The organism is Synergistaceae bacterium (assembly GCA_017450125.1).
In the GTDB taxonomy this organism is placed as follows: domain Bacteria; phylum Synergistota; class Synergistia; order Synergistales; family Aminobacteriaceae; genus JAFUXM01.
This window is the reverse complement of the sequence record JAFSWZ010000017.1, coordinates 57,672-115,098: the sequence shown is the minus strand read 5'-3', so window position 1 is coordinate 115,098 and position 57,427 is coordinate 57,672. Positions and strand designations below refer to the sequence as shown.

Annotated in this window: 55 protein-coding genes and 2 tRNA genes (1 of these 57 running past the window's edge); 30 read left to right on the top strand and 27 right to left on the bottom strand. The window is 55.0% G+C overall.

The features are described from left to right. Window positions 1-6: 6 nt before the first annotated feature. Window positions 7-813: a hypothetical protein gene (locus IJT02_04000; GenBank protein ID MBQ7544087.1), complete on the bottom strand. Its 807-nt coding sequence runs from the start codon at window positions 811-813 to the stop codon at window positions 7-9. A 76-nt stretch (window positions 814-889) separates the two neighbouring features. Between IJT02_04000 and IJT02_03995 the strand changes: the two genes are divergently transcribed. From IJT02_03995 to IJT02_03965, 7 genes are all read left to right on the top strand, one after another. Next, window positions 890-2,827: an ABC-F family ATP-binding cassette domain-containing protein gene (locus IJT02_03995; GenBank protein MBQ7544086.1), complete on the top strand. Its 1,938-nt coding sequence runs from the start codon at window positions 890-892 to the stop codon at window positions 2,825-2,827. A gap of 70 nt (window positions 2,828-2,897) precedes the next feature. Next, window positions 2,898-3,071 (top strand): 4Fe-4S binding protein, encoded by a 174-nt coding sequence (locus tag IJT02_03990; GenBank protein MBQ7544085.1) that lies wholly within the window; start codon window positions 2,898-2,900, stop codon window positions 3,069-3,071. Window positions 3,072-3,172: 101 nt separating this feature from the next. After that, on the top strand, window positions 3,173-6,589 hold the full coding sequence (locus tag IJT02_03985) for a UvrD-helicase domain-containing protein (protein ID MBQ7544084.1): 3,417 nt from the start codon (window positions 3,173-3,175) through the stop codon (window positions 6,587-6,589). Next, window positions 6,576-7,409, top strand: coding sequence for a DUF1275 domain-containing protein (locus IJT02_03980; protein ID MBQ7544083.1), 834 nt, complete (start codon window positions 6,576-6,578; stop codon window positions 7,407-7,409). The genes IJT02_03985 and IJT02_03980 overlap by 14 nt, the downstream gene beginning before the upstream one ends. Before the next feature lie 48 nt (window positions 7,410-7,457). Beyond that, complete coding sequence (locus tag IJT02_03975) at window positions 7,458-7,886, top strand: 4Fe-4S cluster-binding domain-containing protein (protein MBQ7544082.1); 429 nt, start codon at window positions 7,458-7,460, stop codon at window positions 7,884-7,886. 155 nt (window positions 7,887-8,041) lie between these two features. Beyond that, entirely contained in the window at window positions 8,042-8,401 is a 360-nt protein-coding gene (locus IJT02_03970; GenBank protein MBQ7544081.1) for a hypothetical protein, read from the top strand. Between the two features lie 64 nt (window positions 8,402-8,465). Further along, a complete protein-coding gene (locus IJT02_03965) occupies window positions 8,466-9,401 on the top strand; it encodes a hypothetical protein (GenBank protein MBQ7544080.1) in 936 nt (311 codons plus the stop codon). Between the two features lie 24 nt (window positions 9,402-9,425). Here IJT02_03965 and gltX read toward each other — a convergent pair whose 3' ends face one another. From gltX to IJT02_03950, 3 genes are read right to left on the bottom strand one after another with little or no spacing between them, the layout of a single operon-like run. Next, window positions 9,426-10,763, bottom strand: coding sequence for a glutamate--tRNA ligase (gene gltX / locus IJT02_03960; protein ID MBQ7544079.1), 1,338 nt, complete (start codon window positions 10,761-10,763; stop codon window positions 9,426-9,428). A 36-nt stretch (window positions 10,764-10,799) separates the two neighbouring features. Beyond that, window positions 10,800-11,540 (bottom strand): 23S rRNA (guanosine(2251)-2'-O)-methyltransferase RlmB, encoded by a 741-nt coding sequence (gene rlmB / locus IJT02_03955; protein MBQ7544078.1) that lies wholly within the window; start codon window positions 11,538-11,540, stop codon window positions 10,800-10,802. Continuing rightward, the gene (locus tag IJT02_03950; protein ID MBQ7544077.1) at window positions 11,540-12,709 is read right to left on the bottom strand and encodes an extracellular solute-binding protein; all 1,170 of its coding nucleotides are present in this window, start codon (window positions 12,707-12,709) and stop codon (window positions 11,540-11,542) included. The genes rlmB and IJT02_03950 overlap by 1 nt, the downstream gene beginning before the upstream one ends. 278 nt (window positions 12,710-12,987) lie before the next feature. Between IJT02_03950 and IJT02_03945 the strand changes: the two genes are divergently transcribed. Further along, on the top strand, window positions 12,988-14,061 hold the full coding sequence (locus tag IJT02_03945) for an FkbM family methyltransferase (GenBank protein MBQ7544076.1): 1,074 nt from the start codon (window positions 12,988-12,990) through the stop codon (window positions 14,059-14,061). Between the two features lie 153 nt (window positions 14,062-14,214). Continuing rightward, the gene (nhaC, locus tag IJT02_03940; GenBank protein ID MBQ7544075.1) at window positions 14,215-15,819 is read left to right on the top strand and encodes a Na+/H+ antiporter NhaC; all 1,605 of its coding nucleotides are present in this window, start codon (window positions 14,215-14,217) and stop codon (window positions 15,817-15,819) included. A 53-nt stretch (window positions 15,820-15,872) separates the two neighbouring features. Here the strand turns inward: nhaC and IJT02_03935 are convergent, their stop codons facing one another. Genes IJT02_03935 through IJT02_03920 form a run of 4 tightly spaced genes read right to left on the bottom strand, consistent with a single transcriptional unit; the run spans window position 15,873 to window position 22,049 of the window. Beyond that, window positions 15,873-16,637 (bottom strand): GNAT family N-acetyltransferase, encoded by a 765-nt coding sequence (locus IJT02_03935; GenBank protein MBQ7544074.1) that lies wholly within the window; start codon window positions 16,635-16,637, stop codon window positions 15,873-15,875. Between the two features lies 1 nt (window position 16,638). Beyond that, entirely contained in the window at window positions 16,639-19,122 is a 2,484-nt protein-coding gene (locus IJT02_03930; GenBank protein ID MBQ7544073.1) for a hypothetical protein, read from the bottom strand. Beyond that, the gene (gene tilS / locus IJT02_03925; GenBank protein ID MBQ7544072.1) at window positions 19,091-20,113 is read right to left on the bottom strand and encodes a tRNA lysidine(34) synthetase TilS; all 1,023 of its coding nucleotides are present in this window, start codon (window positions 20,111-20,113) and stop codon (window positions 19,091-19,093) included. The genes IJT02_03930 and tilS overlap by 32 nt, the downstream gene beginning before the upstream one ends. Then, window positions 20,100-22,049 carry a lytic transglycosylase domain-containing protein gene (locus IJT02_03920; GenBank protein MBQ7544071.1) on the bottom strand — a complete coding sequence of 650 codons (1,950 nt, stop codon included), beginning with the start codon at window positions 22,047-22,049 and terminating at the stop codon, window positions 20,100-20,102. Before IJT02_03920 ends, tilS begins: the two co-directional genes overlap by 14 nt. A gap of 103 nt (window positions 22,050-22,152) precedes the next feature. Here IJT02_03920 and IJT02_03915 point away from each other — a divergent pair, with 103 nt between their 5' ends. The 12 genes from IJT02_03915 (at window position 22,153) to IJT02_03860 (ending at window position 33,380) form a co-directional block, all read left to right on the top strand. Continuing rightward, window positions 22,153-23,436 carry a tyrosine--tRNA ligase gene (locus IJT02_03915; GenBank protein ID MBQ7544070.1) on the top strand — a complete coding sequence of 428 codons (1,284 nt, stop codon included), beginning with the start codon at window positions 22,153-22,155 and terminating at the stop codon, window positions 23,434-23,436. Further along, a complete protein-coding gene (locus IJT02_03910; protein MBQ7544069.1) occupies window positions 23,429-24,199 on the top strand; it encodes a hypothetical protein in 771 nt (256 codons plus the stop codon). Before IJT02_03915 ends, IJT02_03910 begins: the two co-directional genes overlap by 8 nt. Next, window positions 24,196-25,062 carry a lysophospholipid acyltransferase family protein gene (locus IJT02_03905; GenBank protein MBQ7544068.1) on the top strand — a complete coding sequence of 289 codons (867 nt, stop codon included), beginning with the start codon at window positions 24,196-24,198 and terminating at the stop codon, window positions 25,060-25,062. The genes IJT02_03910 and IJT02_03905 overlap by 4 nt, the downstream gene beginning before the upstream one ends. Further along, on the top strand, window positions 25,063-25,428 hold the full coding sequence (queD, locus tag IJT02_03900; GenBank protein MBQ7544067.1) for a 6-carboxytetrahydropterin synthase QueD: 366 nt from the start codon (window positions 25,063-25,065) through the stop codon (window positions 25,426-25,428). Then, window positions 25,425-26,195: a GTP cyclohydrolase I FolE2 gene (locus tag IJT02_03895; GenBank protein MBQ7544066.1), complete on the top strand. Its 771-nt coding sequence runs from the start codon at window positions 25,425-25,427 to the stop codon at window positions 26,193-26,195. Before queD ends, IJT02_03895 begins: the two co-directional genes overlap by 4 nt. Next, entirely contained in the window at window positions 26,192-27,130 is a 939-nt protein-coding gene (locus IJT02_03890) for a hypothetical protein (protein MBQ7544065.1), read from the top strand. The genes IJT02_03895 and IJT02_03890 overlap by 4 nt, the downstream gene beginning before the upstream one ends. A gap of 7 nt (window positions 27,131-27,137) precedes the next feature. Beyond that, on the top strand, window positions 27,138-27,821 hold the full coding sequence (locus IJT02_03885) for a YggS family pyridoxal phosphate-dependent enzyme (protein ID MBQ7544064.1): 684 nt from the start codon (window positions 27,138-27,140) through the stop codon (window positions 27,819-27,821). Window positions 27,822-27,895: 74 nt separating this feature from the next. Then, window positions 27,896-28,312 carry a cell division protein SepF gene (locus IJT02_03880; GenBank protein ID MBQ7544063.1) on the top strand — a complete coding sequence of 139 codons (417 nt, stop codon included), beginning with the start codon at window positions 27,896-27,898 and terminating at the stop codon, window positions 28,310-28,312. Further along, entirely contained in the window at window positions 28,309-29,097 is a 789-nt protein-coding gene (locus IJT02_03875; protein ID MBQ7544062.1) for a DivIVA domain-containing protein, read from the top strand. Before IJT02_03880 ends, IJT02_03875 begins: the two co-directional genes overlap by 4 nt. Next, window positions 29,078-31,138 (top strand): ATP-dependent DNA helicase RecG, encoded by a 2,061-nt coding sequence (gene recG, locus IJT02_03870; GenBank protein MBQ7544061.1) that lies wholly within the window; start codon window positions 29,078-29,080, stop codon window positions 31,136-31,138. Before IJT02_03875 ends, recG begins: the two co-directional genes overlap by 20 nt. Further along, window positions 31,135-31,560, top strand: coding sequence for a RecX family transcriptional regulator (locus IJT02_03865; protein MBQ7544060.1), 426 nt, complete (start codon window positions 31,135-31,137; stop codon window positions 31,558-31,560). Before recG ends, IJT02_03865 begins: the two co-directional genes overlap by 4 nt. 260 nt (window positions 31,561-31,820) lie before the next feature. Next, window positions 31,821-33,380 (top strand): hypothetical protein, encoded by a 1,560-nt coding sequence (locus tag IJT02_03860; GenBank protein ID MBQ7544059.1) that lies wholly within the window; start codon window positions 31,821-31,823, stop codon window positions 33,378-33,380. Between the two features lie 58 nt (window positions 33,381-33,438). On the opposite strand, the gene IJT02_03855 is transcribed toward IJT02_03860, so the two are convergent. From IJT02_03855 to IJT02_03845, 3 genes are all read right to left on the bottom strand, one after another. Continuing rightward, window positions 33,439-34,512: a nitronate monooxygenase gene (locus tag IJT02_03855; protein ID MBQ7544058.1), complete on the bottom strand. Its 1,074-nt coding sequence runs from the start codon at window positions 34,510-34,512 to the stop codon at window positions 33,439-33,441. Window positions 34,513-34,593: 81 nt separating this feature from the next. Next, entirely contained in the window at window positions 34,594-35,967 is a 1,374-nt protein-coding gene (locus IJT02_03850) for a HAMP domain-containing histidine kinase (protein ID MBQ7544057.1), read from the bottom strand. Beyond that, a complete protein-coding gene (locus tag IJT02_03845) occupies window positions 35,957-36,640 on the bottom strand; it encodes a response regulator transcription factor (GenBank protein ID MBQ7544056.1) in 684 nt (227 codons plus the stop codon). The genes IJT02_03850 and IJT02_03845 overlap by 11 nt, the downstream gene beginning before the upstream one ends. A gap of 97 nt (window positions 36,641-36,737) precedes the next feature. Between IJT02_03845 and IJT02_03840 the strand changes: the two genes are divergently transcribed. The 3 genes from IJT02_03840 to IJT02_03830 are packed head-to-tail and all read left to right on the top strand — an operon-like array spanning window position 36,738 to window position 37,974. Beyond that, a complete protein-coding gene (locus tag IJT02_03840) occupies window positions 36,738-37,085 on the top strand; it encodes a hypothetical protein (GenBank protein MBQ7544055.1) in 348 nt (115 codons plus the stop codon). A 21-nt stretch (window positions 37,086-37,106) separates the two neighbouring features. Continuing rightward, on the top strand, window positions 37,107-37,412 hold the full coding sequence (locus IJT02_03835; GenBank protein MBQ7544054.1) for a hypothetical protein: 306 nt from the start codon (window positions 37,107-37,109) through the stop codon (window positions 37,410-37,412). 31 nt (window positions 37,413-37,443) lie between these two features. Further along, the gene (locus tag IJT02_03830; GenBank protein MBQ7544053.1) at window positions 37,444-37,974 is read left to right on the top strand and encodes a hypothetical protein; all 531 of its coding nucleotides are present in this window, start codon (window positions 37,444-37,446) and stop codon (window positions 37,972-37,974) included. A gap of 44 nt (window positions 37,975-38,018) precedes the next feature. On the opposite strand, the gene IJT02_03825 is transcribed toward IJT02_03830, so the two are convergent. From IJT02_03825 to IJT02_03805, 5 genes are read right to left on the bottom strand one after another with little or no spacing between them, the layout of a single operon-like run. Next, on the bottom strand, window positions 38,019-39,308 hold the full coding sequence (locus tag IJT02_03825; GenBank protein MBQ7544052.1) for a hypothetical protein: 1,290 nt from the start codon (window positions 39,306-39,308) through the stop codon (window positions 38,019-38,021). Next, a complete protein-coding gene (locus tag IJT02_03820) occupies window positions 39,305-40,402 on the bottom strand; it encodes an amino acid ABC transporter ATP-binding protein (GenBank protein MBQ7544051.1) in 1,098 nt (365 codons plus the stop codon). The genes IJT02_03825 and IJT02_03820 overlap by 4 nt, the downstream gene beginning before the upstream one ends. Then, entirely contained in the window at window positions 40,389-41,054 is a 666-nt protein-coding gene (locus IJT02_03815; GenBank protein ID MBQ7544050.1) for an amino acid ABC transporter permease, read from the bottom strand. The genes IJT02_03820 and IJT02_03815 overlap by 14 nt, the downstream gene beginning before the upstream one ends. 2 nt (window positions 41,055-41,056) lie before the next feature. Continuing rightward, window positions 41,057-41,230, bottom strand: coding sequence for a hypothetical protein (locus IJT02_03810; GenBank protein ID MBQ7544049.1), 174 nt, complete (start codon window positions 41,228-41,230; stop codon window positions 41,057-41,059). A 46-nt stretch (window positions 41,231-41,276) separates the two neighbouring features. Next, a complete protein-coding gene (locus IJT02_03805; GenBank protein ID MBQ7544048.1) occupies window positions 41,277-41,963 on the bottom strand; it encodes a hypothetical protein in 687 nt (228 codons plus the stop codon). Between the two features lie 200 nt (window positions 41,964-42,163). Here IJT02_03805 and IJT02_03800 point away from each other — a divergent pair, with 200 nt between their 5' ends. The 4 genes from IJT02_03800 to IJT02_03785 all read left to right on the top strand — a co-directional run bounded on the left by IJT02_03800 (window position 42,164) and on the right by IJT02_03785 (window position 46,473). Further along, window positions 42,164-43,402 carry a hypothetical protein gene (locus IJT02_03800; protein MBQ7544047.1) on the top strand — a complete coding sequence of 413 codons (1,239 nt, stop codon included), beginning with the start codon at window positions 42,164-42,166 and terminating at the stop codon, window positions 43,400-43,402. A 48-nt stretch (window positions 43,403-43,450) separates the two neighbouring features. Beyond that, window positions 43,451-43,780 (top strand): hypothetical protein, encoded by a 330-nt coding sequence (locus IJT02_03795; protein MBQ7544046.1) that lies wholly within the window; start codon window positions 43,451-43,453, stop codon window positions 43,778-43,780. Between the two features lie 273 nt (window positions 43,781-44,053). Continuing rightward, complete coding sequence (locus tag IJT02_03790) at window positions 44,054-44,242, top strand: hypothetical protein (GenBank protein MBQ7544045.1); 189 nt, start codon at window positions 44,054-44,056, stop codon at window positions 44,240-44,242. 2 nt (window positions 44,243-44,244) lie between these two features. Then, complete coding sequence (locus IJT02_03785; GenBank protein ID MBQ7544044.1) at window positions 44,245-46,473, top strand: hypothetical protein; 2,229 nt, start codon at window positions 44,245-44,247, stop codon at window positions 46,471-46,473. Between the two features lie 67 nt (window positions 46,474-46,540). Here the strand turns inward: IJT02_03785 and IJT02_03780 are convergent. The 3 genes from IJT02_03780 to IJT02_03770 form a co-directional block, all read right to left on the bottom strand. After that, a tRNA-Val gene (locus IJT02_03780) sits at window positions 46,541-46,616 on the bottom strand. A 44-nt stretch (window positions 46,617-46,660) separates the two neighbouring features. After that, entirely contained in the window at window positions 46,661-47,065 is a 405-nt protein-coding gene (locus tag IJT02_03775; protein MBQ7544043.1) for a hypothetical protein, read from the bottom strand. Window positions 47,066-47,067: 2 nt separating this feature from the next. Then, window positions 47,068-47,832, bottom strand: a complete 765-nt coding sequence (locus IJT02_03770; GenBank protein MBQ7544042.1) for an MBL fold metallo-hydrolase — start codon at window positions 47,830-47,832, stop codon at window positions 47,068-47,070. A 71-nt stretch (window positions 47,833-47,903) separates the two neighbouring features. On the opposite strand from IJT02_03770, the gene IJT02_03765 reads away from it, so the two are divergent. Beyond that, window positions 47,904-48,824 (top strand): alpha/beta hydrolase, encoded by a 921-nt coding sequence (locus IJT02_03765; GenBank protein MBQ7544041.1) that lies wholly within the window; start codon window positions 47,904-47,906, stop codon window positions 48,822-48,824. 63 nt (window positions 48,825-48,887) lie between these two features. Next, window positions 48,888-48,977 (top strand) — tRNA-Leu (locus tag IJT02_03760). Window positions 48,978-49,043: 66 nt separating this feature from the next. Here the strand turns inward: IJT02_03760 and IJT02_03755 are convergent. The 8 genes from IJT02_03755 to IJT02_03720 all read right to left on the bottom strand — a co-directional run. After that, window positions 49,044-49,685, bottom strand: coding sequence for a hypothetical protein (locus tag IJT02_03755; protein MBQ7544040.1), 642 nt, complete (start codon window positions 49,683-49,685; stop codon window positions 49,044-49,046). Window positions 49,686-49,712: 27 nt separating this feature from the next. Next, complete coding sequence (locus tag IJT02_03750) at window positions 49,713-50,270, bottom strand: isoprenylcysteine carboxylmethyltransferase family protein (protein MBQ7544039.1); 558 nt, start codon at window positions 50,268-50,270, stop codon at window positions 49,713-49,715. Next, a complete protein-coding gene (locus IJT02_03745) occupies window positions 50,263-51,309 on the bottom strand; it encodes a flippase-like domain-containing protein (protein MBQ7544038.1) in 1,047 nt (348 codons plus the stop codon). The genes IJT02_03750 and IJT02_03745 overlap by 8 nt, the downstream gene beginning before the upstream one ends. Before the next feature lie 103 nt (window positions 51,310-51,412). Next, entirely contained in the window at window positions 51,413-51,784 is a 372-nt protein-coding gene (locus tag IJT02_03740) for a response regulator (GenBank protein ID MBQ7544037.1), read from the bottom strand. After that, on the bottom strand, window positions 51,753-54,518 hold the full coding sequence (locus IJT02_03735) for a response regulator (GenBank protein ID MBQ7544036.1): 2,766 nt from the start codon (window positions 54,516-54,518) through the stop codon (window positions 51,753-51,755). The genes IJT02_03740 and IJT02_03735 overlap by 32 nt, the downstream gene beginning before the upstream one ends. Further along, entirely contained in the window at window positions 54,511-55,614 is a 1,104-nt protein-coding gene (locus IJT02_03730; protein MBQ7544035.1) for a BMP family ABC transporter substrate-binding protein, read from the bottom strand. The genes IJT02_03735 and IJT02_03730 overlap by 8 nt, the downstream gene beginning before the upstream one ends. After that, the gene (locus IJT02_03725) at window positions 55,601-56,692 is read right to left on the bottom strand and encodes a BMP family ABC transporter substrate-binding protein (GenBank protein MBQ7544034.1); all 1,092 of its coding nucleotides are present in this window, start codon (window positions 56,690-56,692) and stop codon (window positions 55,601-55,603) included. Before IJT02_03725 ends, IJT02_03730 begins: the two co-directional genes overlap by 14 nt. 95 nt (window positions 56,693-56,787) lie before the next feature. Then, a protein-coding gene (locus IJT02_03720; protein ID MBQ7544033.1) for a nucleotidyltransferase family protein crosses the window boundary here: on the bottom strand, window positions 56,788-57,427 show its 3' portion. The gene runs 434 nt beyond the window's last position; 640 of the gene's 1,074 nt are visible here — the last part of the coding sequence; the start codon falls outside the window, past its right edge; its stop codon occupies window positions 56,788-56,790.

Genomic DNA, 57,427 nt, shown 5'->3' with positions numbered 1-57,427 from the left:
TTCACTTTATTTTCTGTACTGGGAGATGAAACGCTCACGTTCCGAAGGCGTTAGTCTTCTGACTCGCACAAACTGCTTCGAGATGTAGTAGTATGGTACAGTCTTCAGGGTGTTGTTCACGATTCTTCCCGCAACATGATACCAGTCCCTATTATCACTGTCCTCAACAAGCAGACGGTCTCCCTTTGACCGGCTGACCTGAAATCTGACTTTGCCTGCTGGTGGATATTCACGCACATTGACCTTTTCCCCTGTAATTTCAGCAACACGCAGGGAAGCATACACCTTGAACAGGAAGTTCATTTTCGCGGTCTGGTGCTCAAGAATGGTAAAGGCAATAGATGTTATCTTGTTGTTCTCCACCGAAAAAATAAACTCTCCGCCGCCTTCTGACTCTTCGAATTGTGTGATAGTGTATGTTCCCGGCGAGTAAGAGTACACGTGCTCCCTGCCGAAATACGCTTCTACCTTGCTGATAGGCGACCCGACTTTGATGCCGTTAAGGAAAATCAGCTCCTCGCTGTTTGTCCAGAAATCCGAGACTTTGCTGCTTGACCAGTCTTTGCCGGTATACTTGCGAACCAGTACGTAATAATCATCGTACCACGCCCGCGCATAAACTGTTTCGTCATCAAACAGCTCACCTCTCACGAACTCAACATCCTGCAGCTTGTATTCACTGCTCCAGCTTATCTTGTTTGCGGCTTCCGCTATGCTATCGTAGAAAGCCTCAAACCTACTCTCGTGATCATCAGAAAACGCTGGCGACACGCACACCAGAATCACAACCACTGACGCAAAAAATTTGAACACGGCTCGCTGCCTCCTGAAAAGTTAATGTGTCGATTATCTTATCATGACGGCTTTAACTATGATAGGATAATGCACCATGATAGACATCAAGAATTTATCCCTATCTTTCGGCGAACAGGTAATCTTTCGCGGCCTGAACCTGCAGATTCCCGACACGGCACGCTTCGGCATCGTCGGGGCAAACGGTGCGGGCAAAACCACGCTTCTGCGCGTAATCATGGGCACTCAGGACTACGACGGCGGAACTGTCGAACGTTCGCGCGGCCTCACTGTCGGCTGGCTTCCTCAAGACCTCGTGGAACTCGAGGCTGTCCCGCTCATGGACTACCTCAAGAACAGAGCAGGTGTCGCAGGTGTTGAAGCCAAACTCCGTGCCGTTGAGGAGAAACTCTCCCTCTCGACAGAGAATCACTCCTCGCTTCTCGACGAACATTCGCGCCTTGAACGCAGGTTCGAGCAGCTAGGGGGATTTGCGTTCGAGGCGATGGCGATGAAGGTTCTTCACGGTCTGGGCTTCAGGAAGAACGACGCAGGGAAGAACTGTGCTGACTTTTCCGGCGGATGGAAGATGCGCATTGCGATGGCGGCACTGCTGCTCTCTGCGCCTGATGTGTTACTGCTTGACGAGCCCACAAACCACCTCGACACCGAATCTATGGAGTGGCTTGAAGGCTGGCTGAGGACTCACAAAGGAGCTGTTGTGTCTGTGTCGCATGACGTTAGATTCCTCGAGAACACAGCAGAAGCCATCGCTGACCTTGAACGCGGGGTGATTACACTGTACCCGTACAGTTATGATGAATATCTTGCGGCGAAGGAACAGAGCCGTGAACTTCTGCAGAAAGCCTACACCCAGCAGCAGGCCAAGATTGCGCGGATAGAGTCATTCGTAAACCGTTTCAGGTACAAGGCGACGAAGGCCGCGCAGGTTCAGAGCCGGATAAAGCAGCTCGAGAAGATCGAGCGCATCGAGCTGGCGCAGGGCAGCAAGTCAGTGCACCTGACAATTCCCGAAGCACCAGCCAGCGGGCGGGAAGTCCTCAAAGCGCGGGACTTGGCCAAGACGTACGGGGAACTTCAGGTGTTCGACGGAGTAACCTTCACGCTCACGAGGGGTGAACGCGTTGCCCTCGTCGGTGTGAACGGAGCAGGGAAGTCCACGCTTCTGCGTCTTCTAAGCATGACCGAAGACCCCACGCACGGGAGCGTAGAACTTGGCCACAACGTCAGAGCCGCCTACTACTCGCAGGAAAGCGCGCAGAACATCGACTACACCCGCACGGTCTGGGAGGAAGCCCGCGCAGTCCCCTCGAAGCTCAATGACGTGGAGAGACGTAACCTGCTCGGTGCGTTTCTGTTCAGCGGCGACGACATCCACAAGAGCGCAAGTGTTTTGTCCGGCGGCGAGAAGGCACGTCTTGCACTCTACAAGCTCATGCTTGAGGAGACTAACTTCCTGATTCTCGACGAGCCTACTAACCACCTCGACCAGACTACGCGCGAAATCGTTGAACGTGCACTCCTGAAGTATCAGGGTACGTTATTGATTGTGTCGCACGACCGGCACTTCCTCGATGCTCTGGCAGAAAGAGTGCTGGAGATTCGGGACGGACACCTCTACGACTATCCGGGAAATTACTCGTGGTTTCTCGAGAAGAGAGAGGAGACGCTCATTCAGGAACAACCCGATACCGCCAAGCCTCAGCCGCGACGCAAAGCCAAGCCTGATGCTGAGAGTTTGCGGGAGATTCGTGAGGCCAAGAAGAGAGTTGCTCAGCTCGAACGACAGATAGCGGAGAGCGAGGCACGATTAACCGAGATTGACGGTGCGCTGTGCGAGCCGGAGACGCTGAAGGATTCGGGGAAAGTTCAGGCGTTGATGATTGAGCGCGATAACCTTGACAGAACGATAAAGGATTTATATTCTGCGTGGGAGGAAGAGAGCATGAAGCTAGAAACCTTGAATAAGGTTGTCTGCCCAAACAGCGGAAATTTCCCCATGCCTGTGTTATAATGCATTCATCAAGGAGCTGAGGGGCTCTGAGACAAACGATAGAACCAAGAATCACGAGGAGGTTATTATAATGGCAAAGGCAGTAGTAGATCAGGATGTATGTGTAGGATGCGAGTCGTGCGTAGGAGCTTGCCCGGTAGGAGCAATCGCCATTAATGACGGCAAGGCAGCAGTAGACGCAGGCGCGTGCGTGGAGTGCGGAACTTGTGTAGGGACTTGTCCCGTGAGCGCAATCTCCCAATAACTCACAACCAACAAGGCAGTTCACAGCCGGCAGGGGAAACCCGAGCCGGTTTTTTTGTGCCATAATATACCCCATTACACGCACCGAAAGGAGAATACTTCATGACATTCACGCTGCCGCCCGGCACCCCGAAGGGTCAGGCTGAGGCAATAACAGCAAATTACCCGACAATAACCGTCGAAGCAGGAGCAGGGACAGGCAAGACATGGGTTCTCACGGAACGCTACCTCCGGCTTCTGCAGGAGGATGACACTCTTCTGCCCCGGGACATTCTCACGCTGACCTACACAGAGGCCGCCGCCGCAGAGATGAAGTCCCGCATAACATCCCGCATAGAGGAAGCACTAGACGACTTCGAGACACCCGAGAGGCGCAAAGCTATCCTCGACGGGCTCGCTGACTTGTGGATCTCAACGATACATTCTTTCGCCGCAAGGTACATCCGGGAGTCCGGCCTCAACCTCGACATTGACCCGGCAGCGTCGGTCATCACACAGCAGCAGGAAGACGACTTCTGGGACGACATCAAGAATGCCGCAGAGTTCGGCAGGTTCAGGGAGATGGCGACACATTACGGCAATGCGGAGCTCCAGAAAGCGGCGGCGTTTCTCGACGGCGACAAGGATTTTGCTGCGGCTGTGGCCAAGTGGAAGTCGGACAAGCTCGCGGAGTTCGCGAAGAAGACAGCAGACCTTCATGCGTCTTCCGGCAGGACGTGGCAGGAGATGCTGGGCTGGGCAGAGGACAACGGCATGATCAACACCACACAGCCTAAGGTGTTCGACATACTCTCCGAAGAATGGCATGATGTCGCAACCTACTGGGCAGGCCTAGTTCTCGGGACTGCCACACCGGGCACGCCCGGCGACAACCTCAACAATCTGATTGCTGCCCTCAATGCTGGTACAGTGAGTGAGCATGACTTCTACATGGAGATAAGGGACGGCAAAAGCGTTTCCAGCGCAAGGAACGTAAGCCCTGTCATCAACATGAGCCTGAGCACGTGGAGGGGTACGCGTTCATCAAGGATTCTCGCGGCAACCAAGAGCTTCGGCGATGCCATGACAGACGAAGAGCTCAGGATGCGCAAAACTCTGCTGACGTTCTGTGCTCTCTCGTGGGGAATGTGGGACATCATGAAGCGCAAACGCGGCCTCCTATCTTTCTCCGACATGATTAATCACGCACGCGAGGCCATCAGTACCGGCGGCATAAAGCGAAAGTTCCGACATATTCTGGTGGATGAGTTCCAAGACACTGACCCTCTGCAGTACAAGATGATAACCTCGCTTCAGCTTGAAGATACGAGCCTCTTCGCCGTAGGAGACCCCAAGCAGTCAATATACAGGTTCAGGCACGCAGACCCGTCGCTTTTTGCCGAGACGATAAAGGAATCGAACCGCGCCGTCAAACTAGATACGAGCTTCAGGACAAGAAGTGGACTGCTGGCGGAGATTAACGCTCTCTTTTCGGCAATATGGATTAACGGTCTGGGCAAGTCTCCGCTGATGAGCAGCCTCAGCTACAGCATGCTTAATCACGTGAGCAGGGCTTACGGGGACATGCCGACATTCACGCTGATTCTCGCCGAAGACACCAGAGACACACTCGAGGAGAGCAGGAAGAACCTTGCCGACGAACTAGCGAAGGAGATTTACGGGTGGGTACACAACAAGTTCACTGTCTGGGACAAGAAAGCGAGGATAGTACGCGAGGTGAAGTACTCTGACTTCGCGATACTGACACCGTCGCGCTCGGTGTTCCCAATCCTCGAGGAAGCTCTGAGCCGCTTCGGGATAAAGTCCATCCGCGACAAGAGCACCGGCTTTTTCACCAGAGGCGAGATAAGCGACGTTGTGTGCCTTATGCGTGCGGCCTCCGGCATGAACGATGATTTTGCGGTCGCTGGCTGGCTTATGTCTCCGTTCTCGGGAGTCAGCGAGGAGGACGCTGTAGCCTGTCTCACGCTTGCGGACGAAGACACGCGCCCCATAGAGCTTATACGCACGAGGCTTCCTGAGGCTTATTCGCGGCTCGAGTACTATGCTCTTGTCGGTGAAGTCGAGGGAGCTGCGGGACTGCTCGCACTCTTTGACCGCGACAGGTCGTGGCTGTCGTGTTACCCTGAGGACGAGAGGATGAGGGTACTGCGGAACGTTAGGCTTGCGGTGAACATTGCGCGCGACTTCCAGCGGACAGGAACTGCGAGCCTCAATGCGTGCGCTTCGTGGCTGACGCGTTCGGTGAGCAGCGAGGCAGACTACGAGGAGCCGGCGTGGCACGACGACAACGAGGACGCTGTACGTCTGGGTTCGGTGCATTCGGCGAAGGGTCTCGAGTACCCTGTTGCTGTGGTGTTCGACCAGAGGGTGAGGAAGAGGCCGGACAATGACTCGCTGAGGCCGTCGCGTGAGCTTGGCCTAGTCTTCACTGATTACCCCGACGAAGTCAAGGACGGCAAGGACATCAAGCCGAAACTTGTCGCTTGGGAGTCCGTTCTCTCAGAGCAGGGGGAAGACGAGGAGCAGACGAGGCTGTTCTACGTTGCCGCGACGAGGGCACAGGACAGCTTGGTGTTCTGCGGGCTGATTGATGCAAAGACAGAAACTCCGCACAGGCACACGTGGACAAAGCTCCTTAAGGATCACACAGATGATGGCATTCAGGCAATCCCTGCTGACGGTCTGGAGGACTGGGAGATTCCGGCCAAGAATCAGGAAGGGAACGGAGAAGCTCCGCGTCCCGTGAACACCGTCAAGGCAGTTACACCGTTACGGCAGATTTCGGCGAGCTCGTTCTCGCTGTTCGAGTGGTGTCCGTTCGCGTGGAGGAGGAGCTACAGGCAGGGGCTCAGCCTGTCGTGGGAGTCTCCGTCAGAGAAGGCAGAGGATTATGATGATGGTTACGTCGGAGGAGCGGAACTCGGAAGCCTCGCGCACTGGGTATTAGCACGATGGCCGAAAGGCGACGACTTCGCGGCACAGTTACAGCACCTGCTCTACGACCAAGAAGCCCTCACGCAGATACCGGCATCACTGCGCGGTGTATGGCGGAACGGCGACAAGAAGGCTCTCGGTGAATGGCTCATGAAGTTTGCGGAAAGCCCGCTGGGAATCACCGTAAGGACTCAGAACGTAGAGCGTGAACGGTCATTCCGCCTGAGGCTCAACGATTCGACAGCTCTTGCCGGAGCAATCGACGCGGTATGGGGCGACAGCATAGCGGACTACAAGATTACGAGCATAGACAACACCCCTCCAGGACTGTACGAATCACAGCTGGACTTCTATGCGTTCGTCAGACACCTTCAGACCGGAGCAGAGTGCGTGAACACATCAATAGCTTTCCTCAGAGAAGGCGAGGTCAAGGAGAGAGCCATAACCGGCTTTGAGGGTATCCGCGCCAGAATCGAGGGGGCGGCAGAAATCTGCGGTTCAGGACCGTACACACCAAATCACGGACACTGCGGAATGTGCCCGTTCAAGAAAGGATGCGTGAAATGCAATGCAGGAGCTTAAGAGCGACAAACAGCGCGAGAAACACAACGAGCTTCACAGAGAGTTCTACCTTACGTGCGAGAAGTACTACATCTTTGAGCTGCTCACAATCGCGGGCGGAATGATGGGGCTCTACACCTACAACCTCAGAGGCGAGGTTTTCTCCAACGCGCAGACGGGAAACATCGTGAAGATGGCGGCGGCTTTCGGACGCGGAGAGTTCGGGCGGGCGTTCTACTACTTCATTCCGATGACAGCATACATTCTCGGGACGATACTGTCGGAGATTCTGCCGGAGAAGGTCAAGCAGACGCACTTCATACGCTGGGATACTCTCCTTGTCGGGATTGAAATCGTCGTGCTGTTCCTGATAGGCTTCATGCCCTTCACGTGGCCGGATCAGATTGCGCAGGTCATCATCAACTTCCTGTGCGCAATGCAGTTCAACACTTTCCGGCAGGCTGAGGGCGTGCCAATGGCTACAACGTTCGTAACCAACCACGTCCGGCAGATAGGAATAAGCCTCGCGGGAATAATCCGGCGTTACGAGAAGAATGCGGAAGCTCAGGCAGAACTGGAGCGGCATATAGGCATGAGGCTTCCGCACATGAACCGCCACCACGAGCCCGAATCAGAAGCCCGCGCGAAAATTGCCCGCCACGCAAAGATTATCCTTGCGTTCTTCGCCGGAGGGGCAATAGTTACGGCACTGAGCCCGTACCTTCTGGAGAAAACCATATGGCTGGCGATTATACCTTTGAGCGCGTGTTTCACCGTAATGCTGAGGTCTGACCTCGTTTACGAGAAGGCGATGCTCGACGTTACGCCTCACGGGCATTAGCAGGCTGGTATAATAGCGGCTGAACCACACGGAAAGGATTGGTGTTAAGTGCCCAAACATTTATCTTCAATGCTGAAGAATGTTGAACGTGTAACGCACATTCACGGGCTTCATGATTCGGCCAGAAAGATTTACCGTTGCGTGAGATGGAGCAAGGCAGCAAGAAGCCTGAAGTATCTTCTCACGGTCAGCCGCGTTATCCCATTCCGAATCAGCAATCTGGTAATCAGCACCGGCCAAGCCTGCAGCTACAAGTGCCGGGACTGCGGGAATTTCGCGCCATATTCACCCTCAAAGTTCATGCGTTACAGCTTTGAGGAACTCAGCGGATGGATGACCATGCTTGCGGAGAGCGTAGACAGCATCCGTATAGTACAGATTCAGGGCGGCGAACCCTTCCTGTATTCTGAGCTCGGGAAACTCATACAGTTTTTGCGTGAATTACGCATGGGGGGGGGGGTACTATTACTGATATAGACATTGCAACTAACGGTACGATCCTTCCCAATGATGAGCCTGCCTCCATCATCAAGTCAAACGGCGTAAACGTCAGGATAAGCGACTACAACATTACACCCCACAAAACCCGTCAGCTTGTCTCATTCCTTCAAGAGCACGAAATACACTACAGAATGTACCTGTTTGCCGGCGAAAACGGACGCTGGTTCAACTGCGGCGGCGTGAATACCGGTGATTATGATGCAGTTGACGGCCGGGCTCTCAGGAGACGCTACGAGTCTTGTGCGTTCAAGGGATGCCTGACGCTCGAGAGGGGACAGCTCGCAAGATGTTCACGCGGGAACAACGCGCCGGAAATTCAGGGCTTCACTGCAGGTGAGGGAGATTATCTCGTGCTCGGGGACTACAAGAATGCTTCTGAGCGCAGGAAGGCACTCATGAGGTACTGCTGTTTTCCGCGATACATGGAAGCCTGCCGGTACTGCAACGGCACGGACACCTCAAACATGGTTGATGCGGCCATACAGATTTAGCAGAGCGCACGTGTTATGATAACCCTGCAAGGTTAGAGATTAACACGAGGGAGCTTGATTCATTGTGGCGGAATGGTACACAGGCCCGGTGTGGACGGTCAGCTTCGACAACACGGGAGAAGAATACGCTTTCGGCGACGAGGGAGCCGCTGAGTGGTTCTGCAGATGCCGGACAGTTCACAGAATGGTATACGGAAGCAAGCCTGCTGACGGCGGAAACCTCTTCATGACTCCTGAAGAACGAGACGCTGTGCTCAAGAAAGAACCCGGCCTCGAGAAATTCATCAGGAGAGTATACGGCTCTAAAGAGTTCATTCAAGGGATAGAGCGTTACTGCTTCTGGCTGGTAGATGCTTCCCCTGCTGACATAAAGAGGTCAAAGATTCTGCATGAACGGGTGAAGAGGGTCAAAGAATTTCGCCTTGCCAGCACGGACGAAGGAACGCGGAAGAGCGCGGAGACACCCCACCTCTTTCAAGGCCATAGGCAGCCGACAACGAACTATCTGCTGATTCCTTGTCATTCTTCGAAGGAAAGAATGTATGTCCCGATGGGCTATGTCTCTCCTGATGTAATAGTAACCAACGCCGCTTTCTCCCTGCCCAACGCAACGCCCTACCACTTCGGGGTTCTGACCTCGAGCGCACACATGAGCTGGATGCGCAGGGTCTGCGGACGGCTACGCGTGGATTACCGCTACAGCAGCACGATTGTGTACAACACGTTCATATGGCCGATGTCTTCACCGCTCCAGACGCGCAAAATTGAGCTGACCGGGCAGGCAATCCTTGACGCGCGCGCAAAACACCCCGAGTGCACGTTTGCGGATCTCTATGATGAAGTGAGTATGCCGCAGGACTTGAGGCGGGCACATCAGGAGAATGATGCGGCAGTGATTGAGGCTTACGGCTGGCCGAAGGGAATCAGCGAGGAGGACATTGCGGCGGAACTCTTCACGCTGTACGGCAAAGAGCTTGAGAAGAAAAACGCAGGCCGGTGAACTTCTCCCAAGCCTGCGCAACTTTTACAGCAACCCGTAGTGTTTCAGCCTAGCTTCGCACTCTTCGCGTCCCAAGTGCTCGGCAACCTCAAAGATGCCCGGGCTGACCTTCATTCCCGTAAGCGCGAACCTCAACGGCATTGCGTAATCCTTCATCTTCGCGCCCTCGTGAGCACCAACCCACGCACGGGCTGCCTCCTCCATCGCTCCTGCTTTGCACTCTCCCGCAAACACCGCCTGCATGAACGGCCTCAGCTTCTCCGCGTCGATGCCCTCAGCGTTCCAGCGTGCCTTCACGGGCTCGAACGATACGAAGTAATCCGAGAACTCCGCCATCTCCTTCGCCGTCCTGCCTCTGCCTTCCATGAGGGTCAACGAGTCCTCGAGGTACTTCACCCCGCGTTTTGCCTCAACCTCAGCGACAGGAAGCCCGGCTTCTTCCCAGAAAGGCCGTACCATCGACAGCCTCACATCCGGCGCAAGAGCCTTAAGGTGTTCCTGGTTAATATGGTTGAGCTTGTCGAAGTCGAACACGGATGACTTCTTTGTTACGCGGGAAAGCTCGAACAGCTTTGCGGCCTCCTCGCGCGTGAAAATCTCCTTGTCGTCCCCTGCTGACCATCCCAGAAGCGCAAGGAAGTTGAACATCGAGTCCGGCATGTAGCCCATGTCCCGGTACTCGTAGATGCTCGTTGCGCCGTGCCGTTTGCTGAGCTTCTTCTTGTCGTTCCCGAGAATCATCGGCAGGTGCGCGAACTCCGGGACTTCCCAGCCTAACGCACGGTAAAGCAGAATCTGCTTCGGAGTGTTGGAGATGTGATCCTCGCCGCGTATGACGTGCGAAATCCTCATGAGGTGGTCATCAACTACAACAGCATAGTTGTATGTGGGCATTCCGTCGCTCTTGATAATCACTATGTCCTTGAGCTTGTCGCTGTCTTTTTCCCTGAGGCCGTCGCTCTTCACGTCTATCTGTCCGTACACTATATCCCTGAATGACGCATCCTGTCCCGGCTCAACACGGAAGATTATTGCTTCGCCGTCGCGGTATGCCTTCCCCGCATCAACGAGCTGGTTCGCGTAATCGCGGTAAATGTCGAGGCGTTCGGACTGCCTGTAGGGGCCGTAGTTTCCGCCGATGTCCGGGCCTTCGTCCCAGTCGAGGCCGAGCCACACCATGCCGGACATTATGGTCTGCTCGTATTCCTTCGTCGAGCGCACAAGGTCAGTATCCTCGATGCGCAGGACGAACTTTCCGCCGCAGTGCCTTGCCCACAGCCAGTTGAACAGTGCCGTATGCCCCCCGCCGATGTGGAGCGCGCCTGTGGGGCTGGGTGCGAAACGTACTCTTACTTCAGACATGTATATATTTCCTCCTGTTTCGTGGTGTCTACGGAATTATACATTATGAGCCCTTGACCACTCGAAGATGCCCAGCGCGGCAGCAACACTCGCATTCAGCGAACTGACTCCCTCCTGCTTTATGGGAATCCTCCTCAAGATGTCGCACGTCTCTCCGACAAGGCGCGACAGCCCCTCGCCTTCCGCACCGATAACGAGTGCCATCCTCTCAGGCAAACTCTCACTCCACAACGAGTCTTCTGCTCCTCCGTCGAGCCCGACAGTCCAGAAGTTCGCGGCCTTGAGCTGCTCAATCGTGCGCGTGATGTTCGCGACGGTGATTAGGGGAAGCCTCAGCGAAGCACCTGCGCTGGTCTTGATGACGGTATCGCCGGGCAGTGCAGAACGTCTTTTCGCGCTGATTACCCCCGACGCTCCGCCAGCTTCCGCCGAACGAATCACAGCACCGAGATTGTGCGGGTCTTCTATGTGGTCGAGAACGACAACAAGAGCGGACTTCTTCCCCTCAAGCCCCCGCAGGAACTCTTCAAGCTCCACTGTCTTGGCCTGAGTCAGTCGGCAGATTACGCCCTGATGTTTTTCCCCGCCCGCCAATTTGTCGAGTGCTGACGGAGCAACAACCTGAAACGTTACCCCCGCACTCTTGGCCGCATCGATGACCTCATCAAGGAACGGAGGCCGTACGTTGTTTGCGATAAGGAGCTTGGCACAGCGTGAAGGGGATTTTCTTAACAGGTCAATAACCGGCTTGCGTCCCCTGCAAATGTCGTCGGGCATTACTTCGCGGGCTTCTGGGTGAGGGTTGCCCAGTCAAGATTGTTCCAGTCAGGTTCTGCGGGAGGGTTGGCGTTGTCTGACCAGTAGAAGCCGAGATTGGTCATTATGTTTGTCCACTGCGACGAATGCGCGCCGACGTATTCCGCGTAAGTCATGTCTGTGCCCTCAACCTTCGTGAGTGCGCAGTTCTTGAGCGCGTAAATCGGCGGAACGGAGTCCACTGCATCAACGTTGCAGGGGTACGAGTCGAACTCCTCCGACCACTCACGCTGGACTTCTGCGCTCCCGAACCACTCGGCGAACTTCTTGACGGTCTCGGTCTGCTCGGCTGTGCGCTTGGGGTTGTCGAGGACTCCGATGTACTCTGCGATGTAGTACGTGCCGTCCTCAATGTCGACAAGTGCCCAGTTCTCGGGCTCAACAGTGCCCTTCAGCGGAATCTTCGAGGACTGAGCCGCCGCGTCAATGTTGCCATAGAGCGACGATGAATAGAACGTGCTGACCTGAACATCTCCCCTGTTGAGCGGGTCAAAGCCGTATGAATCTCCCGTGAAGTTTCCGTTTGCGCAGTAAGCCCAGAGAGTTTTCCAGCCCTCTACGGAAATTCCGCCCGCAGGAGACTTCGGGTCTGCGAACGAGTATAACATTGCGTTGTTGATGTTCATGTTGGTTGTTCCGCCGACGCGCCCCTGACGATACCACTTATAGCCGCAGTTCACGAGGTCAGCCCAGTGCTTGAAGTGAAGCTCCTTGCCGTTCGTGCCCGCTTCGTCCTTGCGGTAGAGCATCAGGATGTTCTGGATGACGATGCCGTATGCCTTGCCGGGATACTTGTACTCTCCGACCTTGTCAGCCCACGACGGAGTCCAGTCGAGAACGCGGATGTTCTCATAGTCGCCGTTGACGAGCTGAGACCAGCGGACTTCGTTGAGGCCGAAAATTACGTCGCCGTCCTTGTTCTCGTTGGCGAGCTGGATTGCGCTGGTGTCTCCCTTGTAGACGGTAGAGTCGTCGAGGTTGACCGTGAAGCCCGCTTCTTTGGCGGCGTTCTTGAGCCACGTAACGCGCTCGCTGGAGTTGGAGTTGGAGTAGATCCTGATGACGTAGTCCGAAGCGAAGGCAGATGATGCCATGCTCAGGAGCAGCAGTGCACACAAAAACTTCTTCATAGTGAATAGTTCCTCCTGTGAATAAGATTAATGGATAGCGGAAATTATACTAGTTTTGACATTTCGGGTAATGTGTTAGAATCCTGAATGTACCACAGAAAAATTTTCGTATTTAGGAGGATTGACAGTGAAGAGCGCAAATCAGTATAATTGTTCGCGGTTCGCGGTTCGCGGTTCGCGGTTCGCGGTTCGCGGTTCGCGGTTCGCGGGCATAATTGCACCCTAACACCTTTCCGCACGCATCACAATCACCATCATAACATCAGGGGTATCGGCGAATGAGTATCAAGAAGTTCGTCGTGGAACATTGCCCCGAGTCTATCCTGCCGCTCATCAGAATGCCTTACCGCGCTGTTACTTGGCCTGTGCGTAAAATCAAGACGCACATGATTTGCCGCAAAGCCTTGAAATATCTTCCGTACTATCAGGACGAGCTGTCGAGAGAAATTCTGTATGACCGCATACGGTTCTTGAAGGGCGACATTGAAGCCTTCATCAGCCGCGCAGAAAAAGAAGGCTGGACGTTTTTGGGATTATACAGGGTGGACGGAAGCCTTGATTACGCTTACGGAGCAGACAGCAGGGGTGAATATTCTGACGTTGTAGTCCTCTACGACAAAGAAGGCCGCGCTCTGGATTACACAAAGAGGCTCATGGCCATAATGTACGGAGCTGACAGCTTCAGGTGCGTCAAGATGGACGACTTCTTCAGCTTCTCACGAATCGTGAAATCCTTGCTGATTGTCCCCGTCATAGAAGACAAGTACGTTCCGTTCTCGGTCCGTGAGGACGTACAATATTTTGACGTGTTCAGTCCCATCGACGATGAAATAATAGTTGACGCAGGAGCATACGACGGCGGGACAGCTATACAGTTCCTCGAATGGGGGCAGGGGAAAGTCAGGCACATATACTCCTTCGAGTTTGACCCTGAGAACGCGGAGAGATGCGAGGAAAAACTGAGAGCCTACACGGACAAAGTTACCCTCATAAAGAAAGGCACTTGGGACAGGGACGAAACTATGCACGTGGACACAATCGGCACTGCAGGAAGTACTGTGCGCAATGCGGGCAGCACAGAAGTTCATCTCACCAGCATAGACAGCGTCGTGAAAGACGAGCCTGTAACCTTCATCAAGATGGATGTTGAGGGTGCAGAGCTGAAATCCTTAATGGGAGCACGCGAGACCATCATCAAGAACCGTCCGCGCCTTGCAATCTGCGTTTACCACAAGCCGGAAGACCTGTACGAGATACCGGGCTATATACTTTCTCTCGTGCCGGAGTACAAATTTCTGCTGAGGCATTACAGCTCAAGCAATGCAGAGACAATCCTGTACGCATACTGCTGAACGGGATAAATTTCTTTGTTGCAATTCGGGGGAAATGTTCTAAAATTTGCGCAATCCGAATTAAGGCGGCAAGACCAATAGGCAAATAACACATTCCTCCTGGCGGACACTGTCGTGAATAGTCGGAGGAGTAACTGTAGTTATTCTCACTCATTGGAGGAATGTTATTTGTGCAAGCGTCCCAGTCTTTTGCTGTCGATTTCTGTGCTCCTTGTTAGCGCGCTTATCGTTACGTTCGGTGTCGTGGATGTCGAGCTCGAATCAGGCTCGCATTTCGGTCTCGGCCTCCCCGCGCAAGTCCCCCTTCTCTTCGCAACAATCTTTGCGGCAATTGTCGGTGCTCTCTACCTCAAACGTTCATGGTCTGACCTCGAAAAAGGCATGGCCGGAGCAATTCAGGTGTCTATTCAGGCGATAGTGATTCTCGTGCTCGTCGGATGCCTAGTTGGTTCGTGGATACAGAGCGGAGTTGTCGCTACGATGATATATTACGGCCTCGAGGTCATGACACCGCGTTATTTCTACCTTGCGGCGTTAATCATCAGCGTTGTTGTTGCGATTGCGACGGGCTGCTGCTGGACGACGAGCTCAACCGTCGGAGTTGCGTTAATCGGTATCAGCGCAGGTCTCGGCCTTCCGCTCCCGATAACGGCAGGCTTCGTCATCAGCGGCGCGTACTTCGGCGACAAGGTTTCTCCCCTCTCAGACACCACTAACCTTGCTCCGGCAGTCGCTGGCTCTGAACTCTTCGAGCACGTCCGCGCAATGATGTGGTCAACAATCCCCACGCTCTTAATCACGGCAATAATCGCCTTCATGATGGGAGACAGTGCGCAGGGTTCTGACGGCGGAAGGATCGCGCTGATTCAGAGCATGATGCGCGCGGAGTTCAACATCTCGCTGTGGGCATTCATCCCGCCGATGGTCATAATCGTTATGGCGTTCATGAAGATACCGGCGATTCCCGGAATAGTCGCGGGCATCTGCGCGTCGCTCGTACTGACGCTTGTCAGGGGCTCGACGGCTCATGATGCACTTGAAGTACTCTTCTCTGGCTATGTTCCCGAGCACTTGGGAGCTTTCGCGAAAGCCGCAACACCTGAAGCTATGGCGAGCATAACAGGGGCGTTCACAGAGGCCTTCACCGCAGGCAGCCCGGCACTCTCCGTAACGTCGGAAGTGTTCTCTGGCGTGGGCGGGCTTCTTACCCAGCTGTTCACTCGCGGAGGAATGACCTCAATGCTCGAGACAATATGCCTCATCGTTGTTGCCCTGTCGCTGGGCGGAATTATGGAGGTCTGCGGCTTCCTTGACGTTATTCTTGATGCACTGATGAAGCACGTCAAGACCGTTACGGGAATGATAGGCTCTGTGCTTGCGTCGGCGTTCATGGCCAACGTGTTTCTGTCGGAGCAGTACCTCTCGATAATCGTGCCCGGCAGAATGTTCAAGAGAGCGTTTGATGAGCGCAGGTGGCAGAACGGCAAGAAGTTAGCTCCCGTGATGCTGTCGCGTTCACTCGAGGACTCCGGCACGATGACGAGCGTATTAGTCCCCTGGAACACGTGCGGAGTGTACGTGAGCTCGGTGCTGGGAGTTGCGACGCTGGATTATCTGCCCTACTGCTTCATGAACTGGCTTAATCCTCTCGTTGCGCTCGCGATGACTGCCTTCGGGCTCGGAATTGTCTGGAAGAACGAGACGGCGGAAGAGACGGGACAGGTATTCATCCCCGACACTGCCGCAATAGCAGAATAGCTTGATGAATTAACACATACCCCCCAAAATCACACGGGGGGTATTTTTGTGGCCTATGACAGCAGTATCTCCTTGTCCGTCGAGTACACCGGGATAGCGAATAGTTCTTTAAAGCCTACGCTCTGGTAGAATTTCAGCCCCATAGGTGTTGACTGATGGACTATCCTCCTCGTGCCGGCAATCCGGCTGGCCTCCTTCATTGTCGCAGCGGCTATTCCCTTCCGCCTCATATTCGGCAGTGTCCCGCCGTAGTACGCTCCCACGACATCGGGCTGGTGCGTCAGCATAATAGTACCTGCCGGCTCGCCGTCAAGTCTGGCCAAGTGCAGGGATAAATCCTTGCTTTCACGAAACACTGCCTCAATGAACCGGCAGTAATCCTCAGGAACATTGTCGTCTCCTCCGAACGAACGCCACGCAACATCTGCCCAGATTCTCGCTTCCTCAAGTGAAGCAACACGTTCGCACGTTGCCCTTTCGTTTGCGTGCGAAGTATCCATATCCTTCGGGTCAATGCTCATCGCCATAAGATCCCCGACGTAATTCACGCCTCCCCTCTCCAGAACTTCACCGCTCCCTTCGTACAGAGGCCACACGAACGTTTCACCGAGCGTGTCGAAGAACATCACAGCATCAGACACGTAGTCTTCTGAATCGACCGGCTCTGGTAAATATACCCAGTTCTCGGAGTACGACCCAACCGACACGCATAAGCCGGATCCAAGAGCGATAGTCTTGCTCACGCTGAGTTCAGACAGCTTTTCCTGAAAGAATCGCAATTCACTCCATATTACATCCTTAATGTTTGCATCCTTCATGTCAGAATACCTCCTCAAGTCCACATGTTAGCATTAATTCTTTTAGTTCGGGAATAATCTCATCAGAGAGCTTCTCCCTCAATGAAGCATCCGCAGTGTCGTTGACGGCGTGAGTTCTGGCTTCGTCGTAGGCCGCCTTCAACATCTTGAGCCGTGCAGTGAGTTCGAGCGTGTCGGTGCTGAGAGCCTCAGCCTGAAGACGCAGAATTTCAGCGCGCGTGTTCTCACGTTCCGCCGTAAGGTCAAAGTCCGCCTGTGCAAGCTCCCTCGACTTGGCCTGAAGGTCTCTGCGTTCGTCGGGGGTAAGCAGTGCCGCCGCGTAATCGTCCTCGTTCCTGAAGCCCAGTGCCAGCAGCTTCTTGCTGAAGTCTATCTCGTGTTTCTGCAGTTCCTCTCGCCCGCGCGCCATCTCCGTTTCGAGCGTGTGAACGTCAGTCTGTATCCTGTCCAGAACCGCCGCCTTCTCGTTGCGGGTCTCCCGGCGTTCCGCGAGCTGTGCCCTGAGTGCCTCGACGGCCTTCGACATCCTCTCCTGCTCTGCATCAGGACTCCGTGCCTCAAACAGGATGATTCTCTGCTGTTTCACGCTGTCCCGTTCTGCCTCGACTGCCTTCAAGCGTGAGGCAAGTTCCTCGCGCCTCTGCCGGAGGTTCTCGCGCTCCTTCTTGAGGGCGTTCATCTTCGTTCGGGCTACGGAGAGCTCGCGTTCAAGCTCGTCGCACCTCTTTGCGCCGTCCTGCCACGCCTCCAGCCTTTGGGTCAGTGCCTCAACGATTGATGCGGGGTTCTTGTCGGGAAGTGCCTTGTAGCCGTAAGGAAGTATCTGTGCCAGCAGCTCGCGTTTCAGGCTGTGCACTATCTCTTCCTGCGTCTTGCACTCTCCGCTGAGCTGTTCCTCGCCGGACTTCTCCGACTGCAGGGCAAACAGCGCGTCCTGGTGAAACTTCGCAACCTCCGAGCGTGTTTCGCGAATCTTGTCGAGTTCGTCGGCGGCGGCTCTCATGTCGCGTTCTGCGGCTTCGGCAGTGTCTGCGGCGTTGCGGGCAAGCTGCAATGAGTCTCTGGTCTTCTGCCTCGCGCGGTCAATCTCCTCGAAGGGTGATATTCCCGTCGACATGCTCAGACCAAGAAGTGATACACGCGATGAGATGTCTGCGTTGAGCTCGTTGATCTTCGTGCGGAGGTCTGCCTCGTCCTTCATGATTGACGCTACTTCGTCGTTGAGGCGGCCTGTCCTGCTCTGGCGCGTAGTTATCTCGTCGCGAAGTTCGTCGAGCTCCCTCTGTGCCTCCTGAAGGTTGCTGCGGACTTCCTCAGGGTCAGGAACAAGTGCTCCCGAAGTGTAGGGGTGAGTCATTGAGCCGCACAACGGGCAGGGTGCTCCGTCCTGCAGAAGCTCTCTTACAGCGTCTAAGTCCTCTATCCTGTGAAGGAGTGCGACGCGTTTCTCCAGCTTGGCCACTTCCTCCTGCATCTCCTGAATCTTTCCCGACTGTTCGACATCACGGATGTTCAGGCTTCGTGTCTCCTGCTGAATACGCAGCTTCGTGTCCTGCAGGTTCTTGAGCTTCGCCTCTAGGTCCCGGAGCTCCTGATACTTTCGGTAGAGTTCGTCGAGTTCCGCAAGACGTTTGATGCTGCGCTCGCAGATTTCCCGCCACTCGGTTATGCTCTTGCCCTTCAACGTGCTCTCGTAGAATGCCCGCGCCCTCGTGTAGCCCTTCTCGATGACGGTGTAGCGGTGATTCACTTCCGCCAGCATCGCCGTCCTGTCGTTGAGGACTCCTTGAGCGGCCTGCTTCTTCTGCAGTGCTTTTGCCCACGCGTCTTTCAGTGCAGCACGTTTCTCCTCTGCCTGCTCGTACATGGCAAAACATTTCTGTATTCCCGCAAGGCCAGTGCCGAGCTTCTCGTCAACCGCATGAACCTGCAGGAATTTCCGTGCCTCACGCAGAGCAACTTCTATCTTCTCGAGAGCTTTCTGTTCCGCGTCCGCGCGTGCTGAACACTCCTTGAGCCTCTGTTCTGCTTCCTCAAAGTCTTTGCGCGCCTGAATAGCTGCTTCCTGACGGTCAGCAGTCTGTTCGTCGAGTGCCTTGACCCTCTGTGCTGTTCCGGCTAACTTCGTCTGCTCGGAGAGTTTCTCGCGGAACTCTGCCTCGATGAGTGCGAGGGCTTCTTCTGCGTTGTGCAGTGCTGTGCGGGCTTCTGCCATGTCGTCGCGTAAGGCGGCCTGACGTACTTTTGCCCTGTCCCGCTGAACGCGCATGTCCTTGATGGCCTCGTAGGCTTCTCCGAGCTCAAGGGCTCTGCCTCCGCGTTCCAGCCTCTGGCGCGAGGGCACGAACAGCGAGGTTTTCCGCTCCCAGTCCGTGCGTTTCGCGTCAATGTCCTTCAAGTGTTCCTGCAAGCGCAATTCTTCGGCCTTGTGCTCAAGAAGCCGGCGTACCTCCTCAAACTGCGCTGTTAGTTCCTCTATCGTCATGTATCGTTATTCTGCCTTTCCTGCCCTGTATCGTTACTTCTCCGCACCACTGGAACACGAAACCTTCTCCTTTGAGGATGAGCCCAGCAAGTTCCGTGCACACAGCGCGTGATAACGTCCTTAGCCCTCGCCGTCTCCCTGCCTCGCGAATAACCAGAGCTACACTATCCGCGTCCATCTCCCTAAGCTTCCGCCAGTCCAGAGACGAAGCATCTGCGCTTGTTGCCGCAAAGAGCTCACGGCTTCGTTCGTCCTCAGCTTCGCGTACCTGCCTCATGTCCTCCCCGAACTGTGCGAGGTGTTCTACCGCTGAAGAGTTTATGTGTTCCGCAATCGTCGGAATAAGTGTGTTGCGTATGTAGTTACGGGTGTAATTGTCGTCGCTGTTGGTGCTGTCTTCACGCCATTCCAGCCCTCTGGCTCTGAGAACCTCACGCAGAAACTCTCTCCGCATCCCCAGCAGAGGACGACAGAACTTCACGCCGTCTGTCTCCGTCATCTCAGTGATGCCGACCGCCCCGCGTATTCCCGTCCCGCGAAGAAGGTTGAAGAGTACTGTTTCTGCGAGGTCATCCCTGTTGTGTCCGAGAAGAACTGTGCTGATGTTCGTTCTCTTGGCCGCGTTGCACAGAGCTTCACGCCTAAGCCGACGTGCCGCCGCCTCTAAGGACTCGCCCTTCAGCCTCGATGCCGGAACGTCAACCCTCACGCTCACGAACTCAGCACCGAGTCTCTCCGCGAACTCACGGGAAAATTCCTCGTCCGCGTCTGATTCCGCGCCCCTGATGCCGTGATTAACGTGCAGGGCAACAACCTTCCCACCGAAAAACTTTGCGCACATCCACAGCAGAGCCGACGAATCGCCTCCGCCTGAAAACGCAGCAATAATCTTCGGTGCATCAAGCCAGCCCTGACGCGTTCCGGCAGTAGTGAATGCTTCCCTCAGAACGTAATCCGAGAGCCTGAAGGGCACTGCTCTACTTTCTGACATTGTACAGCCGACGGTATATCTCGAGGTTCGCGCTGACCCTCTGGACGTAGCCGTTCGTCTCCGTGAAAGTTACACGTTCGATGAAGTGCGCAAGGTCCAGCCTGTCTCCTCCGTCCTTCAGCCACTTGCGGGCATTGCCTGAGCCTGCGTTGTATGCCGCCATGACGTATTCAGGACGCGCGAAGCTCTTCCCCAGCGTCGCAAGGTGAGACGCTCCCAGCCTGATGCTGTCGGAAGGGTTGTACAGGTCGTAGGTAGAGAGCCCGGCACGTTTGGCTTCCTCTCTGGCCGTTGCGGGCATGAACTGCATCAGCCCCGCCGCTCCGACGTAACTCCGTGCATCGGGTTTGAACGCGCTCTCCTGACGCATTATCGCCCACACAAAATTACTCTCCGTTCCGTACTGTTTCGCCGCCGCCTCAACTGTCGCCCTGTAGGGTCTCGGGTAAAGTGCCTCGAGGTCCTGACGGTAGAGCACAGGCCGTGAAGTCATGAGGTTCTCTATCTGCCGTGCCGCCTGGTAACTGTCCTCGAGTCCCAGCCAGCGTGAAAGGTATATTGCGCGGTAAAGCTCCCTCGTGCTCGCCTTCGGACGTGAGAGGCGAATATACGCGTTGTTGATGAACCCGAACTCCTCAAGTTCCGACGGCTTTAGGTTAAGGTCAGGGTTAAGCCCGTCAACGATTCGTATTTCTGCGCCGGAAATAAGCCCGTAAATCGTGAGGGGATATTTTCTGCGGAGAAGTGCCAGCGTCGCATCAGCCTCGCCTGTCTGTCCTGCCTTCCTCTGCGCGAACTCTAACCAGTAGAGAATACGCGCCCTCTTGTACGCGGGGACACCCGGAGCATCGCTCTGCCGGAACAGTTTCACAGCCTCCGCAAAGTTCCCTGCGTCAATGTTCCTCCATGCCCGCGACCACAAGACATTCTGCGCGTAATTTGTATTCGGGAATGAACGCAGTATCTGCGCCTCGAGCTCGTCCCTGCGCTTCGTGTTGGCCTTGCCGTAGAGATTCACGAGAGCCTGCAGAGCACGTGCCTGAACACTGCCCCGCCGTTCTCTGGCGATGCGTTCGAGGACGTTAATGCTCTTCTCCCTCATGCCTTTGTCCTTCGCGAGGTTCGCGATTCTCGTTACGGAACTTCCCGCGTAACTGTTCCCGCTGATTGCTAGGCTTCCCCAAAGGTTCAGTGCCGCGTCGTTGTTCTTGAGCCGCGAATTTGCCCACGCACGGTAATATTGAGCCTTCCTGCCCGTCGCACCGTTCAGCCACTCAAGAGCTGCCTGATTGTTGCCTGCAGTGTGCTGGTACACTCCCATAGCAACCCGTATGTTGTTGCCGGGCTTGCCGATGCCGGAGAGGACTTCTGCGGCCTCCTTGCTTCCCGCCTGAAGGTCAAGGAGCTGCAGCGCGTGCTCTGCTTTGCGCGACAATGGAACTAACAGCTTCAGTGTGTAGATTTTGCGCTCGTCAGTGTTGGCGTTCGAGAGCATACGGATCAGGGCGTTGATGGTGTTCCTCGTGTCTCCCTTGAGGTTGTACAGCCGGTACTGCGCAAGTGCAACGTAATACTTCAGGTCTGCGGGCGCGTTCTTGTAGAGGCTCTCTGATATGGTGAGTGCTTTCTGCGTCTGCCCAAGCCTCTCATAACCAAGAACCCTCATCATGTCAGCATAGGGCTTCACTCCCGCAGGAAAATTCTTGCTCTGTGCCTCAACGATGCTCACTGCCTCCTGCCACCTCTCTTGAAACCTGTACGCGTTTGCCATCAGTGCATGGTCGCGGGCGGTCTTGACCTTCTGCGACTTGTACTGCTGCTCCATCAGCGGCCAGTTGCGAGCCCAGAAAAGGTCTCTGAGGTTCTGTGCGGCATGTGAAGATGATGTGAGCACCAGCATAAATATCACTGTGCACAAAATTATTCGTCTCGTCATTCAGTCTTGCTCCTCGTTATGAATTGGGGTTGATTTTTAACGGGTATTATATAATAACCGTCATTCACGATTATTTTATGTATAGGAGAGTTTTGCTGAAACTATGAATGCGTTTGACGTTCTGAGGGAACGCGGATATTTCGAGTGGTGCACAAATGAAGAGAGGCTCTCTCAGGTCATGAATGAAGAGATGGTTACTGCCTACGTGGGCTTTGACCCGACAGCAGACAGCCTTCACGTCGGGCACTTGATCCCGTTGATGGCACTGGGATGGCTTCAGAGGCTCGGGCATCGTCCCATCGCTCTGGCCGGAGGAGGAACGGGGTTAATCGGCGACCCGTCGGGCAAGAGCAAGGAGCGCAACCTAATCACCGTTGAAGCCGTGATGCACAACATAGAGGGCGTGAAGAAACAGCTCGCTAAGTTCTTGGATTTCGACTGCGGGAAAAACTCCGCACTTCTCCTCAATAATTACGACTGGCTGAGCAAAATGACATTCCTTGAGGTTCTTCACGATGTCGGAAAATATTTCTCCATCAACAACCTCATAGCCCGTGAATATATACGTTCGCGACTCGAAGACCCCGAGAAGGGAATCAGCTACACCGAGTTTTCGTACGTTCTGCTTCAGGCAATGGACTTCAAGTACCTCAATGAGCATTACGGATGCCGTCTCCAGATGGGAGGCAACGACCAGCAGGGCAACCTGTTAGCCGGTTCTGACTACATACGCCGTACATCGGGAAATGAGGTTTTCGGCCTCACACAGCCCCTCCTGCTCACGTCAAGCGGCACAAAGTTCGGGAAGACAGAGGCCGGAGCAGTCTGGCTTGACCCGGAGAAGACCAGCCCGTACAAGTTCTACCAGTTCTGGTTCAACACGGACGATAGGGATGTGGAAAAACTCCTGAAACTCTACACGTTCATTCCAGTTGAGGAAATCGCATCAATCATGGCAGAGCACAACTCAGCTCCCGAAAGGCGCACTGCACAGAAGAGGTTAGCCCTCGAAGTTACGTCGACAGTTCACGGCGAGGAGACGGCAAAGAGTGTCGTAACCGCCAGCGAGATTCTGTTCAACCCTAAGATAGACTTCTCACAGGTCAGCGAAGAGACATGCAGGATGCTCATGCAGGAAGTTCCATTCACGGAGATTAAGGGTGCGGAGTTCCCTGCGGGAGTCGTCGGGGTGCTGTCCGCGTCCGGCGCGTGCGAGTCCAACGGCGAGGCCAAGAGGGCGATACGTCAGGGCGGAGTGTCCGTGAACGGCGCAAGGATTACGGACGAGAAGGCAGTCCTCGAGCGCGGTGCACTGGTGGGCGGAAAGTACGCCTTCATCAGAATCGGCCGCAAGAAGTTCCAGATGGCAGAGTTCAGCGATGCATAGCCTCAACTGGTACATATCGTCGTCGGTTAGCGACATTCTCGCGCAGGTCATCAAGGACATGGCGGCGGCTCTGCGCAGTCATTCGAAGGATATAGACCTTAACGTAATCAGCGCAAAAGACTCCTCCTTCAAGCCCCTTACCGAACGCGTGAAGAATATTTTTGCGCGCAAAGAAATCTGGCACTTGTTCGGGAGAGCACCTTTCTGGTGGAGGATAGTGCGGCTTCACTCGCGGACTGTTCACACACTGCTTGACGGCGACAAATGGGGCGGGTGGCCTTCGCGGTTCTTCAGCGAGGGCGCGAAGACCGGCGAGTCGGTAATCTTCCCGGTGTTCGACCCGCTTAGCACTTCCGGCGGTGAGGGCAAACGTGCGGTGTTTGTGCGGGACGGGCGGAAAGTCCCTGAGGGAGACTATGAGGTTCTCGACATAGGACAGCAGATTCTCAGGCCTGAGGCGTTGAGCGGGGTATACATCACCAACCACACCGGCCCGCGCGAAGCAATGAGAGCAGGAATCCTCACGATGAGGGGGCTTGCGATTGCGTCGGAAAAGAGCGGCTACCTCGAAGAGATACTTGGCCCGGACGGATATTTTGTGATGAACGGAGAAGACGACCTCCCTAAAATCATACGTCAGGGGCTCGGCGAAAGAGGACGGCACGTAGCGATGTCTGCACGGCACTTCCTGAAGTCCCGGCGTTCGCACGAGAGGTGCACGGACTCGCTGATAACGTTATACAGGAAGGTTATTGCGCAATGAGCAAGGCCGCAGTCAGAGCACTGAAGCTGTTTGAGGCCTTCGCGTCTACGGGACTGCGCGGGAAAATTACTGCTTCCTTCTTCTCCGGCCTGCTGAAGCTGATTCACCCGCGCGCGAAAGTTATTGACGACAACCTCAAGATAGGTTACCCCGACAGTCCGGCGCAGTGGCGGAAGGACATTCGCGGCCAAGTCTACGAGAACATAGCGTGGACGGTTACGGAGCTTCTGGTTCTCCAGCGCGACCCGTCGCAGGCGTTCGAGTGGGTGAAGAAAGTGCACAATCAGGAGATTGCCGATGACCTCATAGCCCGCAAGAAGGGAGCAATCTTTTTGTCCGGGCATTTCGGGAACTGGGAGCTTCTTTCTGCGTGGTACGCACAATACGCACTCCAGCACGGGCACAAGCTCTCGATAATCTCGCAGGAACAGCATGACCCGGACATTTCGCGCTACATCGAGGAGATGAGGCGGCGGTTCATGGTTGACTTCATCCCCAAAGAATCATCAGTGATGAAGTTTGCGCATCTCCTGAAAGGCGGCGCGCACATTGCCCTGCTGAACGACATTGCCGGAATAGGACAGGTGACGGTTCCGTTCATGGGCAAGGACGCGACAAACATGCCTGGCCCTGCGGTGATGGCAATGCTGTCGGGAGTACCGATAGTGCCGGTGTGCATTTACCGTGATGCTCCGTTCTCGCACGAGGTAGAGTTCTTCGAGCCGGTGAAGATGCCGGACGCGAAACTAAATCACGACGAGCGGATGAGAGCGATAGTTCTTGAGTGCAACTTGGCGATAGAGAGATTCATACGGAAGAGGCCGGAGCTGTGGTTCTGGCTTCACAAGAGATGGAGGCCGTAAATGTTACTCAGCAAGGATTTCACGTTTGACGCGGCACACAACCTCGTGCACTATCACGGGAAGTGCGAGCGTCTTCACGGGCACACATACAGGCTGAGGGTAACTCTTGAGGGACAGCCCGACGCTGAAGGGATGATTATGGACTTCATAGAGCTGAAGCAGATCGTGAAGGAGAAGGTGCTCTCGCGTCTTGACCACGCGTATATCAACGACATTCTTCCCCAGCCGAGCGCGGAGAATATAGCCGTGTGGGTGTGGCGGGAACTTGCGGAGAGCGTGAAGCGGGAGAACTGCGGGCTGTATGAAGTCAGCGTGTGGGAGACTGCTTCGAGCTGCGTAACTGTGAGGGCTTCTGACGTGTCATGAAGGACGTACAGAACGAACGCGACTCCCGCAGCATCCAGATCGACCGCGTGGGCGTGAAGAACGTCTCCTACCCCATAACCGCCCTCGACCACGACAACAGAACCCAGAGCACGATTGCTTCCGTCTCAATGAGCGTAATGCTCCCGCGCGAGTACAGAGGCACGCACATGAGCCGCTTCATCGAGACCCTCGAGGAGTACAGGGGCAGAGTTTCCCCCTCGAACCTCGAAGCCTTCACCCGCCGACTCTGCGAGAAGCTCAACGCCTCAGAAAGCTCCGTGTCCTTCGCCTTCCCCTACTACTTCCGAAAGCACGCGCCGATCTCCGGCATAGAGAGCTTCAGCAAGTGCGACATCACCCTTCAGGCGAGCTACGCAGAGACTTTCGACATGGTCATAACACTCGGCCTCAACGTCCAGACCCTGTGCCCGTGCTCAAAGGAGATTTCCGACAACGGAGCACACAACCAGCGCGCACTCGTAGAACTCTCCGTTAGGTGCGAGGGGCTGTTGTGGTTTGAGGAGATGATAGAGATGATTGAGGCTTCGGCTTCTGCACCCCTCTACACCCTACTGAAGCGTGAGGACGAGAAGTACATCACCGAGCTGGCTTACAGCAGGCCGCGATTCGTTGAGGACGTGCTCCGGGAACTCGCAGTGAGGCTCGACGCAGAGAACCGAATCCTGTGGTACAGGGTAAACGTTACGAGCTACGAGAGCATTCACGGGCACGACGCGTTTGCGGAGATCGAGAGGGACAAGCGTTGAGCAGGAGGCGCAACAATCTTCCGCTCCGTCTCACCATGTACGGAGTGATAATGCTCATCGGTATAATGGGCTACAAGGTCTACCGCGCGTGGTTCGAGAACTACAGCATGGCGCACCCGCAGATAATCGAGGCAGTAACCATCAACTACAACGAGGAGCAGCCCCTTGAGGGCATCCTTTTGTGGGACGAACAGCTCATCTATGCTCCGCAGGACGGAATACTCAACTACCCTTCACCGCGCCCGCACATTGCCGCAAAAGGCGAGATAATCGCGGCACTCGACGGCGTTGGGGTGAAAGCTCCGTACCCGGCATACTTCTACCCTGCTCTTGACGGGCAGGAAGGCAGCTGGGTTTACCCGAAACTTTGGCCGGACTTCGCGCCGTTCCCGGAGTTCAGTGATGCGTCGCTCATCGAGAACGGCACGCGGCTTTCACGCGGAGACCCGATCGGCAAGCTCATTCCGCAGCCTCAGATCCTGCGGTGCATCGCCTACCTCGACAAAACCCCATCGCTTGAACGCGCGCTGAGCAGCACCACCAATGCCACGATTCGCGTCCGCACAGAGTTTGACGGCAAGGACAGGAAGGCTGAAGTTGTGGCGAAAAAGTCTTCAGGGCAGAAGCTCAAGCTGTACCTGCGGCTTCCGTTTTTCCCGCCGGAAGTTGTGAGGTCGAGGGCGTTCACTGCGAGCGTGATTACCGACGTGCAGAAGGGTGTCATGGTGCCGGACACTGCGGTGATAACCAAGAACGGCAAGAACATGGTCTTTGTCGTGCAGGGCAACACTCCCGAACTCAGAGTCGTGGAGGGATTTCCTTCCGACGATGACAATTTCTTCATCGAGAAGGGCATAGAGCCGGGAAGCAAGCTCATACTGAATGCCGACAGCCTGAGCCAGAATCTTGGGGACGATAAATTCAGGATATGGTGATAGATTGATGAATGCAGACGAAATTTACGGCAGGATACTTGAAGCAGCATCGAAAGCGGGACGGACGGACAAGGTCAGCTTTGTTGCGGTGAGCAAGACCCGCACTGTCGAGGAGATGCATGAGGCAGAAAATTTCTCGTGCGTGGACTTTTTCGGCGAGAACAGAGTTCAGGAGGCGGAGGCCAAGAGGAAGGTTTACGGGGCTTCGCGTCTTCAGTGGCGGCTTATCGGGCATCTTCAGGCGAACAAAGCGCGCAAAGCAGTCGAGCTCTTCGACAGCATCGACAGCATCGACAGCATCGAGCTCGCTGAACGTGTCGACAGGATAGCCGGAGAACTTCACAAGGTCATGCCCGTGCTTATTGAGGTGAACACGTCGGGTGAGGCCAGCAAGTCGGGAGTTGAGCCAGAAGGTTTTTTGCGGCTTGCGGACAAAGTGATAACCCTACCGAACCTCAGGCTTGACGGACTTATGACCGTAGGGCCGATAACCGACACCGAGAGGGAGATTCGCTGTGCGTTCGCAGAACTTCGCGAGCTCGCGGAGAAGGCCAGAGCATCAACGGGACTCGCCTTGCCGGTGCTCTCAATGGGAATGAGCGGGGACTTTGAGGCGGCAATAGCTGAGGGCAGCACGATGGTGCGGATCGGTACTCTGCTGTTCGGCGAGAGAGATTACACCAAGCACTAAGCAATATTAGTGATTTCATGATATATTTATCCCATCCATAGAGACAATAATTTTCACTAGGGAGGCGGTTATTCTTGAACATAATGAAGTTTTTCGGGTTCGAGAGTGATGACGACGATTACGACGACGACGAAAGCTACCAGGAAGACAGACGTACATCCAGCAGAAAATCTCCGGCCAAGAGCACGCGTTCACCTTCGCAGGGCAACCCCAGCGCATCCGGCAGGCTCGTTCGCTACAAGGGAGTAGCGTCCGACGCGGACAAGCTCCGTCTTCGCGATGCCTTCAACGAGGGCGCAATGATTCTGATAGACCTCAACGAATTTGACCAGCGCGAGTTTGAGGAGAGCGGCAAGGACTTCATCACCTTCATGGGAGGGATAGCGTTCTCTCGGGGCGGAAAGGTGAACTTCATCGAGCCCGCTCAGTACCTCCTTACTCCCAGAGCCGACATGTACGAGACCTGGCCGGAAGGGAGCGACATCGAATGAGCGATCTCCTGACTGCGAAAGACGTTGAGGTAAAAGTCTTTAAGAAGGCACGTTTCGGCGGATATTCTGTGCCTGAGGTGGAGGACTTTCTGAATCAGATTGCGGATGACCTCGAGGCCTACGCGATACAGCTAGACGAGAAGGATGCCCGCATCGCAGAGCTCGAAGCCTACGCCAAGAAGCAGGAAGAGATGACCGACGCAATCAAGGACGCATTGATTCAGGCACGTCAGGCCGCGAAGGAGATGGAGGACAAAGCGCAGTCCGAGCACGACGCGATAATCGCCGAAGCTCAGGCTGAAGCCGCCCGAATCATCGCCGAAGCAGATGCGACGGTTCAGGCGCGTGTCGACGAGGCAGAGAGACGCTCGACGGACATACTCTCAGAGGCCAGAATCTCCGCCGCCGAAATCATGCAGGCCTCGAAGGAGAAGCGCGACAAGGCCGAGCAGACCCGTGCCGCACTCGAGCAGGAGATAGCCGCGTTGAGGCAGCAGGCAGAGGAGGAAGCTCAGGCGATCTTGGCCTCAGCACGTGCGGAAGCCCGCAGACTTCTCGCCGACACTCAGCAGGAAGCCGCCGAGTACCAGAAGGAGATACAGTTCCTGAGCCTGAGGAAGCAGCAGTTCCTGAAGGACACTGTGGCACTTCTGCTGGACTTCGGGAAGATAATCGAGACTGCGCAGGAAGACTTTGACGACGTTCCCGAACCTTCTCTTCCCGCCGAAGAAATCGCCGTAATGCCTGAGGACAGCACGCCCGCAGTTGACGAAGAACAGCAGTAACGTACAGCTCACTTCACCCGTAACAATCCTTGAGGGTCTGGGCCCGAAGAAAGCCGAAGCATTCTCGCGGCTGGGGGTCTGCACGCTCGAGGATATGTTCTTCTTCATGCCCCGACGCTACGAGGACAGGCGCAACCCCAAGCCCTTAGCCTCGCTTGTGCCGGGAAGCGTGGACTGTGCTGTTGCGGCGGTCAGCGACATACAGACCGGCGGCGGAAGAACAGAAGCCCTCCTCGAGGACAGCACGGGCACAGCGGAAGTTGTGTGGTTCACCGACAAGATAGGCAGCTTTGTGCGCAAGGGTATGCGGCTTGCTGTTTACGGGACATTGAGCGACAAATACATAGTGCCTCACTTCACTCACCCTGAGTTCGAGATTCTCAAGAGAGGAGCAGTACCCTCGCTCATCGGCAAAATCTTTCCCATCTATCCCGGCACTGCAGACCTCACGCAGAGGGCAATCAAGAAATTCGTTGACCTTGCACTGGATCTGTACTCTGAAGACTGCCTGAAAGAGTTTCTGCCTCAGAGAGTCTTGAAGCGTTACGGAATGATGAGCCTCCGTGATGCCGTGATGAAGATACACCGCCCCGACGATGAAATGTCATTCGTGAAGGCGCGCAACAGGTTATCATTCGACGAGTTCTACCTTCTGCAGGCTGGAGTGATAATGCGCCGGAACTCTGAGGAAGGACAGTCGCAGGCACAGCCCCTCACTGCCGGTGAAAAGTTCAAGGCGTTCATGGACAACCTGCCGTTTGCGCTGACGGATGCACAGAGGATAGCGGGCACAGAGATTCTCGACGACATGGAGAAGCCACGCCCGATGAACAGGCTGCTTCAAGGCGACGTGGGCTCGGGGAAAACGATTGTTGCGGTGATTGCGATGCTTGCGGCGTGTGATTCGGGTGCACAGGCGGCATTCATGGCACCTACTGAGATTCTCGCAACACAGCACTACCTCAAGCTCTCGAAGCTCCTCGAACCCTTAGGCCTGAAAGTCGCGCTCTTGACCGGAAGCCTGAGAGCCTCCGAGCGCAAAAGACTACTCGACGAGATTTACTGCGGGAACGTGAATATAGTTGTGGGCACTCACGCGGTCTTCTCTGAGGATGTCGACTTCCTGAACCTCGCGCTGGTTATCGTCGACGAACAGCACAGGTTCGGAGTCCTTCAGCGCGGGGCGTTAATCTCGAAGGGCAAAGCTCCCCACGTTCTGGCAATGACCGCAACACCAATCCCGCGAACGTTAATCCTGTCAGTTTACGGCGACTTAGGAGTCTCTGTGCTTAACGAGCTTCCTCCGGGACGGCAGAAGATACGCACAATCTCTCTCAGTCCTGCGGAGTTCCGCAAAGTCCCGAAGATGATTCGTGAGCATGTTTCGCGCGGAGAGCAGGTGTACTGGGTCTGCCCTCTTATCGACGAGGGAGAAAGAGACCTTGCCTCTGTGAACGATACTTGCGAACGTCTGCGAAGCCTCTTGCCGGAAATGAGGATAGCGGCAATTCACGGCCGTCTGCCCGTAAACGAGAAGGCAGAAATCATGAATGACTTTTCCGCCGGGAATATAGATGTGCTCGTCGCTACGGTGGTGATTGAAGTCGGCGTAGATGTCCCGAACGCAACAATGATAGTGATTGAGGACGCGGGACAGTTCGGGCTTGCGCAGCTTCACCAGCTGAGGGGGCGCGTAGGAAGAGGGGAGGCGGCGAGCACGTGCGTACTGCTCGAGAACACGGACATTACGGACGAGGGACGTGCGAGGGTTGAAGCGATGGTTTCGACGACGGACGGCTTCGAGCTTGCGGAAATGGACTTGCGGCAGAGAGGTGCGGGAGAGATCTGCGGGACGAGACAGCACGGGGTTACAGATTTCCGTGTGGCTGACCTTGTGAGGGACGAGAAGATTCTGACGCTCGCGCGCAAGGAAGCACAGTCTCTCCTCGATGAAGACCCCGAGTTAAACTCTGAACCACTGCTTAAGCGGGAGATACTGCGACGGCTCGGCGGGGTTCTGGAACTGGCGGCGACATCATGACGTTCGAGGAACTGAGGGAAGGGCTGTTCAGCACGCTTCTACGGCGGCCAAGTACGCGGCGGCAGGCTCTGGGGTTTCTGGAGAGGGCACACGCACCTGCTGAGGCGGTTGACGCGCTGATGGCTGAGGCGGAGAGCATGGGGCTGGTGGACGATGAAGCGTTTGCGAGGCTGTTTGCGGACGGGCATCTGCAGTGGGGAAACCTGAAGATTGCGCACGAACTTTCTGCACGGGGAGTCTCACGGGCGGACATTGACGATGCACTTGACGAGGTAGAGGACGAAGGAGAGAGGGCGCGGGAGCTTGCGGAGTCGTGGCGGGCTTCAGGAGTTGAGGAGAGGAAGATAACTTCACGGTTAATGAGCAGGGGCTTCACGAGTCGGGCGGTACGTTCTGCGGTGGAGCAGAGAAATTCCGAGTAACTGGGACGGAAGATTCGTATACACAAAAAACTAGGACAAGGCTTTTTTGTGCTATAATTACATTTGCGAAAATACCATTAAGCACATGACTTTTGTGGTTGTGTGCCACTTACCTTATCCTGCGTAAATTATAACACAGTGCAGGGCAAAGGTAATCAGTAGTTGTGTGCTTATTTAGGGTTATGCGCTGAGTTCGAGGGCGTTTGTGGAATGCTGTGGGCTTGGTGCATTTATTGTATTCACACAGGAGGTAGGTAGTTATGAGGAAAGGTTTTGCGGTGTTGCTGGGCGTGATTGCGCTCGGGGTGTTGTGGTGCGTTCCTGCTTTTGCGGCGTACTACGACGAAGGCAATGATGGGGACAGTTGGGAGACGGCGTATGTGATTGACTCCGTTGAAGACTTTATGCTGATGAGGGAGAGATCTAGTGTGCGCTCTGACAGGTATTCAGATGGTAGCAAGTACTACAAGCTCACTGTGGATTTAGACCTTTCGGCAGAATCTGACATGAACGATGCCACTTCCTTTTACGGCCACCTTGACGGACAGAATCACACGGTGAAAGTAAATATTACGCATACTCAAAGTATAGGCAGCACAGCCGCTATATTTGCAGTTGTAAGCACTGATAACGTTGCTATAAGGAATCTCAAGGTTACAGGCAGTGTTCGCGATGAAGATTCGTCGCAAGCAGCAGGAATTGTCTTAGCCTTGCAGAGCGGCACTATAGAAAACTGCAGCTTCACTGGGACTGTTGAGGGAAGGGATGCGGTAGGCGGCATAGTAGGTCACATTACGCCGTCAGCTTTCGCTTCTTCTGAAAACAAAGCTGTTGTGAAGAATTGCACATTCAGCGGAAAAATTAATGTTTCAGGAGAGACAAGCGCAAATGCAGGAGGAATCGTGGCTCTGTTGGCTGATGGGCATATAGAGAACTGCACAACTTCTGAAGGAGTAATCATAAACTGTAATGTTCAGCAGAGTACTCAGAACATGTATCCCGGGTATATCGGTGGTATTGCCGGTATGGGTACTGCAGTTTTTAGTACAAGTTCAATCACAAATTGTACGTCTCATGCTGTACTCGAGGGGCAGGCAAGCTGGAAAGGCGGAATAATAGGAGTCTCAGATTCAAAAGTAAATTTGTCTGGCAACACTTGGCCGCCCCAGTATCCTGAAGCAGGTAGCGGCTCCACAACGCCCGACCCTGTTAGTTACGACCAGCCCACAACATCACAGCTCCCGCCCGGCACAATCCAGCCCGTTGAACTCGCGCCGGACATACTCGAGAAGGCAGCCCAAGCCGTTAATGTCGACGTGTCCCGGCTCAACATTCTCACCTCCGCAAACATCACGCCCCAGCAGGAGCCCACACAGACCATGCTCGAATACGTCAAGAACGACGGCAGCGAACTAGTCGGCAAGCTCAACACTCTTTCTGTCGACCAAGAAGGATGGTACGTGTTCAAGATTAAGTTCGATGATGAACTGTACGGACTGCTTAAGGACAAAAACATCAGCGACTACAAGTTCTACGGCCTCAACGAATCTGATGACGATGCCAGCGCGCCAATCGTAAGCGAGCTGTTAAACGCATGGGAAATACTCAACATGACAGGCGACAAGATTACTTCCTTCGAATCGCGCGAGTTACTCATGGACGGCTTCCTCAAGGAAGGACAACCTTTCAGCCTCTACCTCGCCAAGCCCAGCCCACTCGAAACCGGGTCAAGCGGCGGCAGCGGCGGCTGTACTTCAACGTTAAACCTCGCGGGCTTTGCTGTGCTGGTGCTCTTGCTGGCCGCACGGAAACAATCATAACGTCTTAACAACAAATCCCCCCGTCTCACTCAGAGGCAGGGGGATAATTTTTTCCCGCTTACTCGAACAGCTCGGCAATAATGTCCGCAACACGTTCGACCTTGTTCACCTTCACGACGTTGCTCCCGCAGAAGAACAGCCCCGTCTCCCAGTTCCCGACCTGCGCGTCAACAAGTGCCGCCGCAATGCAGAACGTCTCCCTTGTCTTCCTGTACCGGCAGTGCGTCAGGCAGTTCGCGAAACATGGCTTGCTCTCAACCTCGCCTTCAAGGTACTTGGCCACAAACGGATTCTTTATCGCCCTTCCCGGCAGTCCTGCTGGGCTGTGAATCAGAACTACGTCCTCTTCCTTCGCGTCGATGTACGCCTGTTTGAACCTGTCCGACGCATCGCCCTCGACCGTACACGCAAAACGCGTCCCCATCTGCACGCCCTTAGCTCCGAGCGCAAAGACTCTCTCGAGATCCGACCTGTCCCAGATTCCTCCGGCGGCTATCACGGGAATGTCGCTCTTCATCTCTTCGGCAACATACCTCACCACGTCGGGAACAGCGTTCTCCAGACGCAGCGCAGGGTCGTAAACCTGCTCGATTGTCATTGCTCCCAGATGCCCGCCCGCAGTCGCAGGCTCTTCCACGACGAACGCATCAGGCACACGGTGATACTTTTTCTCCCAGTGCCGGGTGATGAGGCTCGCGGCCTTCGCAGAACTCACTATCGGCACAAGCGCGACATCAGGAAAATCCTTCGTGTAGTCCGGCAGTCTCAAGGGCAGTCCCGCACCAGAGATGATTATGTTCGCCCCTCCTTCAGCCGACGAACGCACCTGCCTGTCATAGTCCGTCAGAGCCACCATGCAGTTCACCGCGATTATCCCTTCAGGGCCTGCAATGCTCTTCGCCTTCGCGACAGCTTCCCTGATAACTATCTCGTTTACGTCAAAATAATTGTGCGCCTCGACAGAGAACAGAGGAGAATTGTGCGCAATACCTACGCTGGCTATTGTGCCTATCGCTCCGCACTTCGCAACATGCCCCGCCAAGTTAGGGCCGGATATATCGACTCCCATCCCGCCCTGAATAAGAGGATAACGAGGCTGGTATTTCCCTATTCTCAAAACAGGTACAGACATTTTCACCTGACACGTACACTCCTTGATTGTGATGATAAGTTGTTGAAGTATATCACGCACCGCCTTAATCCTTATGAGCTTTTAGGCTTGTTTGAGCGTGATAGTGAAGCAGCTCCCTTCTCCCTTAGTGCTCTCAACGCTTATCTTCCCGCCGTGCGCCTCAACCGCCGCCTTCACGATTGCCAGCCCCACGCCGCTGCCTCCCGTAACGCGCGTCCTCGACTCGTCCGCCCTGTAGAAACGCTCGAAGATGTTGGGCAGGTCTTTCTCCGCTATGCCGATGCCCGTATCCTTCACTGAGATGATTACGTTCTCACCCCCGCGCCGGAGCTTCACGCTGACCTTTCCGCCTTCGTCAGTGTAGCGCAGTGCGTTGCTCAGGAGGTTGTCGATTACGTGCCGGAACTTCTCACGGTCAACCTCGCAAGTGCACTCGCCCTCAAGCTCTGCCGAAAGCTCTATCCCTGCCTTGCCGAACAGCGGCCTGAAAGACTCCATCACCGGCTCAAGAAACTTCTTCATGTCCGTGCTCTCCGTGTGAATCGTGAGAGTTTCCCCCTCAAGCCTCGTCAGCACGTCGATATTCCCGATGAGGTCAGCCAGCCTCTGCATCTCGTTCACGCACAGGGTTAATCTCTCGGGCGTGGGCTCGAGTATTCCGTCCGTGATGGCCTCAATCTGCGTCCTCGTAACCGTCAGCGGAGTCCTCAGCTCGTGGGCAACGTCAACCATCAGCCGTCGTCTCAGCTTCTCCTGACCCGCAAGAGACCTCCCTAAGTCCTCGACACCACGAGTGAGTGCGTCAAGCTCCCTGATGCCGATGCTGTGTTCCGGCTCGTCCGCGCCGTATTCCCCGCGCGCAATGCTCTTCGTGCGCTCGATTGCACGTATCACAGGACGGCTCAGCCTTCCCGCAACGAACCAGCCCAGAGTACACGCGGCGGCAATCATGATTAACGCACCGCACAGGTTGTAGCGCGTGAGGTAGGAGATGAACGACTGCTCATAGCGTCCCGTCGGAAGCTGACGCTCAATCTCCAGCCTGCCGATGTTTTTCGGGAGCGTGATGGTGATGCGTTCGGTCTCTGACGCTGTAGGTTCAGGAGCAGGAGGTGTCGAGCGTCTCCCGCCGTGATTGTTCTGCATCATCGGGCGAAGCGTGAACACCTCGCTGTTCCTGCCGTCAATCAGCGTTATCGTCATCCCCGCCCACTGCGGAGCAGGACGCAGAATGTCCATCACCCTCCTGCGCTTCCAGACTCCGCCTTCTTCAGCATACAGAGCAGAGAGCGAGTCGCCTAAGTTCTCGAGGTCAGCCTGCCGCCGGTTTATCTGGTACAGCCTGAACGTGTGGACGCTGAGCATCACGCTTAACGCCGGAACAACTATCCCCGAGAGCACAGCAAGCATGACGTACAGCCCTAAGAAGTGTGCGCGCAAGGATCTATTTATCATCGTCGAACCTGTAGCCGAAGCCGTAAATCGTCTTTATCCAGCCGTTTTCGTGGCCGGGCTCTGCCAGCTTCTTGCGGAGGTTCTTGATGTAGGTGTCTATGGTTCTGTCGAAGCCGTCATAGTCATCACCGAGCGCGGATCTTATTATCTCTTCGCGCGACCACGTGCGGATAGGCCGTGAAGCCAGCGTCGAGAAGATAAGGAACTCGCTCTTAGTTACTGGGACAGGTACGCCGTCTTTGCGTAGTTCGACGCGTTCCGGGTCAATCTCTATCCTTCCGCCAGCGCAGACTCCTGAGGCGATGTTGTCGCGCGTTTCTCTTGGCCGGAGCTGTGCCCTGACACGTGCCATCAGTACTCGTGTGCTGAATGGTTTTGCGACGTAGTCATTAGCCCCCAAGTCGAGCCCCTCAACAACGTCGGACTCGCTGGTCTTGGCCGTGAGCATGATGATCGGCACTGAGGACTTCTCGCGGATTCTCCTGCAGACTTCCTCGCCCGAGAGTTTGGGTAGCATGAGGTCAAGAATCACGAGGTCAATATCATCATGGGCGAAAATCTCCAGAGCAGCAAGCCCGTCGGAAGCATAAGCAGTCTCAAAGCCGTCGTGCTTTGCGTAAGCGATGAGGACTTCGGCGATTGAGGCTTCATCCTCAACGATAAGCAGCTTCATGAATATATCCTCCTTCACAAGAATCACATTTTCACTTCACATTGCATTCACAAAACGGGATTATTCTATCAGCGTTGAAGCAAGGAGGTCGAACGAAATGACGAAAACCAAGAAGTACGTAATAGCAATAGCGGCAATCGCAGTAGGAAGCGTAATGTACGGAACTCTTCCGGCTCATGCAGGAGGAATAGAGTTAGAGAGCGTGGAGGTAGCATTCAGGAGACCCCCCGAAGACAGAGGCAGAGACATGCCCCCGCCTCCTCCGCAAGGTTACGGGCCGGGAGACCACAGACCGCCTCCCCCGCAGTACGGCTACGGACCGGGAGACCACAGGCCTCCGCCTCCGCAGTACGGTTACGGACCAAGAGGCCACATGCCCCCGCCTCCGCATCACGGAGAACCGCACGGAAGAGGACACATGCCGCCCCCTCCGCCACACAGGTAAGACAGAAAGGAGAACGTGAACATGAAGGGTAAAGTTATAGCGGTGCTTGCAGCAGCTGGAGTGCTGGCAGTTTCCGGGACAGCATTAGCCGCCGCGAAGCCGCCCGCAAGGCCGGACGACAGGAAGCCGCCTCTGGTTTCGCAGGACAGACGTATGCCGCCTCCGCCGGAGATGAGCAGAGACCGCAGGATGCCCCCTCCGCCGAACGGACAGAGACCGCCAGCGAGCAGAGACAGAAGGATGCCGCCTCCGCCTCCGAACTCGGGAGACAGGAGAGCACCGCAGGATTTCAACGGGCAGAGGCCGCCGATGCCCCCAAGCAGATAACAGCAGATAAACCAACAGGAGGTATACAGTAATGAAGAAGGTATTAGCAGTCGTAGCAGTAGTGTGTGTAGTGTGCGTTGCCGGAGCAGCGTTTGCCCAGCCGAAAGGTCAGGGACGAGACAATTCCCGCAGGCTTCCGCCTCAGGCTCAGCAGTGGCAGCAGCCCCAGCAAGGACAGCCCCAGCAGGGACAGCCCGGCCAGCGTCAGCAGTTCGCGGCGGGAAGGGAAGCACCGTTCGAGGGCAGAGGCAGGCATTGCGTAGGACGCAGAGGAATGATGCTCGCTCCTGACATGCCCGAAGACGTGAAAGCTAAGGCAGTCGAGGCCGCAAAGCTGAGGATTGACCTTGAAGCAGCACTCTCAGCACAGCCCATCGACAGGGCAAAGGCTGTCGAGATTTTCGGCCAGCTCAAGAAGGCAGAGCAGGAAGTCGAGCTCTGGATGTTCGGCAAGAAGATAGACCGCATCGAGGCCTTCAGGAAACAGCAGGAACTCAACCGCAACGTTCCGCCCGCACCTCCTGCACCCCCCGCACCGGCTCCTGAAGCTCCCGCAGAGTAACCGCAGCAGCAATCATCCCCCCAGAACATCGGGGGGAAATTTTTTCACCGCACAACAGTAAACGCCTTCACGCAGGCATTAGCCTTCAGGTTCACGCCGTCAGTCCACATCACGCCGTCCCGAGAAAAATAGCTCTCGCGTGCATTCACTTCCGCGTTATCGGAGTACCCCGCCCTCACGTTCTCGACAGGCATATACCCTCCCGACAGCTTCAGCACCACAGAGAAGTACTGACTTCCCCTAAGGCTCACTGCCTCAGGAAGAGTTATCGTGTAGTACCCCGCGAGCCTGATGCTACCCTTAGTGCTGGAGACAAGTTTCCCTGCGACTGGCGAGGCCGGAATCTTGCTGCCCAAGTCGTACACATAGAGTTCGTAGGACAGATTGTCCGACGGCGCGTAGAATGCAGCTTCCTTGAGGGTCTCGCGGTTCGTGCTCACGCGGAAGATGCTTGCCCCCCACGAGTAATTTATTGCCGAGCAGTACCCCAGATCATCATAGCCGTAATGCCTCAGGCGGGGGTTAGCGCGTTCGACGACGAAGGCAGTCCCGCCCCATGTGTGCTGGTCGTACGACATCCAGAAGTACCCGTCCTCACTGCCGCGCATTGTACCCCACGAGTTCTTCACGAGCCACGCTCCGTCCCGCGAAGGCTGCGGCTTGAAGCTCGTGCGGGGGAAATTATCGTCCCATCCGGCTAACAGGACTTCGTGGTCAGTGTTCTTGCCGTTCGAGGGGTTGTAGTACGTGTAGTGCCCTCCGCGCGTGCGGTACTTGAACGGATCGCTGTAGATGCTCACGGCTATTGCTCCGTGCTTCATGATGAGTTCCTTCTTGGCGGTGTCGTCAAGCGTCCGTTTTCCGGCCAAGCAGTATACATCACGAAGCCTCATCGCAAGTTTGAAGCTGTCAGGTGATTTCTTGGCAAGTGCCTTCTTTTCCGCGTCGGTAAGGTTGGTGTGGTAGCGTAAGGTCTTCTCGTCCGCCGGGCCTGAGAGCCTCATCAGCAGTGCCGCCGCACGGAAAGCATTGCCCTCGAGGCTCAGTGTCCCGGAGCTGTGCAGAGGAGTGAAGGTTCGCTTCTTGTCCGGGCCCTTGTAGGTGTAGAAGGCCGTGTGAAGTTCCGACAGGTCAGGTGCTTTGCCCAGTTTCTGCGTGAGGTAATTGCTCTCCATCGCTCCCAGTGCCGCGAACGCCCAGCAAGGTCCGGGCACTCCCTGATTACGTACCGGCGTAACCCGGCCAAGTTCCCGGAGGTCGTACCTTGACGGCAGAGCTTCGCCCTCAGCCGCAAACACCATCAATCCCAACACCGCCGCAGCTACCCGCCTCACAGCGTAACCTCGATTCTGTTCGTGCCGCCAGCGAAGCTGTAGCTGATGTTCTTCGCTGTCCTCTTCAGCGTCAACACGCCCAAGTGCACGTCGTCGTCCTCATGCTCGAACGGGTTGAACTCCCTGCCCTCCGCCGTCAGCACGATTGCTGTCGAGCCGTCCGCCTCAGAGTACAAGATTTCCGCGTCAATCTTCACCTCATCACCGGCACAGCACCCCGCAATCATCTCGTAAACCAGCTCCTCACAGCACAGCTCCAGCCTGTAAGTCAGCCTCGAACTCAGCCCGTACTTCTCCGCGAAATCGTGAATCCCTCCGTGAAGTGCCATTAGGTCAAAATCTCTCTCCCTCACCTCGTACGCAAAATACTTCAGCTTCCGTATGAAGGCTATTGTCTTCTCACGTTTCGGTGCGTCGAAAATCTCTGCCGGTGTCCCCTGCTCGTAAATCCCTTTGTCGGCAAAGAATAGCACTCTGTCAGAGACCTCGCGGGCAAAATTCATCTCGTGGGTTACGATGAGCATCGTCATGCTGTGCTTCGTCAGCATCCGAATCATCGCCAGAACCTCGCCGACCATCGTAGGGTCAAGTGCGCTCGTCGGTTCGTCGAACAGAAGAACTTTCGGCTTCATCATGAGGCTCCGGCAGATTGCGATTCGTTGCTGTTGTCCGCCGGAAAGATTCGCTGGCATCGCGTGAGCCTTTGAGGTCAGGCCGACTTTCGCGAGCCACTCCATAGCCTGAAACTCTGCGTCTTTGCGCGGAACACCTGCGAGCTTCACGGGCGCAAGGCATAGATTGTCCATCACGTCCATGTGCGAGAACAGATAGAATTTCTGGTACACCATTCCCATAGAACGCCGTATCCTGTTCACGTCCGCTCCCTTTGCCGTGATTTCCTGACCGTCAATGAATATCTGTCCCTTGTCCGGCACTTCGAGAAGCTCAAGCGAACGGAGAAACACGCTCTTTCCGCACCCTGAGCCGCCGATTATCGCGATGCGCTCGCCTTCCTCAACAGAGAGATTCACATCACGCAGAACCTCCAGCTTCCCGAAGGACTTGCACAGCCCCTTAACCTCAATAAGACTCATGGTGTCCCCTCCATTCCGACAGAGCAAACAGCCCGTGAACGATATACGCCATCGCAAGATAAATCAGCATCCCGATGATTATCGTCGGCATAGGCTGCATCGTGCGCGAAGCCGTGTTGTTGATTACGCGCGTCAAGTCAGTGATTGAGACGTAACCCACAACGCTCGTCCACTGTATGAGGTTGATGATTGCGGACTGGTAGACGGGTTTTGCGATGCGCACGACCTGCGGCAACGTTACGAGCCTGAAGGCCTGCCACGCACTGAACCCCAGCGTTCTTGCCGCTTCGACTTGGCCGGAGTCCGTCGCGCTGATTGAGGCTCTGAGGAGTTCCGCGACATGTGCGGCCGTGTTCATCGAGAAGGTGATAACGGCGATTGTCTGTGCCTCGAGGGAGCTCCGCGCAAACACTCCGTAATACATCAGCATCAGCAGCATCAGCACCGGCGAGCCCCGCAGAATCACGATGTACATTCCGGCCAAGAATCTGAGCAGCTTCACGTGCGACATCCTCAGCGCGCACACGACAGCCCCGAGCAGTGTCCCGAACACGAGCGAGTACAGCGAGATTTCGACGGTAGCACGAAGCCCCTTAAGGATCGTCAGGTACGAGCCGCCCTGAATAAGTATCCTGTAGAGAATCTGCGACAAGTTCATAGCTTCTGCCTTCCGCTGTGCTGTTCCCTCATGTGCCGGTTGAGCTCACCGAACCTGTCGCACTCAAAACCGCAGCCGTTCACCGGGCACTTCACCTTCATGCTCGTAATGTCCGCGAAGCCGCCGGAAACTTCAGCCATCTCCTCAACGGTCAGTTCTTGTACATTCATTCATTCGTCCTCCGAAAAATTTATGTGAATGGCTATAGTTTATCATTCACTGAAACATTCCCGCAGAGTATTCCGCCCAGCTGTAGCACATGAGGTAATCCCCTCTGTACCTTCTCATTGCCTCAGGCTCACCCTTCAGGAACTGGTACGCGTCGCAGTCGAAAGCCGACGTGTTCACGGCCAAAAGATTCCTGTTCCGTCTGATGATGCTTTCTGCCCCCTCAGCCTTAAGCGTCCTGATGAGGTCGGACACCAGAACCCGGAAGCAGCTCCCCTGCGACTCCGAGTACGGCGAGTCCTCAAAGAGCACCGCACACGCCTCACGCGCCGACACCGTGCATCCCCGCCGGTCAACGAGCAGTGCAAGAAGCTCCTTCGCCTTCGTCCTCCTGAACTCTACCGCCTTCCCGTCCGGGCGGAACACGCTGAACCCTCCGAAGGTCTGAACGTACAGCCTTCTGTTGTCCTGCGGAAGCGAACGGTTTACCCCCTCAACCGTCAAGGGCTTGGGAGTCGTGATTATGTTCGTGTTCGGGGAGAGTTCGTGAAATTTTCCGGTGATGTTGATGCTTGCGTCGAAAAATGCCGTCGTGAGGTTGTGCGTACGTGCGAGGCTTAACGCGTCGTCAGCGTCGAGTGAGGCGAATATCTCTGCGTCGGGCAGAAGACGGGCGAGAATTACGATTAGTTCCGACAAATCCCGGAGGTCTGAATCTGTGATGAGTATCCTCATGATTTGCGGAACGAAGAATCAGACAATAAGGGAGTGGATGTGCGATGTGCGATTATACAGGATTCATTGCTGGTGTGTCAAGCTCCTTTGCGGCTTCTGCTGTGAGTGCAAAAAATTATAGCACAAATCCTTGTTGCGGTTATGTTGCGGGGGCTTGTGTATCATTCGCGGCATAATTCATCATTCGGAGGTAAACGGCAATGAAGAAATATATGTTGCGGTTACTGGTTATCGCACTGTTCTGCGCAGTAACTGCAGGAGGATGCGGAGGCGGGCACGATGACAATTTCGCTTCTGATGACTCGGAAGATACTGCGTACTTCGGCGACGAGACAGACACGGAGTCCGGCGACGAAACTGTGCCGGAGGACGACGAAGGGCGCGGAGGTTTCAGCTCCGGCACAATCAAGGTGAAGGTTGACGGCCCGACTGCCTATTACTTCGAAGCAGTGGCCTTCTACGCCAGAAAGAACGGCGGCAAATGGGAAGCACTGCACTCAAAAACTGGAGACCAATTTAAAATAGTCGACAGGAATTTTGAGCTTGATGTCTCGAAAGAGTATGTGGAGTTCGGATTTGAGTTCAGTGTTGTATGGGGCACTACATATCCCTACAGCGGAGTCTTCTGGACGGCTAAGGATACAGCAAGGATTCAGCCTAAGAGAATCGACATCGACATTGGCGGAACTACCTTAAACACGACCATCAAGATAAAGGTCAACGACTTTCAGGTGTTTAAGGACACCAACTGCAGCGAAAAGACGCGTTACGGCTGGGAAGGCATCAGGATGGAGCTTTCTCCTTCCCAGTTGTACAAGGTAAAAGGCGCGATACTTTACGGACGCACTTCCACAAGCAGCAACTGGGTAAAGGTCATAGAGTTCAATGACGACAGCACTAAACGCTACAGGAATGCAAAATATTTGGCTGATGGTGTTACTCAGGAGAAGAAGGAAGATGGCAAGGACACCAATGGAAATCAACTCTACAACTACTACCACACCTACCACATCCCCGAGAATCGTTACGTCGAGTTCGCATTTGAGTGCGATATTATTGGCGGGACTGACTACCCGTACAGCGATGTGTTCTGGACTGCGTCCCAATCTGCCAGCGAAGCCCCGCACAGCATAAAAATCGATCTTAGCGGTGCTGTCCGCAATGCCAACATCGCCATCGAGGTGAACAACAAGACAGTCTTCAAAGAGACCAACCTCCCGGCCGGCAAACAGCGGGACTGGAGCAAGAAGGACGAGATTCGTGTGAGGCTGTACAAGACGGGGCTGTACACCTGCAAATCCAGAGCGTTCTACGCCCGCAAGGCCGGAGGAAGCTGGGAGTGCTTGTTTAACACCGACGACGGAGACCACGATATTTACATCTCGAAGGAATATGTGGAGTTCGGGTTCGACTTCGATATCTTCTGGGGCACGACCTAGCCGTATTCCGACGTGTTCTGGTCAGCCTCAGACTCTGCGAGGGAGAAAGTGCAGGATATTTACATCTACACGGGCGGAACCAGCCTGAACGCCTCGATAGAAATCCGTGTGAACAACAAGGAGAAGGTCAAGATAGGAGACTGCTCGGGACACAGCCAGCATTACTGGAAGACGTGGGACGGCATCAAGGTCAGCATCAGCGACAGGGGAGCGTTCACCACAGAGCACCGCAAATTCTATGCGCGCAAGGCTGGCGGCGGCTGGGAGAGGAAGTACACCAAAGGAGACAGTAATACGTTCTACCTATCGGACGGATTATGTAGATTTCGGGTTCGAGTTCGACATCTCAGGGGGCACGACTTGGCCGTACAGCGGTGAGTTCTGGCATTCATGGGACGGTCAGGCGGGAGAAATCACCGTAAGTATATGGGGAGGCGTGAGGAGTGCCGGGATCGAGATAAAGGTCAACGGTAACACCGTGTTCTACGACGGAGACTGCTACAGCGGCGACCCGCACAGATGGTGAGAGAACAATTCCTGCGGGGAGGCATCCTCTCTGCAGGAACTTTTTTGTGTCTCTGTTGCGGTTGTGTTGCGCACCATGTCGCATAATATCACCCGCAATCTCTACAATCAGGAGGAATATTTATCATGCTCAAGAAAGACAGCAAGGCATTAACGGACAGCGAAGAGCTCGAGGAATTGTCGCTCGACGACATGTCGCAGATAGCAGGCGGCGATTTCGGAGGCGGCGGCAGTGCCCGGTGGTTCGCCGGACAGGATGAAGAAGGCGGCGGCGTTGCCCGCTGGAACGCGAATGGCGGGCAGAAGATCATCTAGCAATGAAGAAGATATTAACTGTATCAGCATTTGCTGCCCTGCTCTTGGCCGGAGAGGCTGAGGCAGGGTTCTTCGCGTCAAACGGGCCCTCAGTCTCCTCTGCACCTCCGAGAGTTCTGGCGGCAGAGGACATCCCCGTAAGCTATGACCTCAGGGAGTCAGGCAGGGTTGCGCCGATCCGTGATCAAGGAGTCTGGAGCACGTGCTGGGCACACGCCGCGATTGCCGCACTAGAGTCCAGCTGCCTCACGGAGGATCTCGAGGCAGACCCCGAAACAATAGACTTCTCGGAGATGAATCTGTTGTGGTTCGCGAGGATAAATCAGGACAAGAGCCGGAGCTTCAGCATGTTCATCAGGAACAAGGCACAGCTGGTTCACATGGGGGATTACGGCACGGCTCTGCAGGAAGGAGCGTACCCGACTATCGCGCTGGCGACTCTGGCACGGCTTGAAGGTTTCTCTGACGAGGCTGATTTCCCGTACATCTACAACAGCACCTTAACTGCTCAAGGCTACAGCACGAACAATCCTCCGACGCACTCAGAGGCAGAGAATGTAGGACTTATCCCCTTGAGGTCGTCGACACCCTCGAGCCTCGTCTACACGGGAAGGACTGTAACACCGCGTTCTGACCTGCGGATGACGGACGCGTTCTTTGCGGCGGCCAATGCTGCACCTGCGGGCTTCGCGAACCAGAGGAGGGATTACGCGGAGCTGAACAAGGTCAGCAATGACGCACTGAAGGCGTTAATCATGCGTTACGGAGCGGCGATGATAAGCTACTACTCCGAAGAGGACACCGGCACGAACCTCAACAGCTCAACTTACGGCTACTACATCAGCGACCCGGCCAAGTGGAAGGGCAACCACGAGATAACCATCATAGGCTGGGACGATAACTATTCGCGCGATAACTTCATCGACAAGCCGGAGAATGACGGAGCATGGCTCGCACGGAACAGCTGGGGGAGCTTCTGGGGGTCTGACGGCGGCTACGAATGGATCTCGTACGAACAGCTTATAGGCGACGGCGTTGTGTGCGTTGCCGGAGAGAGGCAGGAGAACCTTCACGTGTACGAGCATGACCCGCTGGGCTGGTGCAATTCGTTCGTGGTTCAGCAGGCGTACATCTGGGCGGCTAACGTCTTCAAGGTGGAAAGCGACGGCGAGGTTCTGGATTCAGTGAGCTTCTACACAGCCGGACATAACACGCAGGTTAAAATCAGCCTTTACGACTTGGGAGCAGATTTCGGAGGCACTGACCCTACCTCAGGAGACCTTCTGTTCTCGGCGGAACAAATGATGGACTACGCGGGCTACCACACGATGATGACGGACAGGGCAGGCCTCACGAAGGGTAACTACTTCTCCGTGATAGTGCAGTACACGGACACGAACGAGGGCGGCCACGCGGAGATACCCGTCGAAGTCGCGATAAAGCGTTACTCGGACAACGCGGCAATTTACGACAAGGAGAGCTTCTTCTCCGACGACGGCACAACGTGGATTGACGGCACTGACATGATCGACGAGGGCAACGGAGGAACACCCTACCGCATCAACGCGTGCATAAAGGTTTTCACGGTTGCCCCGAACTTTTCACCAGCCGAGCGCGCGCAGGCCTCGCACACCATCAACGGGATACCTGTAGAGACGTTCACTCCCGCACAGACCGTACGGATAAACAGCAGGATTCCTTCTTCCACATCGAGGAGGGCGGTCATTGCGCTGGACGGCGGGGCAAATGCTGATGTCAGCGTGTACCTCGTGGACAAGTCGAGGACTTACGAGCCCGTGAACATTTCGGACGACGAGAAGCTGGACGAAGAGGGCTACCCTAAGGGACGTACAGGGCCGGTTGAGTGGGTTGATGTCCCTGTGTACAAGACGGGGTACAAGCCTGACTTCTTCTGGAACGACGCGGGGATAGACTATCCTGTGTACGGGCCGTTCAGCCACATCACGAACGAGAGCGGAGACATCACGGTCAACGTTGACGCTCTGGAGTACCCGGACGGCAGCAGAGCCAAGATTCCGCAGAGCTACTACACGTTCTACTGCGAGCCTTCTTCGGGGTCAACAACAGAGGTCGGAGTTGCGCTTCTTGCGGAAAGTTCTGCGCAGGAAAACAACAATAACGGCGGCGGCGGTTCGGGGGGATGCAGTGCGGGCATCAGCGCGGGACTGTTCATGCTTGCCCTGTCAGCGTATATCCTGAGGAGAAAATAATACTTCTTCATAACGAGAGAAGCCCCATGCGTGAAAGTGTGAGGCTTCTCATTTTTTGTCTGTATTATGGTGGGCAATACTGGATTTGAACCAGTGACCTCTTCCGTGTGAAGGAAGCGCGCTAACCCCTGTGCCAATTGCCCGATTAACGAGAAGATTTTACAGCAAACCTCCGCAAAGTCAAGACTTACAGCGGATACTTGACCATCAGGCAGTCATCCAGCAGGTACTTTCCCCTGAGAGTTCCGGTGATGCAGACCCTTGTACCGACGCTGAGAGACTTCACCGAGCCTTGAGGACAGATGCACATGAATACTTTGTCGAGCTCAACGTGTGAATAGTTCCCGCCGTTGGCGATGCGTGTTACACGGCCGGTTACGTTCATGGGATTGTTGGTGAGCTTCTTCTCCGCGCCCTGCGGGTCTCTGGTGTAGGCCTTCACGATCTCCCTGACGGTCATAGTTGACGCTGTGGAGATGTACTCGCCGCCGTCGTCATCAGCGTCATCGTCAGCACCGCGCTTCACGAGGTACAGCGACAGCCCCGCCGCCAGTCCCAGCAGGAACAGTACCAGCCCATAAAACATAGTCATCGCTAGAACGTCTCGTAGCCTTCCCCTGACTTCCTGACGTTAATCACGCCTGGAGGGGTTATGTGCATTCCGGCGACAGGTACTTTCTTCCACGCCGCATAATCCAGCAGGAATTTTCGCGACTGCGCGGCCTTTGCCGGGTCAACGTCGTACCTCACAGATACATCAGGAGCAGGAAGCTGAATCTCCGGGAAGTGCATGATGTCTCCGGCGATAATCAGGCTGTCGTCGACAAGGTAGCTCACGTGCCCGGGAGTGTGCCCGCTGGTGTCCATTGCCCGCACGCCGGGTATAACTTCGTCGCCGAACATGAACGTGTGAACAGGGTAGAGTTTCAGCGTGTTAATCACATTCCCGTTCTTCAGCTCGCTGACCCAGTAGTCATATTCCGGCTTCGAGACGAACACGTCAGCTTTCGGGAAAGCAGCTCTGCCCTCAGCGTCGACGAGCCCGCCGAAGTGGTCAGGGTGAAGGTGTGTGATTAGGATCGTCGTAACGTCGGAAGCCTTTACGCCGTTCTTGGCCAGCTCCGAGACTATGTGCCCGTCCTTCAGCCCCGCGTCATAGAGCACGCCGTTCACCCAGAACGCGAGAATCTGGCTGGGCATCTTTCCGTCAGGGTAGTACTTGGCCGTGAGGTCTTCATTCGCGCCGACGAGAAGAGCCGTATCACTCTCACCCTGAACGTCGACGAGAGAGATTACCGAAGCAGAAGCTCCCTGAACCATGACTGCGGCAAGGAGCAGAGCAGTGATGAACTTGAGCATGTTAATGATTCCTCCTGTATTTGGGATATGACGTATAATAGCGCAAAAAATCTTTTCAGGAGGTTTTTATTGTGAGAAAGTCATTCTTATTCTCATTGCTGATAGTCGTGCTGGCGGCATCAGTGTCGTTTGCAGACTTAACCCGCGAGACGTTCCCGCTCGAACGCGAGGGCGTGAAGCTTCACCTCGAACGCTTCAAGTCCGACAAGGGCGGAGACCCGCTGCTGCTCGTTCACGGCCTGACGTACTCGTCGCATGAATTTGACGTTGACGTGAAGGACTACAGCCTCGCGAGGTTCTTTGCGCGCAGGGGCTTCAACGTGTGGCTTCTGGACATTGCGGGCTACGGGCAGTCGCAGGAAGTAGAGGACGGGTTCACGCCTGATTCTGACTACGCGGCAGAGGACATTGCGGCGGCGGCCAAGCTCATTCTCGAGAAGGAAGGCAGGAAGTGCCTCGACGTTCTGGGCTGGAGCTGGGGGACAGTTACGGCGGGACGTTTCGCGGCGGAGAACTCGGAGATGGTGCGCAAGCTCGTGCTGTATGCCCCGATCGTTGCGGGTCTCGGCGACGTTGAGGTCGAGAACGAGTTTAACCACAACACGTGGGTTCACGCGGCGGGAGACTTCCAGACGAACCCTGACGGAAGCATCAACTACGCAATCACTGAGCCCGACGTGGTCAACGCGTTCCAGTCGAACTGCTGGCGTTACGACAAGGACTCCAGCCCTAACGGCGGCAGAAGAGACCTGCTTGTTGCCGCAACTGAGAGGCTCATTCCCACTGAGGACATTGAAGTTCCCGTGCTGATCATCGCGGGCTCGAAAGATGACTACGTTTCGCCTGCGCTGTGCCGCGAAGCTTTCGGGACGCTGACGAACAAGGCTTCCCGCATCGAGATAATCGACGGTGCGGCTCACGCAATGATGATGGAGAAGCCGTACTACAAGATTTTCCGCCAGAAGGTTCTGGACTTCCTGAGAGCCAACTAAAACTTGACGGGAAAATTTTTGCGGGTATAATTATCTCTCGTCAATCCACGAAGTAATGTATTTGCGGGGGTGGCGGAATTGGTAGACGCGCAAGACTAAGGATCTTGTGGCCAATTAAGTGCTGTGGGAGTTCGATTCTCCCCCTCCGCACCATCAAGACAACAATAATCCCTCTGGTTCATCGCCGGAGGGATTTCGTTATGCTGCTGTGTTCTGCTGTTATTCCTGCCTGCGCCGTCTGGGAGCTCTGGGCTTGCCGGTCTCCTGCGTCCTCCACAAGAACTGGTGCTTCGAGACCGTCGCACCGCTCAGCGGCATCTCCACCCAGCCCCACGGCGTTACCAGAATATACCGCAGCATTATTCCCTGCTCAGCCAACGCGTCAACGTGCGGCACAAACTTTATCACTTCGCCGAAAATGAACGTGTCGCTGATTATCCACACACGCCGGCACTTGCTCCTGTTGAACACCGCCGCGTAATCTATCGCCGTACGTATCCCGCAGTCGCAGTCGGGAGGCGCAAGGCTGATTATCAGCGTGTCAGGCTTCCCTTCGGGCTGTCTGGGGTTGGGCACAACGTCCGCGTAGGTCTCTATGTCCTTCAACTGCTCGAACAGGCTCGCTATGCCCTCGTCCTCGCTGCCGAAATTCATCCCGAAGAGGGACGCGAAAATGTCCCCCTCGTCATCAAGAGGTTCTTCCGGCTTCTCCGTCATGTCCTTCATCCACTCCTGAACTGTCCCTATCGCATCAAGAATATATTGCGGGTATTCCGTCTCGCTGATAGCCGAGAGCAGTTCATTGACCGTCATACCTTCGGGCTTCTTTCTGCCCCTTCGTCCTGTGTCGGATTCCATCATCAACGCCTCCTTTGTCTGTAAAAGCAATCAAGTATAGCACATGGATACACCAAGAATTATACACGTCCCGACCAGCGTAGAAATTATAGTGTGTATCTCGGAGCGCATTATTATCGATGGGTCAAAGCCGCTGAAGATGTCAGAGAGTTTCGGCGACAGAGGGAAGAAGCGTTTGACCCTCACGCAGTAATCCGTGTACTCAGAGCCGAATTTTTCGTGAAGGAATGATTCTTCATGAGGGATAATCACGCACACGTAGAGCAAGAAGAAGCACACAGTGAAGACAATCACGCCCCATAATCCAGCAACGATGCTCCAGCCCAAGCCGATGACGTAGTTCCCGAAGTAGAGGGGATTTCTCATCAGCGCGTAAGGCCCGGCAACAGCGAGCTTGTTCGCCTTGACGTTCTCGCCCCTGTAGAGGCCAATGCACCCCGCCGCCCAGCACCGCCAGACTTGGCCAAGCACGACGAGCACGAGGCACGCGCAGACCTGCCCGAACGTTGAGGCTCTGACCATGAACAGCACGGCCAAGAACAGCAGCGTCCAGATTCCGCCGCGCATCTTGAAGACGAACTCACGCATCCTCGACCGACGCTCCTTTGTGAAGATTCTCGCTTACTCCCCAGCCCAGCATACGGATGACTACCACAACTCCCATGAAGATAGATATGTAGTCGGTGAAGAAGCGGCAGATTATCGCCATGACTCCCGCCATGTTCTCCGGCATCAGTACGCTGTATAGCAGAGCACCTCCGCCCTCAGCAACCCCGCTCGCTCCAGGTGTCGGCACGAAGTACAGGATGAACATGAACACTGCCTGAACCGCGATAGTCTGCGAGTACCTGAAAGACAGGCCGACAGCACTCATCAGCACAGGAAGGACGGTGAACAGCGCGAGCAGGTGAAGCACCGAGAGCACAACTCCTACAGCCAGCCATCTTTTGCCGGAATGGAACGCTATCCTGAAGTTCAGGATGTAGTTGTCGATCTCCTTGTCCATCCACTGGAATATCCTTATCACTTTCTTGTTGGAGTGCAGGATGTTGAAGCGTCGAAGCCACAGAACCAGCACCCGCGCGAGCTTGCGGATAAACTCCGGCTTCAGTATCGTGAACGCAACGAACGCCCACGTCGCGAGTATCACGATGAACACGTAGGACACCAAGCCCTTGAGGAAGGGACTTCCCGTGAGTATCTCGGGGTCAAGCAGCAATGCTATCGGGACTGCGAGGGTGAGGATTAATATCGTGAGCATCGTGCGGATTAACGTGATTGCTATGCCTTTGCCGACGGGGATGCCCTTCTTGTAGAGAGCGTAGACCTGGAAGGGGCCGCCGCCGGACTGCATGGGGGTTACTGCACTGCCGAAGTAGTTCAGCCAAGTGAGAGCTATTCCCAGAGGCATGGAGACGTGTTCATGTGCGGCACGTGCGAGGGCGCAGAATCTCCCCGCGTCGCAGAGCCAGGCCGCGAACACTACAAGGAGTGCCAGCAGGAGCTTGGGTTTGCTGGCGTGAAGAAGCGAGCGTATTGTATGATGGTCAACGCTTCGGAAGATTATCAGCGCGCTCATCCCGAAAGCGAGGAGTATGAAGATTACGAGGCCTTTTCTGAGAGACAAGTTATTGTTCCTCCGTCTTATTGTTATGAATGAGAGTATTATACGTCATAAACCCCGTCTATCTTCCGAAGTTCAGCTTTGCACTGCGCTAGTTATGTTCCTCCTAGTGATTGATGAAGAAACTGCTCAGCGATTCCAGTATCTCTTCTTTGTTCTTGGACTTCAGGAGGTAACTTGCGGGTTTCAGGCTCATGACGTTCCTGACGCTCTCAGGATCGCTCTTGCCAGTCAGGAAGATAACGGGAATGCTCGCGGTTCCCGGCTTGCTGCGTAGTGCTTCAAGGATTTTCGGGCCGTCCATAAGCGGCATCTCGTAATCCAGAAGGATGAGGTCAGCCGAATGTTCAGCCAGATACTTTAGAGCCTGCATGCCTGTACGAGCGGCGGCGACGCGGTAATCTGCCGACAGCCAAGTCTGCATCATCTTCAGGAACGTAACATCATCATCCACGAGCAGAATCTGTTTCTTCTCCATTGTCATGAATACCTCCTAAAATTTCGTTTACGCTGTCCCAGTCGAACTCGTCTACCGCACTGCGGAGCTGTTCAACCCGTTGCTTCTCGCTCTCAGGCAGTCGAAACCCCTTCAGGCAGTCCAGCGCAGAGAGCGCGCCGTCAACGTCAAGATTTTCCGCGCACTCACGGACAGAATTATATGCTTTGCGCAGTTCGTCTTCAGGGACCGGCGGAAGCTCCGCTTCATCCTGAGCATTTTTCGCGGGAGCGTACAGCGGGGACAACGCCGCCCCTAAAGCCCTGTAACGTTCGAGCAGTCCGGCCAAGTCCGCGTCAAGCACAGCCGCATCACCAGCCTTGCCGGCAAACTCGAGCTTCTCCGCCAGAGCCCCCAGATCCTCCGCACCGATAGCACGTGAAGTACTCTTGAGGGCGTGAACCTTCACCGTAGTGTTGGCGATGTCCCGTGAAGTCCAGAACCCCGCAATCTCGTCCGCTCCTGCCGCTGAGTAGCTACCATAGATTTTGAGGGTATCGAGATATGCTTCCTCGTCGCCGCAGTGTTTCAGCCCTGCCCTAACATCCAGCTCCTCAATGCCGTACAACCACTCGGGAAGAGAGGTGTTATGTGCGGGCTCAGCGTCGCTAGGGGCAAGAATTTTCTCCGGCGGAAGGTATCGCGTCAGCATGTCCTCGAGTTTCACGGCATCAATGGGCTTGCTCAGGTAGTCGTCGAACCCTGCGGCGAGATACTCTTCACGCGCACCGGAAATTGCGTTGGCTGTCAGGCATATAGCGGGTGTCGTGAAGTTCAGCCCTGCAGTATCAGCCCGTAACCTTTGGAGCGTCTCTATGCCGTCCATGTTGGGCATCATGTGGTCGACAAAGATAACATCGTACTTCTTCTCCCCCGCGAGCGAGAGGGCCTGCATCCCGCTGTCGGCCGTGTCAATCCTTATGAGCGTCTTCTTGAGCAGCCCCTTGAACACCGTCAGGTTCATCGGCGTATCGTCAACAACAAGGACGCGTGCGTCAGGAGCAGTGAACCTCTCCTTATACTTCTTCATCGAGAGCAGAGAAGCTCTGTGAGCCGCCTCGTAATCTCCCAGCGCGTCCCACTTTATGACCCCCTGCCGAAGCCGGAACGAGAACGTTGAACCCTTGCCGTAAACGCTCTCAACCTTCAGCGACGTACCCATCATCTCGAGCAGCCGTTTGGTGATGTTCATCCCTAAGCCCGTGCCCTCAATGCTGCGGTTGCGTTTCTCCTCGATGCGCTCGAACTCTGAGAACAGCTTGGCCATGTCTTCAGGCTTTATCCCTATTCCCGTATCAATCACAGCGAAGTCCAGAAACACGCCGTCTGAACCGTCAGCTTCATAGCCGATTCGGAAAGTTACGCTGCCTTTCTCGGTGTATTTTACGGCGTTGGTGAGGATGTTCGTAACAACCTGCTTGATTCGTACCTCGTCGCCGTGAAGCATCTTCGGGATATTGCCGTCAAAGTCGAGCTTTAGCAGAAGCCCCTTCTTGTCTGCGCGTGCCTGTATCATGTTGACGAGGTCATTGATGACGGAGGACAGGTCATAAGTTACGGGGATAATGTCCATCTTGCCGGCCTCGATCTTGCTGAAGTCGAGGATGTCATTGATGAGCCCCAGCAACGTAGTACCTGCCGTGCGAATGTTCTCGGAGTACTCGAGAATGTTACGTTCTTCACTCTCACGCAGAATCATCTCATTCATGCCGAGCACCGCATTAATCGGCGTACGAATCTCGTGCGACATGTTGGACAGGAACACGCTCTTTGCCTGAGACGCATACTCTGCCGCCGCCTTCGCCTCCCTCAGTTCTTCGCTCTCCTGAATCTGCACACGAACGCGAACCAGATACATACACCCCAAAGCAACCAGCAGCATAAGCAGTCCGAACACCCACACCACTAAGAGCGTGATATTCTCGATGCCCTCAGAGGCTTTCATCTTGGGTACGAACCCCATCAGTATATAGTCCGTGCCGGGAATTTCCGCCTCGAACAGCAGCATTTCCCCGCGTATCGTCCTGAAGGAACGTGCGGCCGCCACCGATACTTCCATTTCCCTATGCATGGAGCGGTAGAAGCCCTTGACTTCATTGCTCTGCATGAAGGCTACATCCTTAGAGGCATTTTCCGCGAACGGAACGACTATATCACCGTCCCGCGTAACAATCAGAATCTTTCCGATGTCGTCATAGCAAGTTATGGAGAAACGTTCAGCAATAGACTTAAGCGGGTACAGCCGATAGAGGACGTACTTGACGTTCTTGCCGTGAAATACCGGGCAGGTAAAGAGGAGTCCTGCCTCTCTGGCGAAAGTGATGGCACTTGTGCCGCGAAACGCCGTCTTTATGCCGCTATATGTCCGCAGGGAAAGCGCGTCCCCGTACACTGCATGACCGTCGATGGCCAGAAGTCCCTGCCGTACTCCTTTTTCGTTGAAGAGCAGAGGCATCAGCAGGCGGATTGCTGCGGGGTTGGCTTCAATCTTTGAGGCAACATAGGCGAGCGTCTTAAGCTCAGTCCCGAGAGTTTCTGCGGCCTTCTCCGCGAGGGTTTCCGCCTGACGTTCTGTCTGGTTCTCGGTGTAGGCTGTCAGGAGCTCGTCCATTCGCACATTGAACATCACTCCCACGAAAAGCAGCAGTACTCCGAAGACCGCCGTCACCAAGACAGAGCCTTTGCTAATCACGAGCATGGATATTCGCTTAGTCATAAATCTCTACTCCTTCTACGAACCACTCCATACCCGTAAAAAGTTCATGGTCGCTGATTCGTTCGTCCTTGTTGCAGCGAAGCATCCCCTGATTGTCGTAAATTACGCCGGAAAAGACGCTGCTGTAATTCATGATTCTTTCTTTCCCCGCAGAAGCCAGAGACGCGGCTTTCTCTGACACTCGCGGCGAGAACGGATACAGGGCTACAGCATCTTCCTCGAAGCCGAGCCAGTAGCTGCTGGAGAAGTTAGACCTTCCGCTGGTGTAATCCCCGAGCACTTTCTCGTAGAGAACCTTCCAGTTGTACAATGCGGCTGTCAGGAACTTATCAGAATATTTCTCGTACACAGCATCATAGCCTATGCTCATAAGCCCGAGCTTCTCGGCTTCTTGCACGGCGTAGGGTCTGTCCTCATGGTAGGTTATGACATCAGCTCCCTTCTCCGCGAGCAGGACTACGCTTTCACGTTCAGCCGCTTTGTTCTCCCAGCTTCCTGTGAATCGGACGATGAGCCGTGCCTTCGGATTAGCGAGGCGCATACCCATAGCGTAGGCGTTGATGCTGCGGTTCACCTGAGGGTTCGGCGCGGAAGTAACGTAGCCGAGAATGCCTGTCCTGCTTTCTGCTCCGGCGATTATACCTGCGATATACCGTGCCTGATACAGCCGTGCAAAATACGTTGTCGAGTTCTTGGCCGCACCTTCGCCGGAAATCCCGAAGAATGCTACACGCGGATATTTCCGTGCAATCTCGTCCATGTACTGGCCGTAGCCGAAACTTGTCAGAAAGATTACGTTAGCACCGTTATTCACGAGCTCCCTGACAGCGGCGGACACAGTGGGCTCGCTCTCAGCAACACGTTCCCACGCCATAAAGCCGCAGTCGTAAGTGCGGCAGGCATTCAGCAGACCGATGCAGTGGCTCTCGTTCCAGCCCTTGTCGTCTCTATCGCCTACAAGGACACAGCCTACGACAATACGCCGTCCCGTCTCCGGCAGCTGGAAGCTCTGAATCACGACGACCAGCACAACGCAGATAATCCCCGCAAGCAGCAGAGGCAGGTCATGCACCGCCCATTTCCTACTCTTCAACATTCACGCCCTCCACATACCAGTAAAAGCGGTTGAACATCTCGTCGTCGGGCATGGATTCTCCTTCATCGATGCGCAGAATGTTCGCGTTGTCCGTAATCGGGCCGTAGAACACGTCAAATTCCAGAGTACGGAGCTTTTCGTCTGCGGCCTGGACTTTGGCTTTCGTCTGCGGGTCTGCATGTTCGGACAATCCCGAGAGAGCAACAATGCCTTCATCCATCTCCATCAAATCATGATGCCCGATGAATTTCCCCTGCAGGCAGTTAAGTATCTGCTTGCGGTAATACACTTCCCACTTCCAGATGCAGGCGGTCAGATAGGTATCCGGGAACATAGCGGCGTTGTTGATGTTGTAGCCGACAGACCATATCCCTCTAGCGTCGGCTTCTATGTGTGGCTGTAGTGAATCTGTGTGCATTGCCACAACGTCAATGGGATGAAGCTCCAGCAGTTTGCGGCAGACTTCTCCGGCTACTTCGTCCCCCTGCCACGCGTTGCAGTAACGCACATGAACGACAGCGTCCGGCCGTACGCTCCTGACTCCGAGAGTGAAGGCGTTGATGCCCCTGATGACCTCCGAGATGGGGAACGCCGCAACGTAGCCGAGTTCTCCTGTTTTGGTGTTCATGCCCGCAGCGATGCCAGAAAGATAACGTGCCTGATACATTCTGCCGAAGAATGAGGAGAAATTTTTACGGTGATTTACTCCTGACGCGTGGAGAAAGTAAATGCTTGGGAACTTTTCCGCCGCCTTCATCATGTCAATGCCGAACTCGAACGATACACCGATAATAATCTTGCAGTCCTTGTCGCGTATGAGGCTGACAATGTCTTTATAGCAGTTCATAGGCACATGCTCCAGATAGACGTACTCGAGGTTAAGCTCGTCCTTGATGGCCTCTAGTGCCTCATAATGTGCCTGGCAATAGCTGTGGTCGTAGCGGCTTCCGTTTATCAGTACGCCTACTTTCGTGGTCTTGGCCGTAACATCAGTGTTCACCTGTATATCGTGTATCAGGTAGATTCCTGCGATGGCGGCGAAAAGGAGAAAGAACGCGATAAAGATGATTTTCCTCATAGACTGCCTCACTTCCCTAAGGTCTGCTAATTATTGCAGATTTCAGGCCAAGATTACAGGTATTCGGAGCAACATTCACGAAAGAGAAGCAACTTTTACGCGGAGAACAGATGCCGGAGCTCGAGCAGGATTTTGTGCCGTTTCAGGGTTAATGCTCTCAGCAGGCGGAAAATTATCAGAGCAGGGTAATAGATTTTGTGCTTGGTGCTATTCATGGAAGGAAATATTCTCGAGAGCAGGTACTTTATCTTGCCACCGCCGCATTTCTTCAGGCCGTTGCGTACGCTGATCTCTACGTTGCCGTGAACTCCTGACTGAACGATATATTCAAGCATCTCCTGTTCCCCGTCAGTCAGTTCCCTGTTCCCGAAAAGGTTCAGTGCGAGCCCGCGATTCTTGGCCTCGAACTCCGAGAGCCCCAGCTTCTCCGCCTCACTCAATACATAGCCGAAATCAAGCTGTCCCTCGAACCTCCTCAGGAGCACATAAACATCAAGCAGCGAGCGCAGTCCTGTACCTCCCAGCGAATAATGCTTGTACTCGTGGGCTGTAATGTACAGGTAGAAATCTTCAGGGGTGAAATGGTAGCCGTAATTATTCCCGTCATCCTTTATCAGTCTGCTTTTCACGCTGGAATAGCAGGAGTGCAGGTGCTCATCAAACGAGGCCTCGAACAGCTCCCTGTGCATCTCGAAGTTGCAGAGCGGCTCGCGGTAATACACGTCATGAGTTCCC

Excerpts from the sequence above, each read along its gene's own strand:
- IJT02_03860 (MBQ7544059.1), top strand. The coding sequence starts at position 31,821 with ATGAGGAAAGGTTTTGCGGTGTTGCTGGGCGTGATTGCGCTCGGGGTG.
- IJT02_03875 (MBQ7544062.1), top strand. The coding sequence starts at position 28,309 with ATGAGCGATCTCCTGACTGCGAAAGACGTTGAGGTAAAAGTCTTTAAG.
- IJT02_03855 (MBQ7544058.1), bottom strand. The coding sequence starts at position 34,512 with ATGTCTGTACCTGTTTTGAGAATAGGGAAATACCAGCCTCGTTATCCT.
- queD (MBQ7544067.1), top strand. The coding sequence starts at position 25,063 with ATGTTACTCAGCAAGGATTTCACGTTTGACGCGGCACACAACCTCGTG.
- IJT02_03995 (MBQ7544086.1), top strand. The coding sequence starts at position 890 with ATGATAGACATCAAGAATTTATCCCTATCTTTCGGCGAACAGGTAATC.
- IJT02_03835 (MBQ7544054.1), top strand. The coding sequence starts at position 37,107 with ATGAAGGGTAAAGTTATAGCGGTGCTTGCAGCAGCTGGAGTGCTGGCA.
- IJT02_03990 (MBQ7544085.1), top strand. The coding sequence starts at position 2,898 with ATGGCAAAGGCAGTAGTAGATCAGGATGTATGTGTAGGATGCGAGTCG.
- IJT02_03800 (MBQ7544047.1), top strand. The coding sequence starts at position 42,164 with ATGAAGAAATATATGTTGCGGTTACTGGTTATCGCACTGTTCTGCGCA.
- IJT02_03740 (MBQ7544037.1), bottom strand. The coding sequence starts at position 51,784 with ATGGAGAAGAAACAGATTCTGCTCGTGGATGATGATGTTACGTTCCTG.
- IJT02_03730 (MBQ7544035.1), bottom strand. The coding sequence starts at position 55,614 with ATGTTGAAGAGTAGGAAATGGGCGGTGCATGACCTGCCTCTGCTGCTT.
- IJT02_03985 (MBQ7544084.1), top strand. The coding sequence starts at position 3,173 with ATGACATTCACGCTGCCGCCCGGCACCCCGAAGGGTCAGGCTGAGGCA.
- IJT02_03770 (MBQ7544042.1), bottom strand. The coding sequence starts at position 47,832 with ATGCTCAAGTTCATCACTGCTCTGCTCCTTGCCGCAGTCATGGTTCAG.
- IJT02_03850 (MBQ7544057.1), bottom strand. The coding sequence starts at position 35,967 with ATGATAAATAGATCCTTGCGCGCACACTTCTTAGGGCTGTACGTCATG.
- IJT02_03950 (MBQ7544077.1), bottom strand. The coding sequence starts at position 12,709 with ATGAAGAAGTTTTTGTGTGCACTGCTGCTCCTGAGCATGGCATCATCT.
- IJT02_03790 (MBQ7544045.1), top strand. The coding sequence starts at position 44,054 with ATGCTCAAGAAAGACAGCAAGGCATTAACGGACAGCGAAGAGCTCGAG.
- IJT02_03845 (MBQ7544056.1), bottom strand. The coding sequence starts at position 36,640 with ATGAAGCTGCTTATCGTTGAGGATGAAGCCTCAATCGCCGAAGTCCTC.
- tilS (MBQ7544072.1), bottom strand. The coding sequence starts at position 20,113 with ATGTCAGAAAGTAGAGCAGTGCCCTTCAGGCTCTCGGATTACGTTCTG.
- IJT02_03970 (MBQ7544081.1), top strand. The coding sequence starts at position 8,042 with ATGTACCTGTTTGCCGGCGAAAACGGACGCTGGTTCAACTGCGGCGGC.
- IJT02_03750 (MBQ7544039.1), bottom strand. The coding sequence starts at position 50,270 with ATGCGTGAGTTCGTCTTCAAGATGCGCGGCGGAATCTGGACGCTGCTG.
- IJT02_03980 (MBQ7544083.1), top strand. The coding sequence starts at position 6,576 with ATGCAGGAGCTTAAGAGCGACAAACAGCGCGAGAAACACAACGAGCTT.
- IJT02_03820 (MBQ7544051.1), bottom strand. The coding sequence starts at position 40,402 with ATGAGTCTTATTGAGGTTAAGGGGCTGTGCAAGTCCTTCGGGAAGCTG.
- IJT02_03905 (MBQ7544068.1), top strand. The coding sequence starts at position 24,196 with ATGAGCAAGGCCGCAGTCAGAGCACTGAAGCTGTTTGAGGCCTTCGCG.
- IJT02_03810 (MBQ7544049.1), bottom strand. The coding sequence starts at position 41,230 with ATGAATGTACAAGAACTGACCGTTGAGGAGATGGCTGAAGTTTCCGGC.
- IJT02_03725 (MBQ7544034.1), bottom strand. The coding sequence starts at position 56,692 with ATGAGGAAAATCATCTTTATCGCGTTCTTTCTCCTTTTCGCCGCCATC.
- rlmB (MBQ7544078.1), bottom strand. The coding sequence starts at position 11,540 with ATGCCCGACGACATTTGCAGGGGACGCAAGCCGGTTATTGACCTGTTA.
- IJT02_03755 (MBQ7544040.1), bottom strand. The coding sequence starts at position 49,685 with ATGATGGAATCCGACACAGGACGAAGGGGCAGAAAGAAGCCCGAAGGT.
- IJT02_03840 (MBQ7544055.1), top strand. The coding sequence starts at position 36,738 with ATGACGAAAACCAAGAAGTACGTAATAGCAATAGCGGCAATCGCAGTA.
- IJT02_03865 (MBQ7544060.1), top strand. The coding sequence starts at position 31,135 with ATGACGTTCGAGGAACTGAGGGAAGGGCTGTTCAGCACGCTTCTACGG.
- IJT02_03910 (MBQ7544069.1), top strand. The coding sequence starts at position 23,429 with ATGCATAGCCTCAACTGGTACATATCGTCGTCGGTTAGCGACATTCTC.
- IJT02_03935 (MBQ7544074.1), bottom strand. The coding sequence starts at position 16,637 with ATGAAGGATGCAAACATTAAGGATGTAATATGGAGTGAATTGCGATTC.
- IJT02_03945 (MBQ7544076.1), top strand. The coding sequence starts at position 12,988 with ATGAGTATCAAGAAGTTCGTCGTGGAACATTGCCCCGAGTCTATCCTG.
- IJT02_03735 (MBQ7544036.1), bottom strand. The coding sequence starts at position 54,518 with ATGACTAAGCGAATATCCATGCTCGTGATTAGCAAAGGCTCTGTCTTG.
- IJT02_03805 (MBQ7544048.1), bottom strand. The coding sequence starts at position 41,963 with ATGAGGATACTCATCACAGATTCAGACCTCCGGGATTTGTCGGAACTA.
- IJT02_03930 (MBQ7544073.1), bottom strand. The coding sequence starts at position 19,122 with ATGACGATAGAGGAACTAACAGCGCAGTTTGAGGAGGTACGCCGGCTT.
- gltX (MBQ7544079.1), bottom strand. The coding sequence starts at position 10,763 with ATGTCTGAAGTAAGAGTACGTTTCGCACCCAGCCCCACAGGCGCGCTC.
- IJT02_03830 (MBQ7544053.1), top strand. The coding sequence starts at position 37,444 with ATGAAGAAGGTATTAGCAGTCGTAGCAGTAGTGTGTGTAGTGTGCGTT.
- IJT02_03775 (MBQ7544043.1), bottom strand. The coding sequence starts at position 47,065 with ATGACTATGTTTTATGGGCTGGTACTGTTCCTGCTGGGACTGGCGGCG.
- IJT02_03915 (MBQ7544070.1), top strand. The coding sequence starts at position 22,153 with ATGAATGCGTTTGACGTTCTGAGGGAACGCGGATATTTCGAGTGGTGC.
- IJT02_03785 (MBQ7544044.1), top strand. The coding sequence starts at position 44,245 with ATGAAGAAGATATTAACTGTATCAGCATTTGCTGCCCTGCTCTTGGCC.
- IJT02_03895 (MBQ7544066.1), top strand. The coding sequence starts at position 25,425 with ATGAAGGACGTACAGAACGAACGCGACTCCCGCAGCATCCAGATCGAC.
- IJT02_03920 (MBQ7544071.1), bottom strand. The coding sequence starts at position 22,049 with ATGACGAGACGAATAATTTTGTGCACAGTGATATTTATGCTGGTGCTC.
- IJT02_03885 (MBQ7544064.1), top strand. The coding sequence starts at position 27,138 with ATGAATGCAGACGAAATTTACGGCAGGATACTTGAAGCAGCATCGAAA.